The organism is Psychrobacter sp. (assembly GCF_049295055.1).
In the GTDB taxonomy this organism is placed as follows: Bacteria; Pseudomonadota; Gammaproteobacteria; order Pseudomonadales; family Moraxellaceae; genus Psychrobacter.
Map to the genome: position 1 here is coordinate 1 of NZ_JBAQQF010000082.1, position 47,514 is coordinate 47,514.

Annotated in this window: 42 protein-coding genes and 1 tRNA gene; 27 read left to right on the top strand and 16 right to left on the bottom strand. The window is 41.4% G+C overall.

All coding sequences use genetic code 11. The features are described from left to right. On the top strand, positions 1-1,031 hold a 1,031-nt coding region (locus tag WAZ74_RS12245), incomplete at its 5' end, for an ATP-binding cassette domain-containing protein (protein WP_422308581.1). Positions 1,032-1,152: 121 nt separating this feature from the next. Here the strand turns inward: WAZ74_RS12245 and plsB are convergent. Beyond that, positions 1,153-3,975, bottom strand: coding sequence for a glycerol-3-phosphate 1-O-acyltransferase PlsB (gene plsB / locus WAZ74_RS12250; protein WP_422308582.1), 2,823 nt, complete (start codon positions 3,973-3,975; stop codon positions 1,153-1,155). Positions 3,976-4,222: 247 nt separating this feature from the next. On the opposite strand from plsB, the gene ybaK reads away from it, so the two are divergent. Both ybaK and WAZ74_RS12260 read left to right on the top strand, forming a co-directional pair. Then, positions 4,223-4,726, top strand: a complete 504-nt coding sequence (gene ybaK / locus WAZ74_RS12255; RefSeq protein WP_422308583.1) for a Cys-tRNA(Pro) deacylase — start codon at positions 4,223-4,225, stop codon at positions 4,724-4,726. A gap of 81 nt (positions 4,727-4,807) precedes the next feature. Beyond that, positions 4,808-5,182, top strand: coding sequence for a 5-carboxymethyl-2-hydroxymuconate Delta-isomerase (locus tag WAZ74_RS12260; RefSeq protein WP_422308584.1), 375 nt, complete (start codon positions 4,808-4,810; stop codon positions 5,180-5,182). 22 nt (positions 5,183-5,204) lie between these two features. Here WAZ74_RS12260 and WAZ74_RS12265 read toward each other — a convergent pair whose 3' ends face one another. Together WAZ74_RS12265 and WAZ74_RS12270 are read right to left on the bottom strand one after the other, a co-directional pair. Then, positions 5,205-5,696 carry a hypothetical protein gene (locus WAZ74_RS12265; protein WP_422308585.1) on the bottom strand — a complete coding sequence of 164 codons (492 nt, stop codon included), beginning with the start codon at positions 5,694-5,696 and terminating at the stop codon, positions 5,205-5,207. 151 nt (positions 5,697-5,847) lie between these two features. Then, positions 5,848-7,668 carry an acyl-CoA dehydrogenase C-terminal domain-containing protein gene (locus tag WAZ74_RS12270; protein ID WP_422308586.1) on the bottom strand — a complete coding sequence of 607 codons (1,821 nt, stop codon included), beginning with the start codon at positions 7,666-7,668 and terminating at the stop codon, positions 5,848-5,850. A 429-nt stretch (positions 7,669-8,097) separates the two neighbouring features. Between WAZ74_RS12270 and WAZ74_RS12275 the strand changes: the two genes are divergently transcribed. Next, positions 8,098-9,225, top strand: coding sequence for an FUSC family protein (locus WAZ74_RS12275; protein WP_422308587.1), 1,128 nt, complete (start codon positions 8,098-8,100; stop codon positions 9,223-9,225). A 76-nt stretch (positions 9,226-9,301) separates the two neighbouring features. On the opposite strand, the gene aroE is transcribed toward WAZ74_RS12275, so the two are convergent. Further along, positions 9,302-10,168 (bottom strand): shikimate dehydrogenase, encoded by an 867-nt coding sequence (gene aroE, locus WAZ74_RS12280; RefSeq protein ID WP_422308588.1) that lies wholly within the window; start codon positions 10,166-10,168, stop codon positions 9,302-9,304. A gap of 493 nt (positions 10,169-10,661) precedes the next feature. Here aroE and WAZ74_RS12285 point away from each other — a divergent pair, with 493 nt between their 5' ends. Both WAZ74_RS12285 and WAZ74_RS12290 read left to right on the top strand, forming a co-directional pair. After that, complete coding sequence (locus tag WAZ74_RS12285; RefSeq protein ID WP_422308619.1) at positions 10,662-11,336, top strand: hypothetical protein; 675 nt, start codon at positions 10,662-10,664, stop codon at positions 11,334-11,336. Positions 11,337-11,339: 3 nt separating this feature from the next. Next, positions 11,340-12,341, top strand: a complete 1,002-nt coding sequence (locus WAZ74_RS12290) for an aminotransferase class IV (protein ID WP_422308589.1) — start codon at positions 11,340-11,342, stop codon at positions 12,339-12,341. Positions 12,342-12,346: 5 nt separating this feature from the next. Here WAZ74_RS12290 and WAZ74_RS12295 read toward each other — a convergent pair whose 3' ends face one another. Then, positions 12,347-12,544, bottom strand: coding sequence for a DpnD/PcfM family protein (locus WAZ74_RS12295; protein WP_422308590.1), 198 nt, complete (start codon positions 12,542-12,544; stop codon positions 12,347-12,349). A 302-nt stretch (positions 12,545-12,846) separates the two neighbouring features. On the opposite strand from WAZ74_RS12295, the gene WAZ74_RS12300 reads away from it, so the two are divergent. After that, on the top strand, positions 12,847-13,266 hold the full coding sequence (locus tag WAZ74_RS12300; protein WP_422308591.1) for a hypothetical protein: 420 nt from the start codon (positions 12,847-12,849) through the stop codon (positions 13,264-13,266). A 59-nt stretch (positions 13,267-13,325) separates the two neighbouring features. After that, complete coding sequence (locus WAZ74_RS12305) at positions 13,326-13,811, top strand: hypothetical protein (protein ID WP_422308592.1); 486 nt, start codon at positions 13,326-13,328, stop codon at positions 13,809-13,811. A 5-nt stretch (positions 13,812-13,816) separates the two neighbouring features. On the opposite strand, the gene WAZ74_RS12310 is transcribed toward WAZ74_RS12305, so the two are convergent. Continuing rightward, on the bottom strand, positions 13,817-14,581 hold the full coding sequence (locus tag WAZ74_RS12310) for a DpnI domain-containing protein (protein WP_422308593.1): 765 nt from the start codon (positions 14,579-14,581) through the stop codon (positions 13,817-13,819). 162 nt (positions 14,582-14,743) lie between these two features. Between WAZ74_RS12310 and mltG the strand changes: the two genes are divergently transcribed. Together mltG and tmk are read left to right on the top strand one after the other, a co-directional pair. After that, positions 14,744-16,027 (top strand): endolytic transglycosylase MltG, encoded by a 1,284-nt coding sequence (gene mltG / locus WAZ74_RS12315; protein WP_422308594.1) that lies wholly within the window; start codon positions 14,744-14,746, stop codon positions 16,025-16,027. Between the two features lie 116 nt (positions 16,028-16,143). Further along, positions 16,144-16,821 (top strand): dTMP kinase, encoded by a 678-nt coding sequence (tmk, locus tag WAZ74_RS12320; RefSeq protein ID WP_422308595.1) that lies wholly within the window; start codon positions 16,144-16,146, stop codon positions 16,819-16,821. A gap of 281 nt (positions 16,822-17,102) precedes the next feature. On the opposite strand, the gene WAZ74_RS12325 is transcribed toward tmk, so the two are convergent. Next, positions 17,103-19,424: a cation:proton antiporter gene (locus WAZ74_RS12325; RefSeq protein ID WP_422308596.1), complete on the bottom strand. Its 2,322-nt coding sequence runs from the start codon at positions 19,422-19,424 to the stop codon at positions 17,103-17,105. A gap of 696 nt (positions 19,425-20,120) precedes the next feature. Between WAZ74_RS12325 and WAZ74_RS12330 the strand changes: the two genes are divergently transcribed. From WAZ74_RS12330 to purC, 4 genes are all read left to right on the top strand, one after another. Next, the gene (locus WAZ74_RS12330; protein WP_422308620.1) at positions 20,121-21,542 is read left to right on the top strand and encodes a Do family serine endopeptidase; all 1,422 of its coding nucleotides are present in this window, start codon (positions 20,121-20,123) and stop codon (positions 21,540-21,542) included. Between the two features lie 592 nt (positions 21,543-22,134). Beyond that, the gene (gene dapA, locus WAZ74_RS12335) at positions 22,135-23,040 is read left to right on the top strand and encodes a 4-hydroxy-tetrahydrodipicolinate synthase (protein ID WP_422308597.1); all 906 of its coding nucleotides are present in this window, start codon (positions 22,135-22,137) and stop codon (positions 23,038-23,040) included. Between the two features lie 124 nt (positions 23,041-23,164). Continuing rightward, positions 23,165-23,482, top strand: a complete 318-nt coding sequence (locus tag WAZ74_RS12340; RefSeq protein WP_422308598.1) for a hypothetical protein — start codon at positions 23,165-23,167, stop codon at positions 23,480-23,482. A 136-nt stretch (positions 23,483-23,618) separates the two neighbouring features. Next, a complete protein-coding gene (purC, locus tag WAZ74_RS12345) occupies positions 23,619-24,332 on the top strand; it encodes a phosphoribosylaminoimidazolesuccinocarboxamide synthase (protein ID WP_422308599.1) in 714 nt (237 codons plus the stop codon). A 129-nt stretch (positions 24,333-24,461) separates the two neighbouring features. Here purC and WAZ74_RS12350 read toward each other — a convergent pair whose 3' ends face one another. Both WAZ74_RS12350 and WAZ74_RS12355 read right to left on the bottom strand, forming a co-directional pair. Continuing rightward, the gene (locus tag WAZ74_RS12350) at positions 24,462-24,650 is read right to left on the bottom strand and encodes a hypothetical protein (RefSeq protein ID WP_422308600.1); all 189 of its coding nucleotides are present in this window, start codon (positions 24,648-24,650) and stop codon (positions 24,462-24,464) included. Positions 24,651-25,303: 653 nt separating this feature from the next. Continuing rightward, entirely contained in the window at positions 25,304-25,702 is a 399-nt protein-coding gene (locus WAZ74_RS12355; RefSeq protein WP_422308601.1) for a lysozyme inhibitor LprI family protein, read from the bottom strand. Between the two features lie 421 nt (positions 25,703-26,123). On the opposite strand from WAZ74_RS12355, the gene WAZ74_RS12360 reads away from it, so the two are divergent. The 3 genes from WAZ74_RS12360 (at position 26,124) to WAZ74_RS12370 (ending at position 28,535) form a co-directional block, all read left to right on the top strand. Next, entirely contained in the window at positions 26,124-26,999 is an 876-nt protein-coding gene (locus tag WAZ74_RS12360) for a hypothetical protein (protein ID WP_422308602.1), read from the top strand. 516 nt (positions 27,000-27,515) lie between these two features. Continuing rightward, on the top strand, positions 27,516-28,163 hold the full coding sequence (locus WAZ74_RS12365) for a DNA-3-methyladenine glycosylase (protein WP_422308603.1): 648 nt from the start codon (positions 27,516-27,518) through the stop codon (positions 28,161-28,163). 60 nt (positions 28,164-28,223) lie between these two features. Beyond that, positions 28,224-28,535: an NGG1p interacting factor NIF3 gene (locus tag WAZ74_RS12370; protein WP_422308604.1), complete on the top strand. Its 312-nt coding sequence runs from the start codon at positions 28,224-28,226 to the stop codon at positions 28,533-28,535. 84 nt (positions 28,536-28,619) lie between these two features. Here the strand turns inward: WAZ74_RS12370 and WAZ74_RS12375 are convergent, their stop codons facing one another. The 3 genes from WAZ74_RS12375 to WAZ74_RS12385 form a co-directional block, all read right to left on the bottom strand. Continuing rightward, positions 28,620-28,997, bottom strand: coding sequence for a hypothetical protein (locus tag WAZ74_RS12375; protein WP_422308605.1), 378 nt, complete (start codon positions 28,995-28,997; stop codon positions 28,620-28,622). A 231-nt stretch (positions 28,998-29,228) separates the two neighbouring features. Further along, positions 29,229-29,873 carry a PepSY domain-containing protein gene (locus tag WAZ74_RS12380; protein WP_422308621.1) on the bottom strand — a complete coding sequence of 215 codons (645 nt, stop codon included), beginning with the start codon at positions 29,871-29,873 and terminating at the stop codon, positions 29,229-29,231. 900 nt (positions 29,874-30,773) lie between these two features. Beyond that, positions 30,774-30,977, bottom strand: coding sequence for a CsbD family protein (locus tag WAZ74_RS12385; protein WP_422308606.1), 204 nt, complete (start codon positions 30,975-30,977; stop codon positions 30,774-30,776). 762 nt (positions 30,978-31,739) lie between these two features. On the opposite strand from WAZ74_RS12385, the gene WAZ74_RS12390 reads away from it, so the two are divergent. After that, positions 31,740-32,450 carry a TetR/AcrR family transcriptional regulator gene (locus WAZ74_RS12390; protein ID WP_422308607.1) on the top strand — a complete coding sequence of 237 codons (711 nt, stop codon included), beginning with the start codon at positions 31,740-31,742 and terminating at the stop codon, positions 32,448-32,450. 94 nt (positions 32,451-32,544) lie between these two features. Then, a complete protein-coding gene (locus WAZ74_RS12395) occupies positions 32,545-34,773 on the top strand; it encodes a molybdopterin oxidoreductase family protein (protein WP_422308608.1) in 2,229 nt (742 codons plus the stop codon). Between the two features lie 98 nt (positions 34,774-34,871). Here the strand turns inward: WAZ74_RS12395 and WAZ74_RS12400 are convergent, their stop codons facing one another. Both WAZ74_RS12400 and WAZ74_RS12405 read right to left on the bottom strand, forming a co-directional pair. Beyond that, positions 34,872-36,191, bottom strand: a complete 1,320-nt coding sequence (locus WAZ74_RS12400; RefSeq protein WP_422308609.1) for a D-amino acid dehydrogenase — start codon at positions 36,189-36,191, stop codon at positions 34,872-34,874. Positions 36,192-36,227: 36 nt separating this feature from the next. Beyond that, positions 36,228-36,998, bottom strand: a complete 771-nt coding sequence (locus tag WAZ74_RS12405) for a folate-binding Fe/S cluster repair protein (RefSeq protein WP_422308610.1) — start codon at positions 36,996-36,998, stop codon at positions 36,228-36,230. A gap of 336 nt (positions 36,999-37,334) precedes the next feature. Here WAZ74_RS12405 and WAZ74_RS12410 point away from each other — a divergent pair, with 336 nt between their 5' ends. Together WAZ74_RS12410 and hemL are read left to right on the top strand one after the other, a co-directional pair. Next, positions 37,335-37,688, top strand: a complete 354-nt coding sequence (locus WAZ74_RS12410; RefSeq protein WP_422308611.1) for a zinc ribbon domain-containing protein YjdM — start codon at positions 37,335-37,337, stop codon at positions 37,686-37,688. A gap of 133 nt (positions 37,689-37,821) precedes the next feature. Further along, the gene (gene hemL, locus WAZ74_RS12415; protein WP_422308612.1) at positions 37,822-39,123 is read left to right on the top strand and encodes a glutamate-1-semialdehyde 2,1-aminomutase; all 1,302 of its coding nucleotides are present in this window, start codon (positions 37,822-37,824) and stop codon (positions 39,121-39,123) included. 92 nt (positions 39,124-39,215) lie between these two features. On the opposite strand, the gene WAZ74_RS12420 is transcribed toward hemL, so the two are convergent. Then, positions 39,216-39,560: an Mpo1-like protein gene (locus tag WAZ74_RS12420; RefSeq protein ID WP_422308622.1), complete on the bottom strand. Its 345-nt coding sequence runs from the start codon at positions 39,558-39,560 to the stop codon at positions 39,216-39,218. A 527-nt stretch (positions 39,561-40,087) separates the two neighbouring features. Between WAZ74_RS12420 and ppx the strand changes: the two genes are divergently transcribed. The 5 genes from ppx (at position 40,088) to WAZ74_RS12445 (ending at position 46,196) form a co-directional block, all read left to right on the top strand. Beyond that, the gene (ppx, locus tag WAZ74_RS12425; protein WP_422308613.1) at positions 40,088-41,614 is read left to right on the top strand and encodes an exopolyphosphatase; all 1,527 of its coding nucleotides are present in this window, start codon (positions 40,088-40,090) and stop codon (positions 41,612-41,614) included. Between the two features lie 258 nt (positions 41,615-41,872). Further along, complete coding sequence (locus WAZ74_RS12430) at positions 41,873-42,676, top strand: acetyl-CoA carboxylase carboxyltransferase subunit alpha (protein WP_422308614.1); 804 nt, start codon at positions 41,873-41,875, stop codon at positions 42,674-42,676. A 181-nt stretch (positions 42,677-42,857) separates the two neighbouring features. Then, positions 42,858-44,489, top strand: a complete 1,632-nt coding sequence (gene tilS, locus WAZ74_RS12435; protein ID WP_422308615.1) for a tRNA lysidine(34) synthetase TilS — start codon at positions 42,858-42,860, stop codon at positions 44,487-44,489. Positions 44,490-44,670: 181 nt separating this feature from the next. Further along, positions 44,671-45,504 carry a pyrroline-5-carboxylate reductase gene (proC, locus tag WAZ74_RS12440; RefSeq protein ID WP_422308616.1) on the top strand — a complete coding sequence of 278 codons (834 nt, stop codon included), beginning with the start codon at positions 44,671-44,673 and terminating at the stop codon, positions 45,502-45,504. A 122-nt stretch (positions 45,505-45,626) separates the two neighbouring features. Then, positions 45,627-46,196 carry a YggT family protein gene (locus WAZ74_RS12445; RefSeq protein ID WP_422308617.1) on the top strand — a complete coding sequence of 190 codons (570 nt, stop codon included), beginning with the start codon at positions 45,627-45,629 and terminating at the stop codon, positions 46,194-46,196. A 157-nt stretch (positions 46,197-46,353) separates the two neighbouring features. Here the strand turns inward: WAZ74_RS12445 and WAZ74_RS12450 are convergent, their stop codons facing one another. Then, positions 46,354-47,148 carry a hydroxymethylpyrimidine/phosphomethylpyrimidine kinase gene (locus WAZ74_RS12450; protein ID WP_422308618.1) on the bottom strand — a complete coding sequence of 265 codons (795 nt, stop codon included), beginning with the start codon at positions 47,146-47,148 and terminating at the stop codon, positions 46,354-46,356. Positions 47,149-47,394: 246 nt separating this feature from the next. Here WAZ74_RS12450 and WAZ74_RS12455 point away from each other — a divergent pair. Then, positions 47,395-47,484: transfer RNA gene (locus WAZ74_RS12455), tRNA-Ser, on the top strand. Positions 47,485-47,514 lie beyond the last annotated feature (30 nt).

The following is a 47,514-nucleotide window of genomic DNA, read 5'->3' on the forward strand; positions in this document are numbered from 1 at the left end:
CAATCGTTGCCATTACCCATGACCGTTATTTCTTGGATAACGTCGCCCAGTGGATTTTGGAGCTTGACCGTGGTCATGGCTATCCGTATGAAGGCAACTATACTGAGTGGCTCGAGCAAAAGAACACTCGTTTAGAGCAGCAGAATAAGCAAGAAGAATCCTTTGCTAAAGCGCTGAAAAAAGAGCTAGATTGGATTCGTAAAAACCAAAAAGGTCAGCAGGCTAAGTCTAAATCTCGTGTACAGCGTTTTGAGGAATTGAACTCAACAGAGTTCCAAAAGCGTAACGAGACCTCTGAGATTTATATTCCACCTGGTCCACGTTTGGGTAATAAAGTCATCGAAGTGAATGATATCTCTAAATCATTTGGTGATCGTTTGCTGTATGAAAACCTAAGCTTTAACGTTCCAGCAGGTGCCATTGTTGGTATTATCGGTCCAAATGGTGCGGGTAAAACCACGCTATTTAACATGATTACCGAACGTGATACGCCAGATACAGGTTCAGTTGATTTGGGCGAAAGTGTTAAAGTTGCTTATGTTGGTCAGGTACGTGACAACTTAGATGATAGCAAAACCGTTTGGGAAGAAATCTCTGACGGTCTGGATATCATTACGGTTGGCGACTATACCACCCCAAGCCGCGCCTATATTGGTCGCTTTAACTTTAAAGGTTCAGACCAGCAGAAGCATGTCGGTCAATTATCAGGCGGTGAGCGTAACCGCTTGCAGCTGGCTAAAACCCTGAAGCAAGGCGCTAACGTTTTGCTCCTTGATGAACCATCAAACGATTTGGACATCGAAACCTTACGTGCACTAGAAGACGCGATTCAAGTCTTCCCAGGTACAGTCATGGTGGTATCGCATGATCGCTGGTTCCTTGACCGTATCGCGACTCATATCTTGGCATTTGAAGATGAAGGTCCTGTTTGGTTCGATGGTAACTATTCTGAGTTTGAAACTTATCGCAAAAAGACCATGGGTGATGATGCCAATCCTAAGCGCATGAAGTATAAAAAGATTTCAACTTAGAACTATTATTTAGAAGACAGTTGCTTAAAAAACAGCTGCTTAGAAATTTCAAATTTAAAGTAATAAAAAAAGACCTCTAATATTAGAGGTCTTTTTTATGCGTCAGCGAATGGATTGAAAATTAACGCTTACGACCAAATTTACGCTGCTTTTTATTACTAATTTCAGTAATGGCGTGGGTAATCTCTTCTTCATTAAGACTGGCAACTTGCTGCAAAATTTGCATCATATCAGGACTGAGAACATATTTAGCATGATGAGCAATATCATCGATGCGCTGATCAAAGGTCAATATACCGGTTTCTTCGTCTTTTTGTAGATAATCAAGGCGGGTTAAAGCACCGATGAAACTGGTAAATAGCGCACGATCAAAGAAGTCAGGAATATCATCGGCATAAAGTACCGATAAGCGCTGACCAAGTAGATGACATAAATCAACCACTTCATTTTCAGTCAAATTACCAGAGCCTTGCTGTGCGAGTAGCGCAAGGGTCATAAAGTAGCGTTCAAGACTTTGCTCAACGGGCGTCGCGAGCACTTGCAGCTGTTGATAACATCGGCTGTTTGATTCAGGAATGCTAAGCATACCGTTATCCAGCTCAACAATCAGGCCATGAGCAAGCAAATTATCAAGCTTCTTATTCAGGGTCTCAGCCAAACCATGTGCTGGATAGTATAAGAATAGCTCACTTTGTAGGAAGGGGTATAACTGCTCGGCAATACTACTTAAACGACTGCGGTCAATCCGACCGTTGCGGGCAACCAATGCAGATAAGAAAGACAAGAGAATAAACACATGCAAAATGTTATTACGGAAATAACTCAGTAGTGCCGCTTGCTTGCCTGCAATCTGAATGATATCGCCTAAGATATGAGGAATACGTTCAATTAGCTTAAGCTTAATGCCGTAATCAATGATTTGCTGTGGTGACATGTCGGTGATGACGGTATCACTTGAATACGGCAGCTGCTGAGCAAGACCTTGATATAGGGCGATTTGTTCACGGCAAATTTCTTCATCGAGCGCCGCTTTTGGTGCAGATAATAATACTAATGACAGCAGCGATACTGGAGTGACCACAGCAGCCTTGTTAATATGCTGCATGACTTTTACGCCGATATTGTCAACCATAGCGCTGGCTTTATCATCAAGTAGTGTATCGGTACGATCTGCTGGTAAGCTGTTGGCTGGCACGTCAAATTTGGTCATAAATTCGGTCAGATGCAGCGGCGTGCCAAAGCTTAAGTGCACATTACCAAAGATACGCTCAATCTTACGACCGACTTTAAGCAGTCCAATCAAAGATTCAGACTCTTTCGGCTTGCCTTTTAGCTCACCAATATAAGTACCGCCTTCCATGATGCGCTCATAACCGATATAAGTCGGAATGAATACCACTGGCTTATTAGTCTGGCGCAATTGACTATGTACCGTCATGGCAAGCATACCCATTTTCGGTGGTAACAAGCGTCCTGAACGTGAGCGCCCACCTTCAATAAAGTATTCAATTGGCGTATGGCGAGTAATAAGCGTATGCATATATTCACGTAAGACAGCGGTATAAAGCGCATTACCACGGAAGCTGCGACGAATATAAAAGGCGACTGCTCCGCGTAATAACGGTCCTAAGATTGGCACATCTAAATTATCACCCGCAGCGACATAAGGAATGCTTAAGCCACGCTTATAGATGACATAAGACAGTAGCAGATAGTCGACATGGCTACGATGGCAGGGTACATAGATTAGCTCGTAATCTGCTGCAAGCTCTCTTACCCGCTCAAAATGATGTACTTCTACGCCGTCATATAGCTGCGTCCACAGCCACGTTAAGAACTTATAAAAGCCTCGAACAATAGAATGTGAGTAATCATTGACCATCTCATTAGCATAGCTTTTTGCCAGAATACGCGCCTCACGATCGCTGGTTCCTGACTCTGCAGCTTCTGCTTCTATCGCATGTTTGATCGCTGGTGAATACACCAGCTTGTCTACCAAGTTACGTCTGTCTGATAAATCAGGACCGAGCATACTGGCACGTTGTTTGTCTAAGTAAATATTGAGCTGCTGTTGCAACGACCTTACCAGCTCACGATTGCCATCAGCCGACGCAACCATCGCATAGCTTTTTGTATGGTTTGGCGTTTCATCGATATTTTTGACCGCACTGTCATTATCTTTTGAATCAGTATCTTTCGAAATAGTATCTTTTAAAACTTCTTCTTTTAAATTAGAAGCTACTGATTCAAGTACAGTCGATTCTTCATCATCACCTTTGAGGCTATCATTAATGAGCGTGCGTAGGTCTTGTGGTGGATGGAACTGTACGAAAGTATCGCGGCCCATCACGCCGATATTAAATAACTGCTTGGTAATGCTAGGGTCTTCCCAGTTATCGGTAGTCAGCAGCTTAAATAGTGAGTCCTCTTTTTCTGGCGCGCGTCCCCAGAGAATCGAGACGGGTACCAAGCGTACTTTTAATTCAGGATGCTGTAAAACAGCAGATACTAGACGCGACAGGCGTGGTGACAGCTGGCTATCTTTGGCATGTGGATGATGTAAAAATACAATGGCGGCGTTTTCTTTAATGCCATGAGCACTATCATTTACCCCGACCAACGCTGGTGGTAGCTTGTGTTCTTGTGTCTGCAGATCGATCAAAATACTGTTCGAGCGCGAATAATCCTGCAGTACATAAAATCTTAGTGTCTTATCATTATTCTCAAATTCGGGCAACTCGCCCAAAAGTTTTGGCTTAACAGCAACATCAAGCATCTGCCCGGACAGCTTACGATACAGCTGATTGAGCGGTGCATTAGAATACGTCTTAGTAGCAATTGGGCTGCCATCAGTTGCTGGAGTGACTGATTCTGCAGTCACTGAGGTATTATCAGTCGCTACTGGCGCTTTAAAAATCCGTTTTTTTAAGAACTTCGGTATCATAATCGGTATCAAAATTAGTCAAATATATTGCCCTTATAATGCCATAAAAGCCATCAAAGCGATATATAGTGTCTGTATATACTACTAATATTAATACGCTCTGGTTACGATGTCGTGAGTGACATGCTGCGTAAGGCACTCAATGATTTGAAAGTTAGCGTATTTAGCGTAATAATGGTTTTGCCCAACATATAATATATGGTATTTCTGCTTATTCATTAACATTACTTAATTAAGTTAAAATATTATGACTCCAGCTATCAATCTTGCCAAACAACGTGGTCTTGATTATCAATTACACGAATATATCCACGACAGTAATGCGGCTTCTTTTGGTCTAGAAGCTGCCGAAAAACTGGGTGTTGATGTGACTCAGGTGTTTAAAACCTTGGTGGTATTGACCGACGCAGATGTGCTCGCCGTTGCTATTTTGCCCGTGCATAAAACACTAAACTTTAAAAAAATGGCCAAAGCGCTATCTGTTAATAAAATATTGCTCTGTAAAAAAGTTCAAATGGCAGAGCCTAAGCAAGTCGAGCGTAGTACTGGTTATGTGCTGGGCGGTGTGAGTCCATTGGGACAAAAAAAACGCCTAGCAACCATCATAGATGACTCAGCGCAAGTACATTCGACTATCTATGTGAGCGGCGGTCGCCGTGGTTTGGAGATTGAATTGCCACCAGCACAATTAGCGACGACGCTTACGGCTCGCTTTGCTTCTATTACCAATGACTCTATTACTGATAAGTAAAAACACTGATTTTCAGATTAAGTCAGCCTCATATAGCCGTTCGTTTCTTACTCTTCACTCATATTTTATAAGGATATAATCATGCCGCATTTAACCATCCAAGTGACGCCTAATATTAGCATTACTCATGAAGAGTCATTTCTAAAAGCACTCAATAAAGTGCTGTGGGATAGTGGACACTTTGGTAAAGCAACGGATATCAAAGCACGCATAGTGCCTATTGAAGCGTTTTTAGTGGGTGTCGAAGATGATGAGCAAACCAATGGCTTTGTTTATGCGCATCTAAAAATAATGATTGGTCGTGATATGAGTATCCGTAATCAACTCGCTGAGTTATTGCTTGCAACCATAGAGCAGACGCTAGGCGCAGAGCAATCAGGGCGAGTAGCATTGCAGATATGTGTTGAAGTTGAAGAGATTAGTGTGATTTACCATAAGAAAATGCTTAACATTTAAACTATATGGCTTGCCATATACCTTACAAATATTCGCACAGTGACTCACTAGCATACTTAGGTAATATCATGATCTCGATGCTATAACCTGCCGTTTTACCTTGTGTTACCATGAGGTTGCGTGCAATACGTAATCGATATTCACCAGACGCTGGCAAGCAGCCTTGATAAATAATACCGCCTTTGGTGCCATCTTGTGTCCCATTTGGCATATGTAGTACGCCCACGTTAGCAGTCTCAGAGGTGCCAATACCTTTACCTGCGAGCGGTGCAATATTAATCACGGCATATTGCCAACTGTTCGCATTAAAGCGGTACCAATGTTCATTTTCATTGGGTTTCAATTTACCAGTGATGGTACTCGTTATGGCTCCTTTTGCAAAGTGAATAGGGGTGTCACTGCTTTTAGCAACAGCGATGGAACTATTTATGGTAAGGCTGATTAGTGCCGTACTGAGTAGTAGCGCTCGAGCATAGCGTGATGATAAATTTTTTTCTTTATTAGTATTCAACATCATTAGCTCCTAAAAGTGATCGTTGATGTCAGTTGCCATGAGTATCATTAAACGATTAAAAAGCGGTAGAGATTTTATTTAAGCACAAAAAAGCGCCTAATAAATAGGCGCTTTTTATTTTTATCAATTATTGATTAGCTTTTAATCAATCTTAGTCTAAAAACGCGAAGCTATCGATATCCATTGCAGTCATGCTAGTGCTTGGTGCAACCATACCTTCGGCGTGACCTGAGGTACGTGGTAATAATTTATCGAAGTAGAATTCTGCAGTTTGGATTTTCGCTTTGTAGAATTCTGGAGCCTCAACGCCGCCATTTTTTAGCTTGTCATGAGCAACTGCCGCCATACGCGCCCAATGGTAGCCCATCATGACGTAGCCTGAGTACATTAAGAAGTCATCAGAAGCCGCTGAGATGATTTCACGGTCTTTACGTGCCATCAACATCAAGCGTACAGTCAGGGTATTCCACTCAGCACAAAGCTTAGTCAATGCCCAAACAAACTTACGCATGTCTTTATCTAAGGCATACTCGCCACACCATTTCATGATGCTTGAGGTATAGTCGCGAATGATTTTACCTTTAGACTGCAAGATAACTTTACGACCTAATAGATCTAATGCTTGAATGCCTGTCGTACCTTCGTACATGGTCGCGATACGAGCATCACGAGCGATCAGCTCCATGCCCCATTCTTTGATATAGCCATGACCGCCATACACTTGCTGACCGTGTTTGGCCGCTTCAATACCAAGCTCGGTTAAGAAGCCTTTTAAGATTGGCGTATAGAAGCCAAGCTTATCATCCCATTTCTCAAACTCTTCATCATTACCATTGATGATGCCTTGTGCCATTTTATCTGCATAGCGTGCTGAATGATAAATCATCGAGCGACCGCCTTCAGCAAAGGCTTTTTGCGTGAGTAGCATACGGCGTACGTCAGCATGATGGATAATCGCATCAGCTACTTTTTCAGGATCTTTGGTACCTGATAAGGTGCGCATTGAGCGACGATCTTTGGCATATGGTAGCGCGTTTTGGAATGACAATTCAGTATGTGCCAAACCTTGGATACCAGTACCGATACGAGCCGTGTTCATAAAGGTGAACATCGCTTTAAGACCTTTGTTCGGCTCACCAATGAGGTAACCAATGGCATCATCAAAGTTTAGGACACAAGTAGCTGATGAGCTGATACCCATTTTGTGTTCGATCGAACCACAAGACACGCCATTACGCTTGCCAATTTCGCCTTCAGCATTTGGCAAAAATTTCGGTACGATAAATAATGAAATACCGCGGGTGCCTTCTGGTGCACCTGGTAGACGTGCTAACACAATATGAACGATGTTTTCAGTTAAGTCATGCTCACCACTTGAGATGAAAATCTTAGTACCGCTAAGCTTATAGCTGCCATCATCTTGCGGAATGGCTTTTGATTTCACTTGACCCAAGTCAGTACCACATTGGGGTTCAGTCAGACACATGGTACCTGCCCAAGAGCCTTCAACCAATTTATGTAGATACGTCTCTTTTTGCTCATCTGTACCATATTGCATAATAGTATTGATGCAGCCGGTTGACAGACCAGGATACATTGCCCATGGCCAGTTAGCCGTACCGATCATTTCAGCTTTAATTAGGTTCAATGAAGTCGGTAAATTCATACCGCCGTATTCTTCAGGGTAAGAAATACCTTGCCAGCCACCATCAACAAACTGCTGATACGCTTCTTTAAAACCTTTAGGCGTAGTGACAACACCATTTTCAAAATGACAGCCTTCTGCATCAGCTGGCTGGTATAAAGGTGCTAAAACGTTTTCAGCAAAATCTGCCATGCCCTGAAGAATCATATCAACCGTTTCAGGATCTGCATTTTCGCCATTATCTAAATCTTTATAATGCTTTTGAAAGTCAAATACATCATTAATTAAAAACTTGATATCACGTAAAGGTGCTTTGTAAGTTAACATAGTCGTTCTCTTTAGTAGGTCGCTATCATAGACGGTTGACTTAGTATCTAAGACATAGTTTACGGAAACGATTTTAATTATTTGGGGAAAAGATAGACACTATCATCGAGCAATAATTAGATTTATTAAGGACAGCTTATCCATTTCGATAACTATTAAGATGTCCTTGATAAAGAACAGTTGTCGCGCATTGATGCTAGTATAAATCTTCTATAGCGACAAATATACAACTAATAACTAATATTCATGACTGATTAATATAATTAAAACATTAAGTTATTATTGTGTCAATTAAGTTTTTACTGATATTTCTTGCTAAGCGACTATTTATTATAGGTGCAACTGCAATTTATTCTAAAGACAAGCGCAGTAAAAAAGTGACCCATAAGCATAGTGTTACATGCATTTACGATATAAGGAAGGCCAATTATGAGCAAAACAAAGCCCCAAACAAAGCGAGTATCTTGGCTGACAATATTATTGAGCCGCATGAAATTATTAATTGATGGTGAGCTTGACCATTTGCTGACAGTGAATCGCAGTAAGCGACCATGGCATATGCCCATTATTGCTGCTATTGCGATTAGCTTTCCGGTATTTGTGGGAGCTTACTTTGATACTTTGTCATCAGGAATAAAGGCCTCTCTAGGGGCAATGGTCATTCTAAACTTACCCTTAGTAGGCAAGCTGCCTTACCGCTTAGTGACGTTAATGGCATGGGGCTTTGCCATGTCGTTATGCTTCGCATTTGGTCTGGTCGCCCAGCAAGTGCCTATTCTTAGGCTGCCCGTATTTATGCTAATAGCCTTTGGTGTGGTTATCTTTGGGCGTTATTATCGTCAGCCGCCGCCAGCAGGGTTGTTTGTGATGATGGCAGGAGCCATTGCGTTATTTATACCATTGCCGTTAGAACAAATCATGTCGGCAACTGGGCTAGTGATGCTAGGTAGTGGCTTTGCCCTAATTATGGGGCTGCTCTATTCGCTATTTTTATTAGCGACGCGTCCTGCTACGCCCACACCAATCTATAGCTATAAGCCTGATATTATTAGCGAAAGTATTATCGTTGTGGGCTTTGTCAGCTTAGCGCTCCTGATTGCATTGATGCTGAATATGTCCAATCCATATTGGGCGGCGGTCAGTTGCTTCCTTATTATTCAAGGTATTCATTTACGGACGATGTGGATTAAGCAGTTTCATCGTTTGCTAGGGACATTGATAGGCGTAGGGCTGGCAAGTTGGATGTTGTCTTGGGGCTTGTCGATATGGGGTGTGGCGGCGGCCATACTAGCGATGATGCTATGTATCGAATCATTGGTAGATCGTCATTATGGCTTAGCAGTGATATTCATCACGCCACTGACAATATTTATTGCAGAATATGGTAGTGGCTTACCGCTTACGTCAGCGGCCTATCAAGAAGTAGCGCACACGCGCTTGCTCGATACTTTACTTGGTTGTATGGTCGGTCTTGGCGGCGGGGTCGTCATGCATTCAACGAATTTGCGCGTACCACTGCGTCGTATTGAGCAGTGGATGCTCACGCGTTTTAACTAGCATAAAAAACCTAGATTCTGACTATGCTTAGGTGTGTTATGGCTATATTATTGTGGCTATACTCACGCGAATTTTTTTATGCTGATGAGTTTTCTAATGTCGCGGTTGCTTGCGCAACATCAATAGTTTGTCCTGTCCAGCGCTCAAAACTTAATGCCGCTTGTCCAATCAGCATGCCATAACCGTCTGACGTTTGGGCACCACGCGCGGCAAAATGCTGCAAAAATGGCAGCTCACGTCCGTACATCATATCGTAGGCGTATTGGCAGTTTAGCGCATCGGCTAGTGGCAAGCTTTCACCTGATAGCCCACTAGAAGTAGCATTGATAATGATATCAAACTCTCCGCTTAAATCAGCTGTCGCACAAGTATAGACAGCATGTTGATTTATCGTTGCACTTGCGGCACTAAGCTCAGCAACTAAACCTTCAGCCTTACTCAATGTACGATTAGCAATGGTCAGCTCTGCAATACCAGCTTCTATCAGTGGCAATATCACGCCACGTGCTGCGCCACCTGCGCCAATGAGTGCAACGCGTACGTCATTAAGTGGCCAGCCTAAGCGCTTGATGTGATTGACCAATCCTTGACCATCAGTATTGTCGCCATAGATTGCTTCTGCTACCGATGCGCCATTTTTTATCCGCTCTTTATTTAACAGTAGCGTATTGACCGCGCCTGCGACTTTGGCGTGCTCAGATAAACCACCACGCGTCACACAGCAATCATAAGCGATTTGCTTAAATGGTACGGTCACATTGGCACCGACGCCGCCGCCATGAAAAAATGCCTCGATTACCGCAGTGAAGCTAGCAGCCTCATCGGAACAATACTGCCGCTGATAGCTAATATCAATGCCTACTTGCGCGGCAAATAGCGTATGGATTTCAGGAGATTTGCTGTGGGCAATCGGATTACCAATAACGATAAAATGCTGAGTCATAAATGGTCCGCTGGCTGCAAGAGATAAAGTGGAAGACAAGAGCGCTGATAAAAAGCAGTTAAATCTCAATCATCATAAGGGATAATGCTGTGTTTGACAAACCTAGTACTCGACCAATAAGCCCTTCATTAAGCAAGCGTTTTTGATAAAATAGCTCTTTAACAAATCTGTACTCTCTGCGAGTGTTATCGGTAACGTAAAGGGTAGTCAAGTGTTAAGCAGTTGGGTAAACTAGAGAGTATGAAAAAAGCACCACTATGCTTAAGTGCTCGCTTAAGTAATTGCTTAAGTGCTTGTTTAAGTATAAAAAGGCTATTAATAAGAGCTGGGTCATAAAAAATCTTATTTATAAAAAATTAGTTATAAAAACTCAGCCATAAATATTCAGCTATAAAAACCGTTTTAATAAAAAACATTGTTCATTATCAGCGGCATCTTTGTCTGCTCGTTAATACCATTTTCAGAAGCATCTAAAAGTGTGAGTAAATTGCCCATGTGGAATAAGACCTTACAGACCTTTATGGTCAGTACGATAATGGCAGTTGGCGTGTCTTTGAGCGCCTGTGATAGCACTAAAGACAGTGACGCAGTATCTCAGGAAGTAAGTACTGATGCTAGCAAGCAGAACGCCGTTGATAAGCCTAAACAAGAAAGCGCTACGGTGCAAGCTGACCTAGATGGTGCCACCGCCCAACAAGGCACACCAATTAAATATGAGATAGCGTCGTGGGGCACTAAAAAAGTAAAAGCACTCAATGTCGACCAGCTAGATAGTATAAAAGCAACCTTTGGTAAAGTGGTTAGTACGGACGAGAATAGCTTAGACTATGCCAGTAATCCCGCTTCCAAATATCGTTTTATGAGTACCGAAGCGCCTTATTTAGATCTTATTGATTCTGAAAAATATCTCGAGCTTGGTTGGTATTTCGCCAATCCTACGGACTCTGATAAAGAAAAAGAGCTGAGTCAAGACCATGCTAAAAAAGCTTATATACTTGCACGCCAACTGATGGGTGATGAAGGCGGTAAGCTGGTTGCTGATATGCTCAACGGTCAAATTGTCAAAAACAAAGTCATCGGTGGTCAAAAAGTAGAGCTGGCAAAATGTGAGTTTTATAGCTGTATGCTGGTCATCAATAAATCCGCTGCCCAAACAGATAATAAGTAAGTCATGCTGCCGTCCAATGGCAATAATGGCTGGTCGTGTCTGTCTTATATAGATAATACGGCAGATACTTCAGCGGCTACCGCCTCGTTAGACAATCGCGGACTGGCATATGGCGATGGTTTTTTTACCACCATGGGCGTCATTGATGGGCTAATACTGTGGCAAGAGTATCATCATCAGCGCCTCATCTCTCATGCAAAAGCTTTGCAACTCGATTTAGACAGCCGCTCACTACTGGCTACCTTGCAAACGCATGCCCAGCAGTTACAACAAGGCATGCTTAAGCTAATCATCACTCGTGCGGCGCAAGATATTCGTGGTTATGGCTATACGCCAAGCGAGTCTGGTAGCAAATGCGAGATTTGGCTAAAATCTTCCGCGATGACTATTGCAACATCCAAGCAACTACATTTACCTGATGGGCGCTTAATGTCTATGCAGCCTTTTAGCACAGCCGTTTGCTTATCCTCGCAGCTTGCTTGTCTACCGCCACCGCTTGCCGGACTGAAAAGCCTTAATCGTCTTGATAATGTGCTGGCAAGTGGCGAGCTTCAATCTGTCAAAGCATCTACGTCACTATCTAGTACCGAGCTAGGCAGTGCTGATATTGGCGAAGGCTTACTGCGTGATATGAGTGGGCATTGGGTTGAAGGCACGATGAGTAATTTGTTTTATCAATTATCAAATACGCAATTAATAAATATGCAATTAATAAATATGCAATTAGCAGAATCAAAAAACATTGTAAATGATAAGGAATATAACGCAGATTATCTTACAAATGGTCAATGGTATACGCCGTCTATGGCACAATCGGGCGTCGCTGGCGTGATGCGGCAAGTGCTTATCGATGCTTTATCTACCACGAAATATCCAGTCGTGATAAGGGCATTACATGATGAAGATTTGCCACAGTTAAGCCAGCTATTCTTTTGTAATGCACTGCGCGGTATCATGCCAATGAGCAAACTGAAGTTATTAACGGGTGAAATGGTGGGTTTTTAAGCGATTTAACCGTATTTAAAAATATTAAATTTGGTATCAATAAAATCATCTGGGTATAAAACAACTTCTTCATTGCGATACATTTCTTGCGCTTTTAATAGTGCTTCTTGCTCATTTTCTGCATTAACTTCTACAATGCTACTTAGCGTTTCAACAACCTCTATCTGAAAAACTCTTTTCAATTTCTTATCTGTTTTCATCATTACTATTCCCGATATACCCTTATCAAAATTTCTTTAGTATTTATATATTCTAGGTTAGCAAAGGCGATTAAAAAGAAGTGATCGTCTTTTGTTACGTAGACTTGTGCGATAAGGAAAATCGATCAATGATAGTATTTTGATAAGGAGAGAAATCAATGGACTACGTCTACGAAGATGAACGAATACCGCTACAAATCCGTCGACTCTTAATTTTTGATGAGATTTGCAAATTAGCAAGAAAACAACCTGATGAAATTATTCACTTATCAAGATTCACGGAATTATAGCTCGGTGTTATGTATTTGAAAGACTTTAAAAAGTTTATCGCGTTTGGCGGTGTGTTTGAGTACGCAGAAACAGAAGAAGAGGTTATCGAGCAACGTATTAGAGTTTTCCCTAACGACGAACCTGTAACACGTGCGCTAACAGTCAATTTAAAGCAGTTTACTCAGCCCGCGCGCACAGCCATCCAGCTGGTCTGGTATTGGAATAACTATGTTAAAAATAGAATGCACGCTTACGTCGATTATCGTGAAGAAGTGTTTTTTCGGATTAATGATGAAATTGACTCAGACTATCCACCGCATAAGTTTCATGACCGTCTCGTTGCAACGGCACGTTTACCTTTATGGGACGATAGAGAGGAGTTAATTGCAGATGTATACCGTGATAATAAAGGACAACCGAGGCCTGAACGCTTTAATGAAAAACGTTTAATATAATTTCAGGCATTTAGAAATTGATCGTATCTTATTAAAAATTATTTAACAGGAGATAACAAATGCGCACTGCCTATGAAGAGAAACGTATTCCATTACAAATCCGCCGCTTAATGCTATTTAATGAAATATGTCGTAAAGCAAAAAAATATCCTGATGAAATTGTTCACTTAGCGGGTTATTCAAAAATAGCATTCAATATTATTTATTCTAAGAAAGATAAAAAATATACAGCATTTGGTGGGGTTTTTAAGTACGCACATATACGCCAAGAAGTGATAGAGCAAGGCATAGATAAACTATTTCATGATGAACCTGTGATGTGTGCGCTTACAGTAAAAAGACAAGCTTTTACCAAGGCTTCTCGTACGCCATTGGGACTATTATTAGGCTGGAATAAACATGTAAAAAACAGGTCTTTTAAATGTATTAAAGACAATATGGACACTTTTTTTAAAGTAAATGATGAGTTAGACAAGGACTATCTTCCTCATAGGTTTTATGAGATTCTGCTATCAAGCGCAAATTTGCCACTTTGGGATAATTGAGAAATTTAATATAATTTTTGATAATGTCCACGACCCAAAAACTCAACAATCCCTCTATCGCGTAATACTTGTAATTGCTGACGGATTTTATCTTTAATGTGGTTGTTTTCAGGATATTTGAGTTTCAATAAGTCGGCAAATGCATAAACTTGATTGAGAGAGAAATTAGCCTCCAGTCTATCGATACAGTGCCAAACATCTAACGTCCAACCACGTGTCTGCTGTGATTGCTGACGCAGAAACAAGGTTTTTTGAAATTGCTCGGTGACATTATCTCGTGGTATGACCTGCTGGTCTTTAACCAAAAACACTTTTCCCGATTCGGGTACTTTGCGCAAATCAATATTGCAGCCGACCCAACCAGCGCGTTTGGCAGTAACGGATAATGGTTTGCGTTTTATAATCATGTCCGATTTAAAAAACTGTTTGGGAATGATTAAAAAGTTATTCACTCTATATTCTTGAGAGTAGGTCAGAAAGAAAAAGCTGGGATTATTATCGCTATTGATTCGCTGAATCATGGTGTCATAAGCGCCATCACTAATAATGTTACTTAATTTAGCCTTCTTACTTTTTAACTCGTATTGCTCATCACAGTTTGCACAATAAAAGTCAGCAACAGGTTTGCCATTAGCAAATTCAACCAATGGTTCAGCATTGCAATTAGGACAATAGCTTTGATTGGCAACCCAATTCTCACTTAATACTCTAATGATTTGACTGGGTGATTTATAGTCTGCAGCGAGACTTTGATTGAGGTTTAAATTCATAGCTAGTTTTCTTATCAGAATTAACATTTAAAATCATCGATATGTGTATTAAGCCGTATAACTGAGCTTAAACGCTAAGTTAATTCATAAGCTAAGCAAATACCATTGAAAATCACACGGTTCAGTGCTAAATTCTAGCAAACTTCTGCCTCGCGAGTCACCATGAGCACGCCAACCCCTGAAACGCCTCCTGAACGTCCTAATGATACGCCATTGAATGACCAAAAAGGCACTGCTGACGAGCGTGTCGACACGGCAGCACTGGATTCAAAACCAGTAGTGGATGAGAGAGCAGAAGAAGTGCCGGCGACCGATGTCTCGCTCATTAGTGGAGAAAATAAACCACGCCACTATAAAGTCGATAATCCATCATTCTTTATGCAGCGCGGCTATCAAGTGTTGTTGGTACTTGGATTGATTGCTGCATTTTTCTTAGTGATGGTTTATCAAACCTTGTTTGGACGTATTGAGCAACCCAAGCAGATGGTGACGATTGAACAGGGTCAGACGTATTACGGACTATTGCCGCAATGGCAGTCGCAGATACCACTTTTTTCTGCCAGTATCGCCAAGCTTTATATCAAATCACAAGTCGATGCGCCATTGCATGCAGGTATCTACCAATTCCCTGCAAATCCAACCATTGCTGAAGTTCTGCAAGTCCTAGAGCGGGGCGAAAAAGCCGCGATGGTAAAAGTGCAAATTATCGAAGGTAAACCATCTAAAGATTTATATCAGGCGCTACGTGATAATAAAGGCATTAAAAAAGAAGTACTGACTAGTGATGCGGATAATGCCAGTATTGCGCAAGCATTAGACTTGGTTGGTATCTTGCCGGATGCAGTAGTGAACAGTAATGACCCTATCGTCAATCACAATCTTGAAGGGTGGTTTGCCCCTGACACTTATTACTATGGTGAAGGAGCCAGTGATAAGCAAGTACTCACCGACTTGTATAAACGCCAGCAGCAAGCATTAACCAAGGCTTGGGAAAATCGCGCACCAAACCTGCCTTATAAGAGTCCTTATGAAGCGTTAGTGATGGCATCAATTATCGAAAAAGAAACCAGTGTGGCAGAAGAGCGTCCTTTGGTATCGGCGGTGTTTAATAATCGCTTAAATAAAGGGATGCGCATGCAAACCGATCCGACCATTATCTATGGTATGGGTAGCCGTTACGAAGGCAATATTCGCCGTAAAGACATCGATGAAAAAACAGCTTATAACACTTATCAAATCGACGGTTTACCGCCAACACCGATTGCATTACCGTCAGCGGCCTCTATTGAAGCGACCTTGCATCCTGCCGATAGCGACGCGCTATACTTTGTGGCAACGGGTAACGGTGGGCATAAATTTACCAATAGCTTGGCTGAGCACAATCAAGCGGTCAAAGACTATCTCAGTGTCATGCGTGAAAAGAAAGCCCAAACGCCGCCGCAGTAACCAGTTGTTTATTTATGCTTCTTTTTATAGTGCTTTAAAAAACCATCGTTTAATGAGCGTTATTAAGATAATTATAAAAATAATGATAACGCTCATCAATGCCACAAGGTTATATCATGTCAGCATCTACACAAGCTCCTTTATCGCATATCAACACGACGCCCACTCAAGGGCGTTTTATTAGTTTTGAGGGTACCGAAGGGGTAGGTAAGACTACCGCGATTGAGCAGCTATGCGCACGCTTGCAAGTGCGTGGTATTGATTACCTGCGTACCCGCGAGCCGGGTGGTAGTCCGTTTGCTGAGCGTTTGCGTGATATATTGTTAGACCCAGCTACTGACATTAATGATGATACAGAGTTGCTATTAATGTTTGCCGCTCGCTGTGATCATATGCAGCAAGTCATTCTGCCAGCACTGCAACGCGGGACATGGGTGATATGTGACCGATTTACCGATTCGACGGTTGCTTATCAAGGCTTTGGACGTGCACATGGTGATGCTGCTGTACGCTGTAAAATTGACATGCTTATCGAGCAATTCGTCGAGCAGCTACCTGAGTTAACTCTATGGTTAGACTTGCCAGTATTAGAAGGTATGGCACGCGCCAATAAACGCAGTACAGCTGATCGTTTTGAGCAGCAGGCGACTGAATTTTTCACTAGAGTGCATAAAGGTTTTAGCACGCTAGCTGATGAGCAACCTGAGCGTATTCAGCGTATTAATGCATCTGGTACAGCCGATGAAGTGGGTGCGCGAATATGGCAGACGGTCAAAGAAAAATTAGATATTTAATAGATATAGTTAGGTCTAAATAAAAAAGAGTCATCCGTCTGAACGTGCTACTGGCATAAATTTTTCTTTCGTGCTGTTCGCAAGCGTGACAGAGGCTACGAAAAATTTATGCCAGTAGCACTGTATCGTTTTTAAACAGAATTGACTATAGTTTTATAAAGTGTTTATCTTGTAAAAATAAAGAAAGCCCCGACTCATGAGTTGGGGCTTTTGTTAATTAGGGCTTTCTTTATTGATGGATATTTAAAAAGTAAAGTTTATTGATAATGTACTTTTTTATCTCAGTCTTTTTTACTTAGACCATTTTTACTGAAATTATTTTTAGCTAAGTCCTTACGGATCTCGACTTCATTATCAGCAGTATTAGCGATTTTATCACTACTTGAATCTGGTAAACGATTGGGGTCAAGGGAGCCTTTTTTAGTTTTAGGTGCGTTGCCATTACCATTAGTATTACTAGATGATTTACTTTTCGAGGTTGCTGTTGAGTTGGCAGACATTACGCCTTTATTAACTGTGCTAGTAGGCTCGAATGTTAACTCTGCTGCATTATCACTATAATTATCACTATCATTGGCTGTTGCTGGCAGGGTTGAAGATGGCTGTAGCGTTGAGTTGCTACTTGGGTTAATTAATGAGGCATTCACTGTGTTTTGCTCAGTATCCTTATCGATATCTACACCAAGCTCTTGTTTTGCTACCTCAGTATTAGCGTCCGTTAGCTCTATTTCTTGACGTTTTTCAGGCGCTTTAGAGCTGGACTCAAAGTTTGCATCTGCTGCTGCACGTGCCTGTTCTTGTTTAGGCGTCACATCGACTGGTTTTGGCTGTACCTCATCATCCACCACCAATGAGATAAGCTTGCGACCACGTGGTACGGTATCATCGAACTTATCAGTAATGACGTGTAGCTTGCCTTCTTTGTCGACGGTATAGAGCGGTACGAACTGCTTATTATCGGCTTTATACTGCTCGAAGCTGTAGCTGTCAGTGATATTGGTAATTTTAATACGGGCTTTTTTGGATAGCATACTGGCAAGCTTGGTGTAAGTAGCGTCATCAAACAACCACTGCGAATGAAAGTTTGCTTGCTTATCATCGCGTTCACTTTTAACTTTTTCATCACTGAATTTAAGACGATATAATTTGCGCTCACCAAATTCATGACGATAATGAATCTCAGATAAGGTATTCATCTCTTTATCCATACTCATGGCAAATAGACGACCGATACCGATGAGGTCTAAATGATGATCGGCATGGTCAGAGACAGGATTGCCAAAGTAGGTACGTAGACCACTCATGCGCGCGCTGGCAATATTGGTATAGTTGTTATGAGCGACGATAACGTCGAAGCCTTGATCCTTCAAAGAAGTAGCGACCAATAGAGCGATTGGGTTTGAGCCTACGACTAAAATACCATTGGTTTCAGGCTCACGTACGCCCAAAAAGTTACCAACCATTTTTGCGCCCAAACCCTGAATCATCACTGTACCAATAATGACCAAAAATACCAAAGGTACGAGTAGCTCAACACCTTGAATATCATACTCTTGCAGACGAATAGCAAACAGTGATGAGATAGCAGCGGCAACGATACCACGTGGACCAATCCAGCTGATCATCAGCTTTTCATTGGTTTTTAGATTGGAGCCGATAGACGATGCCCAAACTGACAAGGGACGTGCGACAAACATCACAATGATTAGCAGTACAATACCTGCAAAGCCAACACTGAGTAGGCTTTCAAGCTCAACACGAGCAGCAAGAATAATAAATAACACTGACACCAATAAGATGGTTAACGATTCATTAAACTCTAAAATCGTATCACGCGGGAATTTGGGCCAGTTAGCAAGCGCCACTCCAAGTACGGTGACGGTCAATAAGCCAGACTCGTGCTCTAAATGATTCGATATCGAAAATAACACCAAGACAAAAGATAAGGTGAAAACATTGCGTAAAAACTCAGGAATCATATGCTTGCGCATTAAGAATGCTAAAGCCCACGCGCCAGCCAAACCCATTCCCGTTGCCAACACCACGATTTTGGCAAACAGCAAGATACTACTGGCTTCACCGCCTGAGATGATATATTCATAAACCAATACCACCGCAATCGCGCCGATAGGATCAATGATGATACCTTCCCATTTCAAGATGTTAGAAATGGTTTTATTAGGTCGCACACTGCGTAGTAGCGGCATAATGACCGTCGGACCGGTGACGCAGACCAGCGCCCCGAACAGTAAGGCGATAATCGGATCGACATCAAATAGCAAATACGTCGACAGCGCCACGATAGCAATCGTAATAAGGACGCCGACTGACACCAGCATCTGTACCACAGAGCCGTGTTGTTTAATCTCATCAAACTCTAAGGTCAGTGAGCCTTCAAATAGAATAATCGCCACGCCCAATGAGATAAAAGGAAACATCAGCTCGCCCAATACTAAGTCAGGATCGAAAACCCCTAGTACTGGTCCAACAATAATACCAATCAGTAATAAAAACAAAATGGACGGCTGCTTTAAATACCAAGCCAACCATTGGGCGGCAATGCCAATCCCAACCACGCCGGATAATAATAGGGCGGTATCCATAAATTAATCCTTTTATAATCTTGTCATATTCTATATCTATCAGGGCGTAGCAGTTATTAGCATAATAAGCTGCCATTAAAATAAGCGATCACAACTATCTGTAACTGCTGAGCGATAACCGGTATGGCTACTATTATTGCAGTATCAGTATCAGTCAAAACATGAGTCGTAACATGAGTCACAATATAAGCAAGGTATGCTATATCGCAATAAAGACAAATGATTTGCCAGATTGATAAGCATAATTTAGAAAGCAAAAGATGAAAAATAAGCGTGATGATGGCCAATGTAATAAAAATGATAGCATACGAAATTAACTTTTGTTTACTGTAAGAGCTATTTGGCTTGTTATCATAACATGATTTTATTTTATCTATGTTAAGGCGGTCTTTGAACAGACTGGCTGTTTTGTCGTGCATCCTTGGAGTAAGGCGACTCGTTTAAAGATGTTTATGATAGAAAAGATAAAGTTTTATACCATAAGTATAAAATGGACGGTAAACTAACAAACCACAATAGAGCGCTATTTTAAGTGACTCTCTTTTATTTTGAACTGCTTATACAACATTGCTATCAATAACAGCCTTATAAATAACAGTCGTATCAAAACTGTTTATAACATCCATATATAACACTTATAAAGCCCATCATAGGGAGGATAATATGTTTATCAATATCTCTAAACGACCGAACACGATGAATCTAGTACGCTATCTACAACATAGCACGCTGGCAATTGCCGTTGCCACTACCATGGTTGCTGGTATCAACCTAGCCACTATGCCAAGTGCGCAAGCAGCGGTGACTACCGCAGACTTCTCGGGTTTGGTACAGCAAGTTACCCCAGCGGTGGCGCGTGTCAATGTGACCAAAACCGTCAGCGAGGCTGAGCTAGCTAAAGCCCAAACGGCTGAGCTATTACGGAAGTTTTTTGGTGACCGCCTGCGTATCCCTGATCAAGCAGCGACGCCTGCGATTGAGCATGCTTATGGCACCGCTTTCTTTGTGACTGCAGATGGTTATATGCTGACCAATCATCATGTGGTTGAGGGCGCAGACAAAATCAGCGTTACACTCAATGATAGAACAGAGCTGGATGCCACCTTGGTTGGCAGTGACGAGCGTTCGGATGTGGCAGTATTAAAGGTCACTGGCAGAAAATTTCCAGCGCTGCCGATTGGTGATTCTAATAGTCTAAAAGTGGGTGAGCCGGTATTGGCCATTGGCTCGCCATTTGGCTTTGATTATTCGGCATCGGCAGGGATTGTCAGCGCCAAATCACGCAATTTTTCGCGTGAAACCAGCGTGCCTTTCATTCAAACCGATGTGGCATTGAACCCTGGTAACTCAGGTGGACCCTTGTTTAATCAGCGCGGTGAAGTGATTGGTATCAACTCCCGTATTTTTAGCGGCACGGGCGGTTATATGGGGCTATCGTTCTCTATCCCGATTGATGCGGCGATGGACGTTTATGAGCAGCTCAAAACCAATGGCGAGGTCGCGCGTGCTTATCTCGGCATTTACCCGCAAGATATCGATCGTAATTTAGCTGAAGCCTATAACTTAGCTCGTCCGCAAGGCGCATTATTAACACGAGTCTCACCAGATTCACCCGCCCAAAAAGCAGGGCTAAAATCAGGCGATATTATTTTACAATATAATGATATTCAGATTATGGAAGCATCAGATGTATTGAACCTCATTAATCGGGCACGTCCAAATGATGCGTTTCGTGTACAGATTCAGCGTGATGGTAAACAATCTATCATAAGCGGCAAGCTCAGCAATGCTTCCGACGATATGCAAGTACAGAATAGTACTCAAAAAAATAATGAAATAAGCTTGGGGTTGGCACTACGAAATTTGACTCCAGAGGAGAAAGTAGAGCTGGCATCTGATAATAAAACCGGTGTATTGGTGACCGCGATTGAGCCGACAGGATTGGCTGCACGCTCGGGTATACTGGCAGGCGATGTTATTACTAACCTGCATCAAAAACCTATCAAAGCGGTCAATGATTTTTCTAGTGCCGTTTCATTATTACCTAAAAAGGGCGTGGTAACGATTGAGATTATGCGTCAAGGTATCCCGGGTATTATCGGTTTGCGCATTGAGTAGGATGGAATAGTTGCTCCTGCTATTAATTACAGCTACAGCTACAGCTACAGCTACAGCTACAGCTATCAATGACAATGATGGCTGAATAATTTATTTGCTTGCTTGTATCGTCCAACTATCGATGTGTTGACGATTGGTTAAAATGTCTTAAAAGGTTTTATCGCTACTCAGTAATTACGCTAAACTAACTATTCAATATAAAAGGCAGTCTCAAAGCTTTACACGAACAACTTTATATTGAGTGTTTATTGATAGATTATAGTGAAATTAATAGATAGTTTTTCCTAAAGCGTATAGGTTAAGCATTAATTGATTGATAGCGGTTAAGCTAAAATATGCTACACTAGCAGGCGTTTTTATCGCTATCTAGCAATCATGTTTGCAGCGGATAAAAACAGCGTTAATGACGTTATGATATATATAAATACTCAGTATTAACATCACGCAAGATTTTGCCATTGGCGTTTATCAGCGCGCATAGTATTTGTGCGAGCATAGATATAAGCATCAAGCATCTAATAATGGCACTTGCAAACGACTTATCATGTGATAGCTTTGATAAAAAGCTAGGATACTACAGTAAGGCACAGTTATGAGCACAGCATACGACGAGATTAAAACCCGACTACAAGGCTCAATGGTCGCCTTGGTAACGCCCATGCATCCTGACGGCACGGTCGATTATAAACGTCTGGCAGACCTCATAGATTGGCAGATTGAACAAGGCACTCATTGCTTGGTCGCCGTCGGTACGACTGGCGAATCTGCGACTTTGTCAATGCAAGAGCACAGCGATGTGATTCGTTATTTTGTGCAGCATGTCAAAGGTCGCGTGCCAGTGATTGCTGGTACAGGCGCGAACAATACGATTGAAGCGATCAAGCTAACTAGAGACGCTAAAGAAGCGGGTGCAGACTGCGCGCTACTAGTCGCTCCTTACTATAATAAACCGCCACAAGAAGGCTTATATCAACATTATAAAGCCATCGCTGAGGCGGTGAATATACCGCAAATGCTTTATAACGTGCCGGGACGTACGGTCGTTGATATCGCGCAAGAAACCGTTGAGCGCTTAGCCGATATTGACAATATCGTGGCGATTAAAGATGCGACAGGTTCTATCGCTCGTGGTGAGCAATTAATCAAAGCCGTTGGTGATCGTCTAGTTGTCTTGTCTGGCGATGACTTTAGCGCACTTGAACTGATGAAGGTTGGTGGTAAAGGCAATATTTCTGTGTCTGCCAACGTTGCCCCAAAAGCCATGAGCGAAACCTTTACAGCAGCCTTGCGTGGTGATTTCGATGCCGCTAATAAAGCACATGATGTCGTGAAGCACTTGCACCGTGATTTATTTATCGAGTCTAGCCCAATCCCAGCGAAGTACGCCCTACATAAAATGGGCATGATAGATACTGGCATCCGCTTACCACTGGTATGGCTAGCTGAACAACATCATGCGACGATTGATGCCGCCTTGGTTCGTGCAAATTTATTATAAAAACTAAGCTTATAAATGCTAAGTCTGTTATTCACGACATCGGCTTAGCAACCGTTTATGAGATTTTGTAAAACGATAAACTGATTGCCTACATAGGCAACGATTGCTAACTCAGAGAGATAATATGATGACAGTATCATCAACGACTGCAAAAATGTTCCCTGCTATGATCACCTTGGTTTTGGGTAGTACCTTAGTATTAAGCGGCTGCCAAGCGACAAAAGAGTTCATTGGTAAGCGTGATAACGGTAGTTTAGAGTATCAGCAAAGCAAAAAACTTGCACCACTAGAGCTACCTGTTGCGCAGGAAACAGCGCCATTTGTACCTTTATATCCAACACCGAATGCTGGCGGCAATACGCTCACCCTACAAAACGAATCAGGTAAACAGTATCAATTGCCTAAACCGCAACGTGCTGTCGCTGTGAGCGGTGCCGAGTAAGCTCTTTTTTTACCCCTACCTGTACCGCTGATTCTTTTATTAAGATTAATCCTACTTGATTAATCATAGATAGAAAGCTTTTAGCGGGCGCTGCGCGTTTTTACCACATAAGCTTGAACGAACAGGAACTCCTATCATGCAAAAGCAAGAACTGCTGTATAAAGGCAAAGCCAAATCTGTTTATGAAACAGAAGACAATGATTTACTGATTTTACACTTCCGTGATGATACCTCAGCGCTTGATGGCAAACGTATCGAACAGTTAGCACGCAAAGGTGTGGTCAATAACCGCTTCAATGCTTTTATCATGCAAAAACTGGCTGACGCTGGTATCGAAACGCATTTTGAAAAGCAACTATCTGAAGATGAAGTGTTGGTGAAGCGTTTGGATATGATTCCGGTGGAGTGCGTTGTGCGTAACTTTGCTGCGGGCAGTTTGGTTCGTCGTCTAGGTTTAGAAGAAGGTCTATCTTTGACGCCGCCTACTTATGAGCTGTTCTATAAAGATGATGCGCTTGGTGATCCGATGGTCAATGAGTCGATTTCTGTGTCTCTTGGCTGGGCAACTGACGCACAACTGGCAAAAATGGAAGAGCTAAGCCATCAAGTCAATGAGGTGTTGTCAGCATTGTTTGATGCAGGTGATTTGATATTGGTAGACTTCAAACTAGAGTTTGGCGTATTCCACGACCGTATTGTTTTAGGTGATGAGTTCTCACCAGATGGTTGCCGTATTTGGGATAAAGTTACCAAGAAAAAACTGGATAAAGACCGTTTTCGTCAGTCATTAGGCGACGTCATCGAAGGCTATGAAGAAGTGGCAAAACGTATTGGTGTGCCATTAAGCTAAGTGCTTGATAAAGATTTAGTAGAATAAAAAACTGAGCCATGTGCTCGGTTTTTTTATGGCTATATGATAACGCTAGTAACTAGTGATAAGCATTTAATGGCTTTGGTTATGGGTTAGTCTCGTTTTTACCTACATGATTAGTGACGAAACATAAAAAGCTACTGCTAAGGCTAAACAAATAAAAGTTAAAGGTAAAAACAGGCTTTCCTGGAGTACGCCCTCAGAATCAATGCCGCCATAAAACATGGTCTCCATCAGTCCAAAAAACGCAGCAAGAACTAGCAGGATTGAGCCACCAATAAATAGTTTAGATTTCATAAAAGCTCCTTTAGATGCCAAATTGAGGTTATAAGCCCCCTTTCTTTAAAAATTATTGCAGCATAGTTATCGTTTAATGACACAAATAGGATAGTTTCCTGGATTCTGACCACCGTCTAGATCCAAGCAAATATCACTGTAATAAAATTCGTGAGCTTTGATTCCTAGCCAGAAAGCAAGAATGGCAGTAACGGTAATGATTATAATTATCTTAATATTGATATAGAGATCCTAAGTAAACAAGTGAATATAACGATATTTATTCGAATACATCTTATACGAATTGGAAATGAATAGAGCTGTAGCTTATTCTTTTCATAAACTATTCACCATAACATTTCCTATTAAGGTATAAGCCACTGATACCAACGGTTTAGCTCACTGGGATAGTCTCAGTGTGCTTCGTGATATACCTGCCATACAGATTCTATTCGTGGCTGGTGATCTATACAGGCATTGAACGGCAAGTGTTAGATATAGTTTTAATTTATCTGAAGTTACAAACCTATCTACCAAGGCTTCATTCCATGTCGATAAGAGAAAGTATCTGTGGGCCCATCTATACCAATAGTTGCCACCTTTACGTTTAGAAAAAAGACCTGCTATGCATTTTTATCAATCTATCGCTTCCAAATAAAATTATTTTATTTTTCTTATCTCTGAATGTTTTTAATTTCCTGGTCGAGCTGTACCCGTCTTTGCTGTGTATAAGTGGTCAAACAACTGTTAAGCGCCATTGAGTAAATACTACCACCAACAGAGCCACGGGCAGAAAACTTACAGGCTTTATCTCTAAAATCAATCCATGCTAATTGCACTGTTTTTAACTGTTTTTTCTCGCTTTTATTCAATACGCGCTGCAAATTACGATAGGAATTATTCAGCTTGTTGTCTTCATTTTTTAATTCAGCTGCCGTGCATTTATTAATATCAGCTTGAGTAGTCGCACTATCACAAGCAGTCGCGGCTGATGCTTGAGCAGTCGCAAATAAGCCTACTGAGAATAAAGCAACACTAGATACTTTCTTTAGATGGGGTGTTATCAAATTCATATAATACTCATGGTTGAAGATAATTTTTGATTTTAACACATAGGTTATTTTCCTTTGAGCTGATTGCTGTTAGTAAAAGTTACCTGTTTAATTTTAAGTGAAATAATTATAAATCATCTGACTAATAGGTTTGATCTATAAGATGTTAAATCGGCAATATGCACTGAATAGTATAGCTATCATATTTAACATAAACGCTGTATTACAATGTCTAGTCAAGAACTCCTCTAAATTGTTACGGTATATATTATTAAGACCAATAGAATGCATGGCTAAGATCTCCTAACAATCACACTAATTCACATTGATTCTTAATCAGTGCGCTAGGTAGGAGCCAATCTAACAGCAATGACCATTATCGTTCAAAATATAGAACAACTTGTTATTGATCTTTAACTTAATAAAATTAGGAGTGTAGCCCATGTCAATCTTTTACTCAGACTCAACCTTTCCAGTGATTAAAACAGTCTTGCTCTCCGCTTCACTTATCGGCATCATGCAACTAATGACAGGCTGTGACTCACAGAATTTATCACCAAATAACACTGTGAATTCGCAAACCGGTAATACCGATAATACCGATAAAAATATAGCTAACAAAGACAAGGTATCTGAGAATACAGCGCCTATAAATCCTACCATAGCAAATGAAGTGCAAAATAAAAAAGCAATAACCTTGCCTAATGATAAAATTGTAAACCTATCAGGTTATCAGAAGTTAAGCTTTGGTCAGGTTATTACTCCTGAGCTTTTAAGTGAATTAGGACTCACTAAGGAAGGTAGCAATAATGAACAATGCTATTACGTGAGTAATCCAAAACTGAGTTATGTAGATAAAGAGTATGGTGAACGTGCCTCTGTGCTGTATCAGGTTATAGATGATAAGGTTGCATTAATTACTATTCGAGATCCGAACACACCACTCTATACAGCCGTTAGTGTGGGTGACCCAGTCAAAGAGGTTATGAAGGTGCATAATGATGATCTTGCTTACGAAGTCGATAAATATGCTGTTGATGGCGACTACTATAACCTTACTGCTAACGTCAATTTTAAAGCAATAAAAGACAATGAAGCAGAAAAGTTATTAAAATACGAAGATATTAAGTTTGATAATAAAGAAGACAAATTGCCCATACAAATTGAATATCATATGAATGGTGGGCAAAAGCTAAATAATTATAAAATAAAAGCGACTGCGTGGACAGCAGATGATAAGAGAATGCTGCAAGGTCAGGTAAAGAGTATTGATATTGGTATTCCAGAAGCGATTTATCTTGTCGAAGGCTGCTCTTAAGTCATCATCGTAAAGAACCCAAATAGGCATTGGGTTCTTTGACCTATGCTCTCAGTCCCGCAGACATAAACTTGAGATATTCTAAACAAGCTGAAATATACTGAAAAAACTACAGAAGTAAATTTAAGAGTTCTTAATCGTATTTACTAGCTCAAAAATGATTTGATAATCCTTTCATTAATTTGGGTATACCCTAGCGGAACTACCTACTTCACCCTTCAAACCTATTAACAGACCACTTAAAACAGACTGATATAATGGAACCACTTATAACAGACTATTAAGCTTTATGCGTGCATTTTCTGCTCCTGAAACCTCATAATAATTTATTCCATAACCATACTTATTTATGACTATCCTTGAGTTCGAGCGTTATCCTTGCCGGTACTCATTCTCTCACTTAAATTTATCATACAGCTATCAAACACACCGTAAACATTGTCCTAAATACTGCATCTTATTTCATGCTAACTTATCCTCTATTAACAATATAAAAATAATAAGAGGTTATAACTAATGCTAACGCCTGAACTGCTCGCGACTCAGCCTACTATTTTAGAGCCATCGTGGTTTACTCGCCCAACTTGCGTGGTCGCCGCCGATTTAATTGGCAAAATATTGTGCCGACAGCTGACAGATAGCGATGGTAAGCAAAAAACCTTGCGCATGCGTATCTCAGAAACGGAAGCTTATATTGGTGAAGATGATGCAGCGTGTCACGCGCATGCAGGCACACGGACGTCGCGCACAGAAATTATGTACAGCCAAGGCGGTGTATTTTATGTCTATCTGACCTATGGCATTCATCATATGCTCAACTTAGTCAGCGGACCGATTGAGTCGCCAGAAGCTGTTTTAATACGTGCTGGATTTTTAACAGATGATAGTGACCGCTTGATTGAAGAGCAATTGCTAGCAACAACCAAGCAACTAAATGATATCAAACAGCTGGCAGGTCCTGGAAAGCTGACAAAAGGCTTACAAATAGATCGAGCGCTATACGGCAAACCGATTACGCCGGTCTTAAAAGTCTGGGTAGAAGATGATGGTTGTCAGCCGCCAGTGTCATTGCGTCCACGTATTGGTATCGATTACGCTGGCGAGGCGAAAGATTGGCTATTACGTTATATATGGAGCGATCATCCTTCTTTATCTAAGAAATAACGGCTTTTATTATTTTCTTTGATTCAATTTAATTTAAAAGATATTTGATGAGGTTATTATATGTATAAACTCACGGTTTTTATTCCAGAAGAAGCGTTAGAGCAAGTAAAGTCAGCATTGTTTGCTGCGGGTGCTGGGAAGATTGGTAGTTATGAACAGTGCTGCTGGCAAGTGCAGGGAGTAGGGCAGTTTATGCCATTGATAGGCAGTAAGCCGCATATTGGCACGCATGATAGTTTAGAAACTGTCAATGAATGGCGAGTAGAGATGGTGGTTACTAAGGCCAATATCGATAACGTCGTGGAGGCATTAAAGCAGGCGCATCCTTATGAAACGCCTGCTTACGATGTGATTGAAGTACTGAGTTTCTAAGAAAAGCTGTTTAATATCTTTTTAAGATTGCTTCGGCTATGAACGAAAGTGTCAGCTATAAAATCGCTCAAAAAGATATTTCTTCTACTTATAATGGTAATTGTTGTTGTTATAACGACCGTTATTATTATATCTACCTTTGTTTTTGTTATAGCGACCATTGTTTTTGTTATAGCGACCATTGTTATTGTATCGGCCTTTATTGTTTTTATAATGACCTTTTTTATTCTTATAGCGATTATTGTCGTTATCATAATGACCGTTATTATTATAATTACCTTGATTATAACGGCCATTGTTTTTATAGATCACATTGCCGTGATTGTTACCTTGCTGACGATAGACTTTCTGATTATCGTAGCTTGGTGTCACCGTGGTACAAGCAACAGTGGTACCCAATAAGGCAACCACAATACCAGCAGAAAAAACGGTTTTTAGCGTTGAGGAAGTGAAGATTTTCATAATAAATATTCCTATTATATGGTTGATATTTCATTCATTACGATGACTGTATAGATATTCTATAATGAAATGATTTCATAAAAAAATGGTCAGATAAACCAAGGGCTGGCTTATCTGACCAAAGGCATCAAATGGTCAACGATGCCAAAATCTTAAAGATTGTCTGAAAGAATAGTATTAACAATGGTTGAAATTGTTAATATTAGCCTTTGTATTTTTAGCCTTTAAATATCAGTCTTTTTCAATCTTAATGACATTTAGGTTTGGATAGCCAAGTAAAATCTCATATTCTTGTGAACCGCGCTTGGCTTCAATCTCAAAAACGCCACGATTGTTCTTCTCTTCAAGCTCGATATCTTTGACACGATAACCCATACCTTCTACTTTGTTGATTGCACGCTGTTTAATCGCTGGGTAACGCGCTTCTCTTTTAATTCTGTCCTCGACATCGTTGTTTTTATAACCATTATTATTATGTTTACCGCTGTTATTGTGTTTACCATTATTATAGCCATTGTTTTTATCTTGCCAGATATTAGACCAAGCTTTTTTGTTTGAGCTAATGAGTCTTAGATCTGGAGAAGTATATTTAAGCTCATAGGCTTGATTATTCTTCTTGGCAAAGGCGGTAAGCATACGATTGCCACGATTACTATCAGATCTGATATCCATCACTTCATAGCCTTGACGACGTAAATTTTTACGCAGCTGTTGGATAGCACGATTATTTTCAGCATTAGAATAGCCACTATTATCGTTATATATTGGATAATTATCATAACCTGCACCGGCTACGGCGCAGCCAGCAGTTGCTCCTAATAGAGTAAGTGCAAGACCTGCAGACATGGCTGTTTTAAATGAGAAAGTTTTGAGCATTTTCACGATGGAATCTCCTATGATGTGACAGACCTAAATAAGGTAGTAGTATTTCGATATTTAATAATAAACCACGCTTAACAATTACGGATGACACTAAAGTAATTATTATAAATAATCGATATTTATTCTTCATTTTAATTTTTTTGAAATATTTTCTTACATGTACATAGTAAGACCTAAAACTCATTACCACATGTCGTTGGTGTTAATAACTTGTAAATTTTGCGAATCGTTGCGTAAGCATTCGATACTTTAAGTCACTAAGGTGTTGTTAATAACCACAAACATCGCTAACACTTCTTAAAATTTATATTATTATTATCTTAATTTTATAATAATATTTTCGATTAATTGCATTAATATCATGTATTTATAGAGATATCAGCACTCAGTATTAATTCGACGTAAGCATATGCTTACAAGCAAAGACGCTTACGCGACTTAACAGTAGGTCAATAATTTGACACTATACACACACGGCATAAGGGAATGTGACTCAAGGATTGAGTTCACCGTATTAAGGATAATACTCCAGTCACTAGCATTAGGATGATAATAGCGATTGGAATAAGGACACATAACCCGTGTTGAAGGCAGATATTGCCAATGCTAGTAAGAAAGAACGGGCAGGATGCCCGACTGTCACAATATACTCAATATCTTGCAAGGATGCAGCGATTAGAGTCGTGACAGGTAACAAGGATCGTTAACAATAAAACCGCATAGCAATTCGTTGCTATGCGGTTTTATTGTGTCTGGGCTTTACGTATTCCATCTATTAATATTAAGTAGAAATACTACAAATCATAGAAAGAAAAAAACCGCATTAAAACTAATGCGGTTTTTTATTTAAATAATTGTCTTATAAATATTGTGATTCATAAGCATTACTATTTATTAATATTTGTTTTCGACGCGCCATGCATCTACTTCGCGTTCGGCATCATCTTTACTATGACCATAACGCTCCTGCACTTTGCCGACTAGCTTGTCACGGCTACCTTCGACATGTAATAAGTCATCATCAGTAAGATCAGCCCATTTTTGCTTTACTGAGCCTTTAACCTGTTTCCATTCACCTTTCAGGGTATGTTCGTTCATTGATATATTCCTTATTCTAGTTATTGCGTCTTTTACAGTACCTTTTCTTTAGAAAACTAATCTCTAGAATACTAAGTCAATAGGATGTATAACGCTTTGATATCCAAGTTATTATTTATGATTGTTATTACTTGCTTTGTACTGCCTTTAAGTACGTTACAACTAGCCAATGGCTAACTTGTGATACCAATATATGAATTTCAAACCGCTTTGTCTGTATGGAGAATGTTTGTACTGTTACTCAATTATGATTAAAGCCATGACTATGTTATGGGTAGTAGACTTGTGTAGCAGTTAGGGCGTTTTATCAGCGTTAAACGTAACCATTACAAACAGATTTCATTCAGAGCTAGAGTAATAGCAGGTGCGTCAGATATCGTAGATGAACAAATAACTAAAAGCAAAAATCGTAATAAATATGGTTTTTGCTTTTTTAGTATTGTTTTTAGCATAAGTAGTAGAACTTATATATAAAGGAAGTGTTATTAGAAATTTAATAGTAGACTTAATGTATAAATGACTATAGCCTTATAGTTAAAATGATATAGTCAATATAAGATGAAATCGATACGTTAATTTATGCGTTGATCGATATATTAAATATATCAATAGCCACATACTGTCGGAAAAAACTTGCTTGCTGTATCGATATAATATGTCGATATAAACAAAGACTACGAAAAAATTGTTCCGATATACCCATATTCTTTTTATAGTAAATCCAGTAAATCCAATGCTTTATCAAACTAGGGCAGTCCACCATTGAATTCAATCGTCACCGTAAATACATTTTCAAAAACACCAATAGAGTCAACGCGCGAGTTAGCAAAAGCCAAAACACGTCGTGCATTACTAAGAAGTGCCCTGCAGCTTTATAGCGCAGAGGGCCAGTGTGGCATGAGTATGAATAAAGTTGCCAAAAGTGCTGGCATTGCACAGCCGAGCTTTTATAATCATTTTGAGAGCTTAGATGCGCTACAAAATGAATTGAGCACGCAGCTTAAAGAAGATTATTTATCTCCTATGCGCTTGGCTTGGGTGACCATGCTTAAAGATTACAACTCATTGAATAAAGAACAATTCAATCAGCGTTGCCAGTACTGCTTAACGATGATTTTCGATGCAGCGTTTCAGAATATTGCGTTATTTCAACGACTAATTGAAGATAGACTTCGCTTTTATTCAGAGATAGACAATAAGATAGACAACAAAGGCCTAGGAAGTCTCATCACAGAAATACAAAATGAATGGACAAAGATATTTATCGAAGGCTTAGAGGCATCTGGGTGCTCTTTTGAATTATCTGATATCAATCTCTGTGTCGATATTGCTAGCGCACAAGTGCATGAGCTGATACTAGGTTGTCATCAAAATCGCTATTCAAGAGCGCAAGCGATTTCTCTGTTGAGCAAAAATTTTGATGGGCTTTTTGGTGGTTTTTTTACGAAGGATTTGCAAGATATAGAGAGTTAATTACTAGAGCTAATAAATGCATGAAAGCCACTAGAGTCATAAAACGGAATTTATATAGTGGCAACGACAATAAAACGTAACAGGGAGCGCGACTATGAGCAGTGAACAAACCAAGAGAAGTGAACAAACACATTTTAGAACCTGCAATCTATGCGAGGCGATGTGCGGTATTGTCATTCAGCACGATGGCGAAAGAGTATTATCGATTAAAGGGGATAAAGACGATCCTTTTTCTAAGGGCTATATTTGTCCAAAAGCAACTGCCTTGCAAGATTTGCACGAAGACCCTGATCGCCTGCGCCACCCTGTTGAAAGAACTACCAATGGCTGGCAAGAAATAAGCTGGCCTGAGGCGCTTGATAAAGTCGCTGTCGGTATCCAATCGGTGCAAAAGCAATACGGCCAAAATGCTCTCGGTATTTATCTTGGTAATCCGAACGTGCATAATTTGGGTGGCATGCTGACCATTAAACATTTATTAGGCAGCCTAAAAACGCGCAGTCGCTTCTCTGCGACCTCGGTCGATCAATTGCCGCATCATATCGTTAGCATGCATTTATTTGGGCATATGCTGCGTATCCCTGTGCCTGATGTCAACCGAACCCAATATATGCTTATCATCGGTGGCAATCCGCTGGCGTCTAACGGCAGCATTATGACTGCACCGAATATGCGCCAAAAGCTAAAAGACATCAAAGCACGCAATGGTAAGGTAGTAGTGATTGACCCAAGACGTACAGAAACAGCAGACATCGCTAGTGAACATCACTTTATTCGTCCAGCGACCGATGTGTTGTTACTATTAGCGATGCTCAATGAGATCTATGCGCAAGGCTATGCCAAAAAAGCAAAAATGAATAATAGAGCTGTAGCTATCGCGCCAGAAATTGAACGACTGGCGGATTTTGCTAAAGATTATAGCGCAGAGGCAGTTGCCAGTATTACAGGTATGACGGCAATTGAAATCAAGCGCTTAGTAAAAGAGTTCTGTGAAGCACAAAGTTCGGTCTGTTACGGTCGCATGGGCGTATCGGTACAAGAGTTTGGCTTATTATGCCAGTATCTAATTATGGTGATTAATATTGTTACAGGCCGCTTAGATGAGGTTGGCGGTTTAATGTTTCCTAATGCGGCGGTTGATGTTGTGAACAATTCTGGCCCAGGCTATTTAGGTAAACGCCATAGCCGAGTGAGCAATCTTCCTGATTTTAATGGCGATTATCCCGTGGTTGCCATGGCTGACGAGATGTTGGTCACAGGTGAGGGGCAATTAAAAGGCTTTATGACCGTAGCGGGAAATCCAGTCTTGAGTACGCCTAACGGTGAAAAATTAGATAAAGCCTTTGAACAGTTAGATTTTATGGTCGCCATTGATTACTTCGTTAACGAAACCAGTCGTCATGCTCATATAATCTTGCCACCCGTATCACCGCTAGAGCGCGACCATTATGATGTGACCTTTAATAACTTTGCGGTACATAACGTCGCTAAATATTCCAAAGCTTTATTTCGTAAAAATAAAAATGCCAAACACGATTGGCAAATTTATCTAGAGCTGGCAAAGCGCTTGGATAAAAAAGCGTCTCTAGCAACTAAAGTGGAACGCTTATTAACGAAAAATTTAGGGCCGAAATTCTTGCTCGATCAAGGATTAAGGCGTGGACCTTATGCTGGTATGACGCTTAAAAAATTAAAGAAAAATCCTCACGGTCTTGATTTAGGACCGCTCAAAACCATGTTGCCACAAGCTCTAAAGCATAAGGATAAACAGATTCACCTTAACGTCGATTTTTATCAAGCGGATTTGGCTCGTGTACAAGCGATGATGCAAGACTATGATGACAGTCAGATTTTATTGATAGGTCGTCGTCATGTCCGCAGTAATAACTCGTGGCTGCACAATAGTTATCGCTTAGTCAAAGGTAAGCCGCGCTGTACGTTGATGCTGCATCCTAAGACGGCTGAGCAGTACGGGATTAAAGATGGTCAAAATGTCAAAGTCACCTCGCGCGTCGGTAGCGTGATTATCGCAGCAGAAGTTACCGATGAGCTTATGCCTAGTGTCGTGAGTATTCCACATGGTTTTGGACATGGTCGTAAAGGGGTTAAACAGAAAATTGCCCAAGCGCATGCCGGTGTCAGTGTGAATGACTTAACCGACGATACGTTAATTGATCAGTTGAGTGGTAATGCGGCTGTGAATGGCGTCCCTGTGCAATTAGAAGCGATTGATCTAGGAGACATTGGTTTAGACACTAGCGATTTAGACACAAGCAATTTAGATACTAGTGATTCTGACGCTGAATCCAGTAGTGCTGCATAACACTGCCATAAACCATAAATTTTGATATCGATAAAAAAGACGATCACCTGTAATAGTGAGCGTCTTTTTTTATGCCTATTATCTGTTTTAGACTAAATTTAGATACCGATAAAATCAAAATCGACCGCTGGTTTCTCACCTTGTATTAATAAACTAATCGCTTTAGCCGAACCACAAGCATGCGTCCATCCAAGCGTACCATGACCAGTATTGAGCCATAAGTTATCAAAAGTCGCACCATCGTTGCGGCTTCCGTGGCGGACTTGACCGAGATGCGCGCGCCCAATTAATGGTACATTTGATGGCGTCATCGGACGTAACCCTGCCCAGTACTGCACTGAATTGGCGATGATACCTTTGGGAAATAATTGCTGCACGCGGCGAGTAATAGCTTCGCAGCGCGTGCTATTTAAATCCAAATTATAGCCGTTAAATTCTGCGGTTCCTGCCACTCGCAAATTATCACCAAGACGCGAGATGACTAGCTTAAATTCATCATCAATCAGACTGATAAACGGCGCTAAATGCGGCGCACGTGGATTAATTTTATAGGTCGCAGAATAGCCTTTTGCGGGGAAAATAGGCAAGTGAATATCAAGTGGCTTAACCAAAGATACGCTATAACTACCTAATGCCAGCACATGGCTGTCAGCAGTAAAGGTTTTCGCGTTTTCGCCTTTGGGTCGAATGGTAATACTATGCACGTGCGGATTGGTAGAATGGGCGTCGGCATTTATTGCCAAAATTTCAGTATTATATAAGAACTGAACTCCAGCTTCTAAGCAACGTTCAGCTAGACGTTGGGTAAATAAATGCGCATTGCCCGACTCATCACGACTGGTATACGTTGCCCCCTTAAGTTTGTGGGCGACAGGGTAAAGTGCTGGCTCTAAGCTAGCAGCCGTATTAATATCAATAATATGACGCTCACAGCCAAGCTCCTGCATGCGTTCAGTTGGGGCGAGGGCGGCATCAAACTCAGCTTGGCTAGTATAAAAATGCATGATACCGCGCGTTTGCTGCTCGTAATTAATACCAGTATCAGCGCGTAGCCGTTGCAAGGTTGCCCGCGAATATAATCCAAGACGCACCATTTGTACTAGGTTGGCATCCGCTCTATCCGCATGGCACTCTTGTAAGAACTGCATGGCCCATTTGAGCTGTGCTTTATCCGCACGCAGACGATAAAGCAGGGGCGCGTCCTCGCGAAACAGCCATTTGAGGGCTTTCATTGGGGTCGCAGGGTTTGCCCAAGGCGTCGCATGCGATACTGATATTTGACCACCATTGGCAAATGAAGTCTGCAATCCTGCGGCTGACTCGCGCTCAATCACGGTCACATCATAGCCTGCTTGCCGAAGATACCATGCGGTGGTCACGCCCACCACGCCTGCACCGAGTACCGCAATATGGGTCATAAAAATCCCTGCTATGTTTATATCATTAAGCGTTTGCTATTTGGGACGGGCAACATCAGCTTGTAACGTTGGCGGTAATTCTAGTATGGTTAAATCACTATCAGCAAGATGTTCTGGGCGCGCAATGACCAATGCATCAAAGCCTTTATTATGTGAGCTATGTAAGCTATCTTGGGCATTTGCCATGGCATTAACCACTTGGATTTTACCCAGTTTTTCGCCAGCTGCTGGCACGTTGCCAGCCCCTTGGACATAATGCAAAAAAGCTTTGGGGGCTGATTTAAAATAGATACGGGCGATGACTTCTTGACCTAGATAACAGCCCTTATCATAGTCCATACCGCCGCGCTGATGCAGACGCAGCTCTTGCGGCTGAAATTCGCCTTGGGTGGCTGCGACGATCCAATAGTTACCAATAGCCAGACTACGCGCCATCCATTTCCACGTATCACATTTTTCATCAGTGTGGCTAAAGGTCGGCATCTCGTCCAAAACGCATGGATAAATAGCAATGGGGGTGCTGGTCTCAAATTTTGAAAAGGCACCATACTTCTTTAAATGTGTTTTGAATGAATCTGCACAATCTGCACTAATGACTACATCATATTGCTTTTCGGCTTGTTTCTTTATCCAAATTCCAAATTCAATCCGACCTTTTAAGTTGCCGATAGCAGCGGCTTGATAACTGAGACCAAGTTTAATCACATCGCAGGTTAATTGACCTTGCAAGAATTTTTCGGCATCGTCGCCTTGAATGGTTAGCTGTTGAAACTGTGGCATGGTAGATGAGGTAGTTGTTACGGTCATGATTATTATCCTTATGGTATGACGTTCTTATTTCGAGTCAATATTTTTGCTGAATTACCGTTATTTTGAATGTTTCTTTAGATGGTTTTTTGCAATAAGTGATGCCAAATCATGTATGGGCATTCGCTCAAAAAAAAGTGTTAAAAATTTTCAAAAAGAGTATCAAAAATGCTACTAAGAAGAGTATCACAAAACGCGTCAACATAAAAAACCCGACGGTGATAGCGGATATGATGAAATTGGTGAAAGAGGGCGAGTTACGGTACAATATGGCAGGCTTTACTTTATAATAATGGCGGTTCAATGGCGCCGATTTTGACACTTAATGAGAATATTATGAGCTTACCTAATTGCCCAAAATGCGATGAAAACTATACGTATGAAGATGGTGCTTTATTGATGTGTCCGATGTGTGCTCATGAATGGTCGGCAGATGAAACGGATGCCGCTCAAGCCGATGAGCAAGATGCTGTCATTCGTGACGCAGTTGGTAATGAGTTACAAGACGGTGATGCCGTTACCGTGATTAAAGATCTAAAAGTGAAAGGCTCATCAATCGTTATAAAAGTAGGGACTAAGGCAAAAAGTATCCGCCTACTACCTGATGCCTCTGATGGTCATGATATTGACTGTAAACTTGATGGCTTTGGCCCCATGAAGTTGAAGTCATCGGTCGTTAAAAAGGCGTAAGAGCACTTATTACCGTGAGTAGCTCTCTCAATAAAGCCCTCATGTACTCGCTTGTAATAGAATAATGTACATCGATTATTGACGCTTATTTTTTGTAACAATCTAATGTCTAATAAAATAATAGAGAATAATGATGAGCACTAAAAACGAACAACTCTTTGCCCAAGCACGCAAACATATTCCGGGTGGTGTCAACTCGCCAGTCCGTGCCTTTGCTGGCGTCGGTGGTACACCAGTCTTTATGCACCGTGCGAATGGCAGCAAGATTTATGATACTGAAGACAATGCTTATATTGATTACGTTGGCTCTTGGGGGCCAATGATTTTGGGTCATGCCCATCCAAAGGTGATTGATGCGGTCAAAAAAGCCGCTGATGATGGTTTAAGTTTTGGAACACCAACGCCATTTGAGACTACCGTTGCCGACAAGATTTGCGACATCGTCCCGAGTGTTGAGATGATTCGTATGACCAGCTCAGGTACTGAAGCGACCATGAGCGCGATTCGTCTGGCGCGCGGGTTCACAGGGCGTGATAATATTGTCAAATTCGAAGGCTGCTATCATGGCCATTCGGATAGCTTGCTGGTAAAAGCAGGTTCAGGCATGCTTGATATTGGTGAGCCAACATCAAAAGGCGTGCCTGCAGATTTTGCTAAACATACCATTACTTTACCTTATAATGACCCACAAGCGATTAAAGACTGCTTTGAGAAATGGGGCGAGACCATTGCCTGTGTTATCGTTGAGCCTATCGCCGGTAACATGAATATGATTATCCCAGATCAAGCGTTCCATGATACCTTGCGTGCCCAATGTACTGAACACGGCGCAGTGTTGGTATTTGATGAAGTGATGACGGGCTTTCGCGTCGGACTTGGCGGCGCGCAAGCGCACTTTGGTATTGAGCCTGATGTAACCTGTTTTGGTAAAATCATCGGTGCCGGTTTACCGGTTGGCGCATTCGGTGGCAAAAAAGAGATTATGTCTTGCATCGCGCCTTTAGGCGGTGTTTATCAAGCAGGCACCTTATCAGGTAATCCACTGGCAATGCGTGCGGGTATTGCGATGTTTGAAGACTTAACCGTCGATGGTTTCTATGATGACCTAGCTGCTAAAGTTGATTATCTCATTGATGGCATTCAAGCAGCTGCTGATAAACATGGTATTAATCTGCGCACCAATAAGCTTGGTGGTATGTTTGGCATGTTTTTTGTTAAAGATGCTGAAACGGCAACGCCGCGTGACTTTGATGATGTGACCGAATGTAATATGGATAGCTTTAATACTTTCTTTCATGGCATGCTCGATCGCGGTATTTACCTCGCGCCATCGGCTTATGAGGCGGGTTTTATGTCTATTAAGCATAGCAATGAAGATTTGGATACCTCTATTAAAGCAGCTGATGAGATATTTGCAGAGATGGCAAAGGCGTAACGCGTTTATTTAAGACTTAATTAAAACTTAGGCGCTTAAAAAACCAGTATGGGAAATCATGCTGGTTTTTTTATTGATAATAAATAACAGATTTAGTTTGCGCGTACTTTATCAAGTTTTCGATCTTTTAAACTTAAATTACCGCGTAGCACATCGCCATACATACGAAAATCGCTGGCAAAACTTTTTAATGGGAATTTAAAAGAAGCCGGTTTGTTTTTTTCAAAGAAAAAATGTCCGACCCATGCACAGGCATATCCTGCGGCAATGCCTTTAAGTAGCGGCTTTGCTGAGCGATTCTTAACGGATTTCGCCAAACCTATTAGCCCAAAGCTACTGCCTGCAAAATGCAGCCGACGGCACGCCATATTTTGATGTTCCTCTAAATAGAAATCATAAAACTTTTGTTTTGCTGGGCTGTCTACTTTTACAAGCATGCTATTACTGACTTTCTCAGCGCTTTTAGTTTGAGAGGTTGCAGTCTTGGCTGGGGATGTCTGGGTGGAGGTCTGATTGATGTTCTGATTGATTGTCTGGTTCATGGTTTTAGCTTCCTTGCTGGTTATCTCTCATCAGTCCGTGATGAGTCTTTAAGGCAAAATGTTTATTTTTTTATTGCATACAGTATTATCGTTATGAGTAAGTGCTTGTTATTTATTACAATATATCTGATTTTTAATGTAGCAAACAGCCGCTGGTAAAACAAGCACTAGAAGTGGACTGAGGCTTTTTTATTTGATAACGGTTTAATCAATTTTTACCCTGTGTTTAGCTATGGTAGCCGCTTACTTGCCAGCGTTTGGCATAAATGCTTTAATGGCAAAACTTGCGATGGTTTTCCATACTTTTATGAGCTTTTATGCGTAATCGCTATTATTTTTGACTAAATATAGTCTCTAATTTAAAAACCATAATTCTTTTAAATATCTTATCTCTTTTATCTGACACGGTAACGACCTCTATTATGCCCAATGATTACCTGAAAAATCCACCACTTGCCGAAGATGAAATGATGGCAGCCATTGATATTGGTTCCAACAGTTTTCATCTAGCCATTGCTCGCTTAGATCATGGTGAGGTACGAAAAGTGGTTTCTATGTCTGAAAAGGTGCAATTAGCCGCAGGATTGGATGAGCATAATATTTTAGGTGCAGCTGCTGAAAAGCGCGGTCTTGAGTGCTTAAGTCGCTTTGTGGCTCGCTTAGATTCAGTGCCTCCTGAGCGCATTCGAATCGTGGCAACCAACGCCTTACGCCAAGCCAAAAATGCTAACGACTTTATTGCCCGTGCGAATAAGATTTTACCCAAGCCTATTGAAATTATCGCAGGACGAGAAGAGGCGCGTTTAATTTACTTGGGGGTCTCGCATACCAATGCTAGTAGTGACAAACGCTTGGTCATTGATATCGGTGGTGGTTCGACAGAGTTTATCATTGGTCAAGAGTTTGATCCGCTATTGACCGAGAGCCTGCAGATGGGCTGTGTCGCTTTTACCCAGAAGTATTTTTCTGACGGGCTGATTACCAAAGAAGCCTTTCATAATGCAATCTCAGGCGCGCGTAAAGAAGTGCTGGCAATTAATGGTCGCTACCAAAAAGTGGGCTGGAGCAGTGTTATTGGCTCAAGTGGGACGATTAAAGCGGTGCGTAATGTCCTTGTCTCTAAAGGCTGGGCCGATGATCAAGAACGCATCACTTATAAAGGGGTCAAAAAGTTAGAAAAATTACTGCTTAAAATTGGCAACGTAAATGACATCGATTTAGAAGGGGTTAAAGAACATCGCAAAGCGGTCTTCCCAGCAGGCGTTGCGGTACTGCGGGCGGTTATGAAGGTGCTCGGCGTTGAGACCATTACTTACTCAGATGGCGCGCTACGCGAAGGTGTCATGTATGACATGCTCGGACGCTTTGCTAGCGAAGATGTACGTGACCGTAGTGTGTTAGCACTGATTAAGCGTTATTCAGGTGATAAAAAGCAAGCCAAGCAAGTGGTCAAAACCAGTCGTAGCCTCTTTGAGCAAGTTCAAGAAAAACTTGGGCTCACTACTGAAGATGGAGATTTACTCAGGCGGGCAGCATTTTTACACGAAATAGGGCTAGCGATTGCCCATAGTAGCTATCATAAACACAGTGCTTATTTGATGGAATATTCTGACATTCCAGGATTTTCACAAGTGGATCAAAAGCGTATGGCGCAGTTAATGCTGAACCATCGCCGTAAGCTAAAGGCTGATATGTTGGAGCAGACTTGTACTATCGGTGGCGATCAGCTCGTTTATCTATGTTTGCTGCTACGTCTGGCAGTACTAGCGCATCACAGCCGCAGTGATTATGAATTACCAGCGTTAACGCTAAAAGTGGTCGATGTGAACCGCTGGCAAATTACGGTTGGTGATAGCAGTGAGCACTATGCCTTCTTATTATCAGACTTGTATACCGAAATTGAACAGTTTGCTAAATGGGGCATTAAGCTGAGCGTCATTGAAGTTTAAAGCTTTGTAGGCTAAAAATTACATAGGCTGAAGACAATATAAGCTAAAAAATATAAGCAATTTAATCGTTATTTGCTTAAAACTAACGTAACAAAAGCGGCGTTGTCGGTAATGTTATGGCATATAAGATGTGCTATTATAGTTTTATTGAGTTTACAACTGTACTTTTATTATCCTAAAATTAATAAGAATGCCATTATTAAACTTAACTGTATTAACCATAACTCTATTAAGTATAATTATGAAAGGGAAGCGTCTATGAGTACCGTCTGGGATAGCGTTCAGCTTGCACGGCATGCCAAACGTCCATTGTTTATGGACTATGTGAATCAGCTGTTTACCGAATTTGATGAGTTGCATGGCGACCGTGCTTATGCTGATGACAAGGCAATCCTTGGTGGACTTGCGCGCCTAAACGGTATGCCAGTGATGGTTGTTGGTCAACACCGTGGTCGCAGTACGCGCGAGCGTATCGCGCATAACTTTGGTATGGCCAATCCTGAAGGCTATCGCAAGGTTATTCGTTTGGTCAAAATGGCTGAGCGCTTTAATATTCCGGTCATGACCTTTGTCGATACCCAAGGTGCCTATCCTGGTATTGGTGCCGAAGAGCGTGGACAAGCCCAAGCTATCGCTGAAAGCATTGCTGTATTCTCAAGCCTTAAAGTACCTATTATCGTCACCATTATTGGCGAAGGTGGCTCAGGTGGTGCATTAGCGATTGGCGTTGGTGATAAAGTGAATATGCTACAAAACAGCATTTATTCGGTCATCTCTCCTGAAGGCTGTGCCTCTATTCTTTGGAAGACGGCTGAAAAAGCTCAAGATGCCAGTGAAGCGCTAAAATTGAATGCCATTAATCTATATGGAATGGGTTTGATTGATGCGATCATCGATGAGGGTGAAGGCGCACATGTGCAGCCACAGCCGGTGATGAATGCGTTAAAAGCATTACTTGTTGAGCAATTGGATGAGCTTAAGGATTTAGATGCGCACGATCGTTGTGAGCTGCGCTATGAGAAGCTAAAATCCTTTAACTCAGAAGTGATGCTGCCCTGCTAATGATTTAATTTAAGGGCTTAATTTAAGGACTTAGTATTAAGCTGATTTAATACTGAGCTTAATATTAGATATTTTAGAATAGTGCTAAAATAAAAACGTGTCATTTTATGGCGCGTTTTTTTGTGCCAATCAATTTATATTTTAATAAAATTATATATCAACTAAATAGACAAGAATACTTATGAACAGTAGCGCAATACTTCCATATCCTATTGAGCCAATAGCCGAACTGCCGATTGATGATCATTTAGCAGCAGCGTTATTGAGCAGTATGGCTGAGTATGGCGAACAGCTACACGGTCGCCGACTTTGGCTGGCATGTAGTGGTGGGCGCGATTCATTAGCGCTGGCAGCGCTGTGTGTGCAATTACACCAGCAAGGTAAGCTGCCGTTTCTACCGCAACTGTTGCATGTGAATCATGGCTTACAAACAGATAGCGGCATTTGGGCGACGCATGTTGCTAACTGGGCAGACGCCCAAAAGATACCGTGCACTGTTTTACATGCCCAAGTAAATGGACATGATGAGCAAGCTGCACGGCAAGCTCGCTATGACGTGATGCGTGCGCAACTCAATCAAGACGATGTTTTATTGTTAGCTCACCATGCTGATGACCAAGCAGAAACGGTGTTAATGAGGTTGATTCAAGGCGCTGGGGTGAATGGTTTATCTGGTATGCAGCCGTGGCGCGTACAGACGCAAGGCGCGCATCGTATTATATTATGGCGACCTTGGCTCACGATACAGCGTACCAGTATTAGCGCTTATGCTAAGCGTTTAAAAATACCCTATATCGATGACCCGACCAATGATGGTGGCGATAATGTTCGTAGTGGACTGCGCCGTGACATCATGCCAGTATTGGCTAAATATAATCCCAACGTTATTGATAATATTGCTCGTAGTGCACAATTATTAAGCGATGCACAATTAACTGTCAGCGCGCAAGCCGCACGAGATATGCAGCAGACGGCTATTACGTCGCTAAAAAATACCTCGTTACAACTATCATCTGCCCAGCGCGTGCTAAACATTGATGAGCTACAGAAGTTACCACTTTATCGTCAGCGACAATTATTGCACTATTGGTTGGGTCAAGATGAGCCATTACCGCCTGCTAAGCAGCTTGTCGATGATGTATTAAGCTTGAGCAAACGTCATGATCATGATCACCAAACGGCACTTTTTTGGCAAGGTCGTAAACAGTCATATACCATTCGACGCTATCGTCAGCAGCTTTATAGGCTTAGTAATGACTGGCTGACATGGCTTAAAATTCCACTTATCGAACAAACGCAGACGTTGTCTAATACTGCTTTGTTTGACACTAATCTAACTGGCACTAATCTAACTGGCACTGATATAACTGGTACTAATCTGCCTGATAATAAGCCTGTATCCATCATGGTACGTAGCAGCAAAGACTTTACGTGGCAGTTGCAGATGATGCCAAGTGCTTTGGCGCAACTATTAAACAATGATAAAGGTGAGATAGCGCTTGATACAGGACTAATAAAAATATCACCATTAGGACGTAAACAACGCTTGCAAACTGCACTGGCGTCGCGTCCGCAATTTGGTAAAAAGCTCTATCAAACCTCAGGTATTTCACTATGGTTACGCGAGAGTTTGGTGGTAGTGACTCTTATATCGATAAGTGCAGAGAATGGGCTACCTATAGAATTGCCTTTATTACTACTGTCACCCTTTGATAGCTGGCTATTAAGCGCTGATCATTCGAGTATTCATAGCGACACTGAACAGCTTGCCAAAATGATTAAAAGTAAGCTGATCTTTAATCAAACCCTCTAAAAAATAAGGTATTTATACTGCTTTAACGACCTTGCTGAAAATGCTTATAGTGAGGTTAAGAGCATTGTTGCCGTCATGAATTTATTAAACGGTACTAGTAGCAGTATGGTAAACTGAGTGTCATTTTACCTATCATTATGTTAGTTTGAATACCTTTGAATTTTTTCAGTAGGAGATAAGTATGTCAGTATTAGATAATAAGAAAATCAGCTTTATTGGTGGCGGAAATATGGCACAGGCTTTGATTAGCGGGCTTGTAAGCTGCGGTGTCAAGCCCAGTCTGATTACGGTCGCCGACCCTAGTAGTGAAGCGCGTGAGCAACTTGCTGCTAAAGGCTTAAATACCGTTGATCCAACGACGGATGCCAAAGCTGCTGTTATCGATGCTGACATTGTGGTGCTCGCAGTAAAGCCGCAAGTAATGAAAGCAGTGGTCAGTGGTTTTGCTGATGCTTTGGACAAACAATTGGTGATCTCGGTAGCGGCAGGTTTATCGACCGAGATTTTATCGGGCATGCTAAGCGGCTATGGCAATATCGTGCGCGCGATGCCAAATACACCTGCGATGATTCAGATGGGTGCCACAGGTCTTTATGGTACTGATAATATCTCTGCTGAGCAAAAGCAATTAGCCACTGCTGTCATGGAAGCATCAGGGCTAGTGATGTGGGTCGAAAACGAAGCGCACATGCATGCAGTTACTGCTGTATCAGGTTCAGCGCCAGCCTACATGTTTTACTTTATCGAAGCGATGGTTGATGGCGCAGTCGCCTTAGGGTTAGACAAAGAACAAGCGTCGGCGCTCGCGATGCAAACTATGCTAGGCGCAGCAAAAATGGCGATGGAGAGTGAGGACGCGCCCGCTGAGCTACGCCGTAAAGTGACTTCACCAAACGGCACTACCCAAGCAGCGATTGAATCGATGCAAGCCAATGATATTAGTCGTCAAATTGTTGAGGCCATGCAAGCTTGCTACGATCGCAGCCAATCACTAAGCGAAGAGATGAGTAAATAGTTATCCTTATGTCAGAGGCAGTATTTTATAAAAATGCTGCCTCTAATTGCTAATAATAAATGCCTGATAATGACATTCGTCATCCTAGAATCCATTAATAATGTCACATTGAGTAGCACTTCATGAACAACATGTTATTTCAAATCTTTGATTTGGTCACCACCTTCGCCATGATGTTGGTTTTTATTCGTTTTATGCTACAGTTTGCAGGGATGGACGCCAGCAATCCTATGATTGCGCCTGCTTATAAAGCGACCCATATTGTTGATGTCTTTGGGCGTATTTTTCCAACCGTCGGCCAAGGTCGTATCAGTATTGCCGCTATTGTGCTGATGTTTTTGATTCGCCTGATTGATATTGCAGGAAAAGCCGCATTAACACATAAAGGTATTGGACCTGTACCGCTATTTTTTACCGGTACTATTAGCTTGGTTTTAGACTTTTTACGCATGTGCCGCTACTTGGTGATTGGCTCTATTATTGTTAGTTGGATTGTGGTGTTCACCAGATCTGAGCATCCTATTATTGGTATCATTATCAACTTAGCTGAGCCAGTTTTAGCGCCGTTTCGCCGTATTACACCAAACTTAGGGATGATTGATTTATCGCCGATGATTGCCTTTTTTGCCTTTTATTTACTTGAGATTTTCATCGGTGGCTTGGCATCGAGCTTTATGCCGTTGTTGGGCTAAGCTATCTAGGATAATTAGTTTAAAAGAGCTTAAATAAAAATCGATAATAAAAAGGCGCTCTAGCTTAAATTAGAGCGCCTTTTTTGTGTCTGTTATTTATAATGCGTTCAAAATAAATGTAAATCGACTGTGCCTATTAATAGAAAAAATAAACAGTTTAAAAGCGGACAAAGCGATTAGGTATCAGTTGGGCTTTTGCATTATCAGGGTGTGGAACATCAGCGGCACGTAAGGTTTTGGTAATCCAGCTATCAGCAGCCTTAACTGCATCGATAAGCGCATCTCCCATGGCTAAGCGTCCAGCGATAAAGCTTGCTAATGAGCAGCCGGAGCCATGAAACTCACCATCTAAGCGCGGCAAGGTGCTTTTATGTACCATGTCACCTTTTACATATAGATACTGCTCAATATCACCGCTATCAAAATCATGTGAGGTTTTAACCAATACCGCATGAGACCCTTGGGCACATAACTTTTGCGCACCTGTATGCAAATCTTGCTCACCGCTTAAAGCGCGTAGCTCATGGGTGTTTGGGGTGATTAAAGTGGCATACGGTAGAAGTTTTCTAAAGGCAGTGACCAAAGTTTGCTCATCGCCTAGGCTGCCACCACTATTGGCAACCAATACCGGGTCTAAAATAAAAGGGGTACTCGCTGTGATAATCTGCTCGGCAAATAAGCCAGTTAGCATAGCGATATTATCAGTCGTACCAAGCATGCCCGATTTGATGACACTGACAGGCAAGTCATTGAGCACCACGGTAGCTTGATCTCTGACTAAGCTTGCGGCACATGCCTCAAAGCCAATGACCTGCTGCGAGCTTTGTACGGTAATCGCTGTACAGGCGATGGCAGCATGAGCGCCTGCTTGCCCGATGGCTTCAATATCCGCTTGTAATCCAGCACCGCCAGATGGATCTAACCCCGAAAAACACAACACGACTGGCCGCATAACAAATCCTTTTATATATTCTATAATGAGTAGCGAATACTATAGCCATCCCCTGCTAAAAAATCCATAAAGTCCTATAAATTTAAAATTATGCAAAAAGGATGCTTAAAAGAGCAGACAATGCTTGCAATTCGTTTGGGCTTTGCTATAATATCGCCCACGGCATAAGACGTATCATTAGCATTGATACTGTGTTTAAAGAAGTATTTTTTATAAAAATATTTTGATAAGCGTCTTAAATCGTTCGGTGAAGTGGGTGAGTGGCTGAAACCAGTTCCCTGCTAAGGAACCATACGTGTAAGCGTATCGAGGGTTCGAATCCCTCCTTCACCGCCATTTATTCGGTTTATTAGTAGAGTTATAATG

Bases quoted from the DNA above. Each gene is read 5' to 3' on its own strand.
- plsB (WP_422308582.1), bottom strand. From the start codon at position 3,975: ATGATACCGAAGTTCTTAAAAAAACGGATTTTTAAAGCGCCAGTAGCG.
- ybaK (WP_422308583.1), top strand. From the start codon at position 4,223: ATGACTCCAGCTATCAATCTTGCCAAACAACGTGGTCTTGATTATCAA.
- WAZ74_RS12260 (WP_422308584.1), top strand. From the start codon at position 4,808: ATGCCGCATTTAACCATCCAAGTGACGCCTAATATTAGCATTACTCAT.
- WAZ74_RS12265 (WP_422308585.1), bottom strand. From the start codon at position 5,696: ATGTTGAATACTAATAAAGAAAAAAATTTATCATCACGCTATGCTCGA.
- WAZ74_RS12270 (WP_422308586.1), bottom strand. From the start codon at position 7,668: ATGTTAACTTACAAAGCACCTTTACGTGATATCAAGTTTTTAATTAAT.
- WAZ74_RS12275 (WP_422308587.1), top strand. From the start codon at position 8,098: ATGAGCAAAACAAAGCCCCAAACAAAGCGAGTATCTTGGCTGACAATA.
- aroE (WP_422308588.1), bottom strand. From the start codon at position 10,168: ATGACTCAGCATTTTATCGTTATTGGTAATCCGATTGCCCACAGCAAA.
- WAZ74_RS12285 (WP_422308619.1), top strand. From the start codon at position 10,662: ATGTGGAATAAGACCTTACAGACCTTTATGGTCAGTACGATAATGGCA.
- WAZ74_RS12290 (WP_422308589.1), top strand. From the start codon at position 11,340: ATGCTGCCGTCCAATGGCAATAATGGCTGGTCGTGTCTGTCTTATATA.
- WAZ74_RS12295 (WP_422308590.1), bottom strand. From the start codon at position 12,544: ATGATGAAAACAGATAAGAAATTGAAAAGAGTTTTTCAGATAGAGGTT.
- WAZ74_RS12305 (WP_422308592.1), top strand. From the start codon at position 13,326: ATGCGCACTGCCTATGAAGAGAAACGTATTCCATTACAAATCCGCCGC.
- WAZ74_RS12310 (WP_422308593.1), bottom strand. From the start codon at position 14,581: ATGAATTTAAACCTCAATCAAAGTCTCGCTGCAGACTATAAATCACCC.
- mltG (WP_422308594.1), top strand. From the start codon at position 14,744: ATGAGCACGCCAACCCCTGAAACGCCTCCTGAACGTCCTAATGATACG.
- tmk (WP_422308595.1), top strand. From the start codon at position 16,144: ATGTCAGCATCTACACAAGCTCCTTTATCGCATATCAACACGACGCCC.
- WAZ74_RS12325 (WP_422308596.1), bottom strand. From the start codon at position 19,424: ATGGATACCGCCCTATTATTATCCGGCGTGGTTGGGATTGGCATTGCC.
- WAZ74_RS12330 (WP_422308620.1), top strand. From the start codon at position 20,121: ATGAATCTAGTACGCTATCTACAACATAGCACGCTGGCAATTGCCGTT.
- dapA (WP_422308597.1), top strand. From the start codon at position 22,135: ATGAGCACAGCATACGACGAGATTAAAACCCGACTACAAGGCTCAATG.
- WAZ74_RS12340 (WP_422308598.1), top strand. From the start codon at position 23,165: ATGATGACAGTATCATCAACGACTGCAAAAATGTTCCCTGCTATGATC.
- purC (WP_422308599.1), top strand. From the start codon at position 23,619: ATGCAAAAGCAAGAACTGCTGTATAAAGGCAAAGCCAAATCTGTTTAT.
- WAZ74_RS12350 (WP_422308600.1), bottom strand. From the start codon at position 24,650: ATGAAATCTAAACTATTTATTGGTGGCTCAATCCTGCTAGTTCTTGCT.
- WAZ74_RS12355 (WP_422308601.1), bottom strand. From the start codon at position 25,702: ATGAATTTGATAACACCCCATCTAAAGAAAGTATCTAGTGTTGCTTTA.
- WAZ74_RS12360 (WP_422308602.1), top strand. From the start codon at position 26,124: ATGTCAATCTTTTACTCAGACTCAACCTTTCCAGTGATTAAAACAGTC.
- WAZ74_RS12365 (WP_422308603.1), top strand. From the start codon at position 27,516: ATGCTAACGCCTGAACTGCTCGCGACTCAGCCTACTATTTTAGAGCCA.
- WAZ74_RS12370 (WP_422308604.1), top strand. From the start codon at position 28,224: ATGTATAAACTCACGGTTTTTATTCCAGAAGAAGCGTTAGAGCAAGTA.
- WAZ74_RS12375 (WP_422308605.1), bottom strand. From the start codon at position 28,997: ATGAAAATCTTCACTTCCTCAACGCTAAAAACCGTTTTTTCTGCTGGT.
- WAZ74_RS12380 (WP_422308621.1), bottom strand. From the start codon at position 29,873: ATGCTCAAAACTTTCTCATTTAAAACAGCCATGTCTGCAGGTCTTGCA.
- WAZ74_RS12385 (WP_422308606.1), bottom strand. From the start codon at position 30,977: ATGAACGAACATACCCTGAAAGGTGAATGGAAACAGGTTAAAGGCTCA.
- WAZ74_RS12395 (WP_422308608.1), top strand. From the start codon at position 32,545: ATGAGCAGTGAACAAACCAAGAGAAGTGAACAAACACATTTTAGAACC.
- WAZ74_RS12400 (WP_422308609.1), bottom strand. From the start codon at position 36,191: ATGACCCATATTGCGGTACTCGGTGCAGGCGTGGTGGGCGTGACCACC.
- WAZ74_RS12405 (WP_422308610.1), bottom strand. From the start codon at position 36,998: ATGACCGTAACAACTACCTCATCTACCATGCCACAGTTTCAACAGCTA.
- WAZ74_RS12410 (WP_422308611.1), top strand. From the start codon at position 37,335: ATGAGCTTACCTAATTGCCCAAAATGCGATGAAAACTATACGTATGAA.
- hemL (WP_422308612.1), top strand. From the start codon at position 37,822: ATGAGCACTAAAAACGAACAACTCTTTGCCCAAGCACGCAAACATATT.
- WAZ74_RS12420 (WP_422308622.1), bottom strand. From the start codon at position 39,560: ATGCTTGTAAAAGTAGACAGCCCAGCAAAACAAAAGTTTTATGATTTC.
- ppx (WP_422308613.1), top strand. From the start codon at position 40,088: ATGCCCAATGATTACCTGAAAAATCCACCACTTGCCGAAGATGAAATG.
- WAZ74_RS12430 (WP_422308614.1), top strand. From the start codon at position 41,873: ATGAGTACCGTCTGGGATAGCGTTCAGCTTGCACGGCATGCCAAACGT.
- tilS (WP_422308615.1), top strand. From the start codon at position 42,858: ATGAACAGTAGCGCAATACTTCCATATCCTATTGAGCCAATAGCCGAA.
- proC (WP_422308616.1), top strand. From the start codon at position 44,671: ATGTCAGTATTAGATAATAAGAAAATCAGCTTTATTGGTGGCGGAAAT.
- WAZ74_RS12445 (WP_422308617.1), top strand. From the start codon at position 45,627: ATGAACAACATGTTATTTCAAATCTTTGATTTGGTCACCACCTTCGCC.
- WAZ74_RS12450 (WP_422308618.1), bottom strand. From the start codon at position 47,148: ATGCGGCCAGTCGTGTTGTGTTTTTCGGGGTTAGATCCATCTGGCGGT.